This is a genomic window from Cypionkella sp., from assembly GCF_034376685.1.
In the GTDB taxonomy this organism is placed as follows: Bacteria; Pseudomonadota; Alphaproteobacteria; order Rhodobacterales; family Rhodobacteraceae; genus Cypionkella.
Genome location: NZ_JAXMJJ010000108.1, coordinates 1 through 55977 on the forward strand (window position 1 = coordinate 1; position 55977 = coordinate 55977).

The 55977-nt window shown below is 60.4% G+C and carries 53 protein-coding genes and 1 tRNA gene (1 of these 54 only partly in view); 30 read left to right on the top strand and 24 right to left on the bottom strand.

Features of this window, described 5'->3' with window-relative positions; all coding sequences use genetic code 11:
• Positions 1-60: 60 nt before the first annotated feature.
• From U1A24_RS20050 to U1A24_RS20060, 3 genes are read right to left on the bottom strand one after another with little or no spacing between them, the layout of a single operon-like run.
• Entirely contained in the window at positions 61-399 is a 339-nt protein-coding gene (locus tag U1A24_RS20050) for an MliC family protein (RefSeq protein WP_322323756.1), read from the bottom strand.
• The gene (locus U1A24_RS20055; RefSeq protein WP_322323757.1) at positions 396-767 is read right to left on the bottom strand and encodes a cell division protein ZapA; all 372 of its coding nucleotides are present in this window, start codon (positions 765-767) and stop codon (positions 396-398) included. Before U1A24_RS20055 ends, U1A24_RS20050 begins: the two co-directional genes overlap by 4 nt.
• A complete protein-coding gene (locus tag U1A24_RS20060) occupies positions 760-1269 on the bottom strand; it encodes a hypothetical protein (RefSeq protein ID WP_322323758.1) in 510 nt (169 codons plus the stop codon). The genes U1A24_RS20055 and U1A24_RS20060 overlap by 8 nt, the downstream gene beginning before the upstream one ends.
• Positions 1270-1482: 213 nt before the next feature.
• Between U1A24_RS20060 and tkt the strand changes: the two genes are divergently transcribed.
• The gene (tkt, locus tag U1A24_RS20065; protein ID WP_322323844.1) at positions 1483-3498 is read left to right on the top strand and encodes a transketolase; all 2016 of its coding nucleotides are present in this window, start codon (positions 1483-1485) and stop codon (positions 3496-3498) included.
• A 67-nt stretch (positions 3499-3565) separates the two neighbouring features.
• On the opposite strand, the gene U1A24_RS20070 is transcribed toward tkt, so the two are convergent.
• Complete coding sequence (locus U1A24_RS20070; protein ID WP_322323759.1) at positions 3566-4537, bottom strand: DUF808 domain-containing protein; 972 nt, start codon at positions 4535-4537, stop codon at positions 3566-3568.
• Positions 4538-4725: 188 nt separating this feature from the next.
• Here U1A24_RS20070 and gap (U1A24_RS20075) point away from each other — a divergent pair, with 188 nt between their 5' ends.
• From gap (U1A24_RS20075) to U1A24_RS20090, 4 genes are all read left to right on the top strand, one after another.
• Positions 4726-5724 (top strand): type I glyceraldehyde-3-phosphate dehydrogenase, encoded by a 999-nt coding sequence (gene gap, locus U1A24_RS20075; protein ID WP_322323760.1) that lies wholly within the window; start codon positions 4726-4728, stop codon positions 5722-5724.
• Positions 5725-5736: 12 nt separating this feature from the next.
• The gene (locus tag U1A24_RS20080; protein ID WP_322323761.1) at positions 5737-5880 is read left to right on the top strand and encodes a hypothetical protein; all 144 of its coding nucleotides are present in this window, start codon (positions 5737-5739) and stop codon (positions 5878-5880) included.
• Between the two features lie 90 nt (positions 5881-5970).
• Complete coding sequence (gene gap / locus U1A24_RS20085) at positions 5971-6975, top strand: type I glyceraldehyde-3-phosphate dehydrogenase (protein ID WP_322323762.1); 1005 nt, start codon at positions 5971-5973, stop codon at positions 6973-6975.
• A gap of 221 nt (positions 6976-7196) precedes the next feature.
• Entirely contained in the window at positions 7197-7358 is a 162-nt protein-coding gene (locus U1A24_RS20090; RefSeq protein ID WP_322323763.1) for a hypothetical protein, read from the top strand.
• Between the two features lie 58 nt (positions 7359-7416).
• Here the strand turns inward: U1A24_RS20090 and U1A24_RS20095 are convergent, their stop codons facing one another.
• The 3 genes from U1A24_RS20095 to U1A24_RS20105 are packed head-to-tail and all read right to left on the bottom strand — an operon-like array spanning position 7417 to position 9484.
• Complete coding sequence (locus tag U1A24_RS20095; RefSeq protein WP_322323764.1) at positions 7417-7938, bottom strand: gamma carbonic anhydrase family protein; 522 nt, start codon at positions 7936-7938, stop codon at positions 7417-7419.
• Entirely contained in the window at positions 7935-8582 is a 648-nt protein-coding gene (gene gmk / locus U1A24_RS20100; protein WP_322323765.1) for a guanylate kinase, read from the bottom strand. The genes U1A24_RS20095 and gmk overlap by 4 nt, the downstream gene beginning before the upstream one ends.
• A gap of 2 nt (positions 8583-8584) precedes the next feature.
• Positions 8585-9484, bottom strand: coding sequence for a YicC/YloC family endoribonuclease (locus tag U1A24_RS20105; RefSeq protein WP_322323766.1), 900 nt, complete (start codon positions 9482-9484; stop codon positions 8585-8587).
• A 170-nt stretch (positions 9485-9654) separates the two neighbouring features.
• On the opposite strand from U1A24_RS20105, the gene U1A24_RS20110 reads away from it, so the two are divergent.
• Complete coding sequence (locus U1A24_RS20110) at positions 9655-10302, top strand: PAS domain-containing protein (protein ID WP_322323767.1); 648 nt, start codon at positions 9655-9657, stop codon at positions 10300-10302.
• Positions 10303-10410: 108 nt separating this feature from the next.
• On the opposite strand, the gene U1A24_RS20115 is transcribed toward U1A24_RS20110, so the two are convergent.
• A complete protein-coding gene (locus U1A24_RS20115; RefSeq protein ID WP_322323768.1) occupies positions 10411-11781 on the bottom strand; it encodes a class II 3-deoxy-7-phosphoheptulonate synthase in 1371 nt (456 codons plus the stop codon).
• 153 nt (positions 11782-11934) lie between these two features.
• On the opposite strand from U1A24_RS20115, the gene U1A24_RS20120 reads away from it, so the two are divergent.
• The 7 genes from U1A24_RS20120 (at position 11935) to U1A24_RS20150 (ending at position 18746) form a co-directional block, all read left to right on the top strand.
• Positions 11935-12960 carry a GlxA family transcriptional regulator gene (locus tag U1A24_RS20120; protein WP_322323769.1) on the top strand — a complete coding sequence of 342 codons (1026 nt, stop codon included), beginning with the start codon at positions 11935-11937 and terminating at the stop codon, positions 12958-12960.
• 207 nt (positions 12961-13167) lie between these two features.
• Positions 13168-14358, top strand: a complete 1191-nt coding sequence (locus U1A24_RS20125; protein WP_322323770.1) for an ABC transporter substrate-binding protein — start codon at positions 13168-13170, stop codon at positions 14356-14358.
• Between the two features lie 168 nt (positions 14359-14526).
• Complete coding sequence (locus U1A24_RS20130; protein WP_322323771.1) at positions 14527-15318, top strand: ABC transporter ATP-binding protein; 792 nt, start codon at positions 14527-14529, stop codon at positions 15316-15318.
• On the top strand, positions 15311-16021 hold the full coding sequence (locus U1A24_RS20135; RefSeq protein ID WP_054005949.1) for an ABC transporter ATP-binding protein: 711 nt from the start codon (positions 15311-15313) through the stop codon (positions 16019-16021). Before U1A24_RS20130 ends, U1A24_RS20135 begins: the two co-directional genes overlap by 8 nt.
• A gap of 4 nt (positions 16022-16025) precedes the next feature.
• On the top strand, positions 16026-16445 hold the full coding sequence (locus U1A24_RS20140; protein WP_322323772.1) for a hypothetical protein: 420 nt from the start codon (positions 16026-16028) through the stop codon (positions 16443-16445).
• Positions 16445-17449: a branched-chain amino acid ABC transporter permease gene (locus tag U1A24_RS20145; RefSeq protein ID WP_322323773.1), complete on the top strand. Its 1005-nt coding sequence runs from the start codon at positions 16445-16447 to the stop codon at positions 17447-17449. Before U1A24_RS20140 ends, U1A24_RS20145 begins: the two co-directional genes overlap by 1 nt.
• A gap of 1 nt (position 17450) precedes the next feature.
• Positions 17451-18746 carry a branched-chain amino acid ABC transporter permease gene (locus U1A24_RS20150; RefSeq protein ID WP_322323774.1) on the top strand — a complete coding sequence of 432 codons (1296 nt, stop codon included), beginning with the start codon at positions 17451-17453 and terminating at the stop codon, positions 18744-18746.
• On the opposite strand, the gene U1A24_RS20155 is transcribed toward U1A24_RS20150, so the two are convergent.
• Positions 18715-20259 (bottom strand): hypothetical protein, encoded by a 1545-nt coding sequence (locus tag U1A24_RS20155; protein ID WP_322323775.1) that lies wholly within the window; start codon positions 20257-20259, stop codon positions 18715-18717. The two genes, U1A24_RS20150 and U1A24_RS20155, sit on opposite strands and share 32 nt — an antisense overlap.
• A 170-nt stretch (positions 20260-20429) precedes the next feature.
• Between U1A24_RS20155 and U1A24_RS20160 the strand changes: the two genes are divergently transcribed.
• Positions 20430-22853, top strand: a complete 2424-nt coding sequence (locus tag U1A24_RS20160; RefSeq protein ID WP_322323776.1) for an FAD-dependent oxidoreductase — start codon at positions 20430-20432, stop codon at positions 22851-22853.
• Between the two features lie 68 nt (positions 22854-22921).
• The gene (locus U1A24_RS20165; RefSeq protein ID WP_322323777.1) at positions 22922-23509 is read left to right on the top strand and encodes a nucleotidyltransferase family protein; all 588 of its coding nucleotides are present in this window, start codon (positions 22922-22924) and stop codon (positions 23507-23509) included.
• Positions 23510-23565: 56 nt separating this feature from the next.
• Here the strand turns inward: U1A24_RS20165 and U1A24_RS20170 are convergent, their stop codons facing one another.
• The 5 genes from U1A24_RS20170 to U1A24_RS20190 form a co-directional block, all read right to left on the bottom strand.
• A complete protein-coding gene (locus U1A24_RS20170) occupies positions 23566-26829 on the bottom strand; it encodes a Hint domain-containing protein (RefSeq protein WP_322323778.1) in 3264 nt (1087 codons plus the stop codon).
• Between the two features lie 215 nt (positions 26830-27044).
• The gene (locus tag U1A24_RS20175; protein ID WP_322323779.1) at positions 27045-29591 is read right to left on the bottom strand and encodes a Hint domain-containing protein; all 2547 of its coding nucleotides are present in this window, start codon (positions 29589-29591) and stop codon (positions 27045-27047) included.
• A 423-nt stretch (positions 29592-30014) separates the two neighbouring features.
• Positions 30015-32390: a Hint domain-containing protein gene (locus U1A24_RS20180; protein WP_322323780.1), complete on the bottom strand. Its 2376-nt coding sequence runs from the start codon at positions 32388-32390 to the stop codon at positions 30015-30017.
• Between the two features lie 888 nt (positions 32391-33278).
• Positions 33279-33362: transfer RNA gene (locus U1A24_RS20185), tRNA-Leu, on the bottom strand.
• Positions 33363-33491: 129 nt separating this feature from the next.
• Entirely contained in the window at positions 33492-34352 is an 861-nt protein-coding gene (locus U1A24_RS20190) for a neutral zinc metallopeptidase (protein WP_322323781.1), read from the bottom strand.
• A 127-nt stretch (positions 34353-34479) separates the two neighbouring features.
• Here U1A24_RS20190 and U1A24_RS20195 point away from each other — a divergent pair, with 127 nt between their 5' ends.
• The 3 genes from U1A24_RS20195 to U1A24_RS20205 all read left to right on the top strand — a co-directional run bounded on the left by U1A24_RS20195 (position 34480) and on the right by U1A24_RS20205 (position 36300).
• Positions 34480-35064 carry a YqaA family protein gene (locus tag U1A24_RS20195; RefSeq protein WP_322323782.1) on the top strand — a complete coding sequence of 195 codons (585 nt, stop codon included), beginning with the start codon at positions 34480-34482 and terminating at the stop codon, positions 35062-35064.
• Between the two features lie 7 nt (positions 35065-35071).
• Positions 35072-35533: a disulfide bond formation protein B gene (locus U1A24_RS20200; protein WP_322323783.1), complete on the top strand. Its 462-nt coding sequence runs from the start codon at positions 35072-35074 to the stop codon at positions 35531-35533.
• 101 nt (positions 35534-35634) lie between these two features.
• On the top strand, positions 35635-36300 hold the full coding sequence (locus tag U1A24_RS20205) for an ankyrin repeat domain-containing protein (protein ID WP_322323784.1): 666 nt from the start codon (positions 35635-35637) through the stop codon (positions 36298-36300).
• A gap of 241 nt (positions 36301-36541) precedes the next feature.
• Here U1A24_RS20205 and U1A24_RS20210 read toward each other — a convergent pair whose 3' ends face one another.
• Positions 36542-37705, bottom strand: a complete 1164-nt coding sequence (locus tag U1A24_RS20210; RefSeq protein ID WP_322323785.1) for a deoxyguanosinetriphosphate triphosphohydrolase — start codon at positions 37703-37705, stop codon at positions 36542-36544.
• An 81-nt stretch (positions 37706-37786) separates the two neighbouring features.
• Between U1A24_RS20210 and U1A24_RS20215 the strand changes: the two genes are divergently transcribed.
• From U1A24_RS20215 to xth, 3 genes are all read left to right on the top strand, one after another.
• Positions 37787-38113: an iron-sulfur cluster assembly accessory protein gene (locus U1A24_RS20215; protein WP_322323845.1), complete on the top strand. Its 327-nt coding sequence runs from the start codon at positions 37787-37789 to the stop codon at positions 38111-38113.
• 64 nt (positions 38114-38177) lie between these two features.
• The gene (locus tag U1A24_RS20220; protein ID WP_322323786.1) at positions 38178-38870 is read left to right on the top strand and encodes a hypothetical protein; all 693 of its coding nucleotides are present in this window, start codon (positions 38178-38180) and stop codon (positions 38868-38870) included.
• Positions 38871-38910: 40 nt separating this feature from the next.
• Positions 38911-39690 (top strand): exodeoxyribonuclease III, encoded by a 780-nt coding sequence (gene xth / locus U1A24_RS20225; protein ID WP_322323787.1) that lies wholly within the window; start codon positions 38911-38913, stop codon positions 39688-39690.
• Between the two features lie 6 nt (positions 39691-39696).
• Here xth and U1A24_RS20230 read toward each other — a convergent pair whose 3' ends face one another.
• Complete coding sequence (locus tag U1A24_RS20230; protein ID WP_322323788.1) at positions 39697-40377, bottom strand: hypothetical protein; 681 nt, start codon at positions 40375-40377, stop codon at positions 39697-39699.
• 224 nt (positions 40378-40601) lie between these two features.
• Between U1A24_RS20230 and U1A24_RS20235 the strand changes: the two genes are divergently transcribed.
• Entirely contained in the window at positions 40602-41882 is a 1281-nt protein-coding gene (locus U1A24_RS20235; RefSeq protein ID WP_322323789.1) for an FAD-binding oxidoreductase, read from the top strand.
• Positions 41883-41981: 99 nt separating this feature from the next.
• On the opposite strand, the gene U1A24_RS20240 is transcribed toward U1A24_RS20235, so the two are convergent.
• Both U1A24_RS20240 and dksA read right to left on the bottom strand, forming a co-directional pair.
• Positions 41982-43163, bottom strand: a complete 1182-nt coding sequence (locus U1A24_RS20240; RefSeq protein ID WP_322323790.1) for an FAD-dependent monooxygenase — start codon at positions 43161-43163, stop codon at positions 41982-41984.
• A gap of 78 nt (positions 43164-43241) precedes the next feature.
• Positions 43242-43664, bottom strand: a complete 423-nt coding sequence (gene dksA, locus U1A24_RS20245) for an RNA polymerase-binding protein DksA (RefSeq protein ID WP_322323846.1) — start codon at positions 43662-43664, stop codon at positions 43242-43244.
• Between the two features lie 171 nt (positions 43665-43835).
• Between dksA and U1A24_RS20250 the strand changes: the two genes are divergently transcribed.
• The 6 genes from U1A24_RS20250 (at position 43836) to U1A24_RS20275 (ending at position 50171) form a co-directional block, all read left to right on the top strand.
• Complete coding sequence (locus U1A24_RS20250; RefSeq protein WP_322323791.1) at positions 43836-44675, top strand: MoxR family ATPase; 840 nt, start codon at positions 43836-43838, stop codon at positions 44673-44675.
• 810 nt (positions 44676-45485) lie between these two features.
• Positions 45486-46859: a DUF2927 domain-containing protein gene (locus tag U1A24_RS20255; RefSeq protein ID WP_322323792.1), complete on the top strand. Its 1374-nt coding sequence runs from the start codon at positions 45486-45488 to the stop codon at positions 46857-46859.
• Between the two features lie 61 nt (positions 46860-46920).
• A complete protein-coding gene (locus U1A24_RS20260) occupies positions 46921-47091 on the top strand; it encodes a hypothetical protein (RefSeq protein ID WP_322323793.1) in 171 nt (56 codons plus the stop codon).
• 3 nt (positions 47092-47094) lie between these two features.
• Positions 47095-48276, top strand: a complete 1182-nt coding sequence (locus U1A24_RS20265; protein WP_322323794.1) for a vWA domain-containing protein — start codon at positions 47095-47097, stop codon at positions 48274-48276.
• Positions 48277-48358: 82 nt separating this feature from the next.
• Positions 48359-49045, top strand: a complete 687-nt coding sequence (locus U1A24_RS20270) for a M48 family metallopeptidase (RefSeq protein WP_322323795.1) — start codon at positions 48359-48361, stop codon at positions 49043-49045.
• Between the two features lie 91 nt (positions 49046-49136).
• A complete protein-coding gene (locus U1A24_RS20275) occupies positions 49137-50171 on the top strand; it encodes an aromatic ring-hydroxylating dioxygenase subunit alpha (RefSeq protein ID WP_322323796.1) in 1035 nt (344 codons plus the stop codon).
• On the opposite strand, the gene U1A24_RS20280 is transcribed toward U1A24_RS20275, so the two are convergent.
• Genes U1A24_RS20280 through U1A24_RS20295 form a run of 4 tightly spaced genes read right to left on the bottom strand, consistent with a single transcriptional unit; the run spans position 50168 to position 53029 of the window.
• Positions 50168-50710: an RSP_2648 family PIN domain-containing protein gene (locus tag U1A24_RS20280; RefSeq protein WP_322323797.1), complete on the bottom strand. Its 543-nt coding sequence runs from the start codon at positions 50708-50710 to the stop codon at positions 50168-50170. The genes U1A24_RS20275 and U1A24_RS20280 overlap by 4 nt on opposite strands.
• A 6-nt stretch (positions 50711-50716) precedes the next feature.
• Positions 50717-51985 (bottom strand): RSP_2647 family RNA methyltransferase, encoded by a 1269-nt coding sequence (locus tag U1A24_RS20285; protein WP_322323798.1) that lies wholly within the window; start codon positions 51983-51985, stop codon positions 50717-50719.
• A gap of 43 nt (positions 51986-52028) precedes the next feature.
• Positions 52029-52730, bottom strand: a complete 702-nt coding sequence (locus tag U1A24_RS20290) for a DUF6778 family protein (RefSeq protein WP_322323799.1) — start codon at positions 52728-52730, stop codon at positions 52029-52031.
• Positions 52727-53029 (bottom strand): hypothetical protein, encoded by a 303-nt coding sequence (locus U1A24_RS20295; protein WP_322323800.1) that lies wholly within the window; start codon positions 53027-53029, stop codon positions 52727-52729. Before U1A24_RS20295 ends, U1A24_RS20290 begins: the two co-directional genes overlap by 4 nt.
• Here U1A24_RS20295 and edd point away from each other — a divergent pair.
• Together edd and eda are read left to right on the top strand one after the other, a co-directional pair.
• Positions 53010-54815, top strand: coding sequence for a phosphogluconate dehydratase (edd, locus tag U1A24_RS20300; protein ID WP_322323801.1), 1806 nt, complete (start codon positions 53010-53012; stop codon positions 54813-54815). The genes U1A24_RS20295 and edd overlap by 20 nt on opposite strands.
• A gap of 115 nt (positions 54816-54930) precedes the next feature.
• Entirely contained in the window at positions 54931-55569 is a 639-nt protein-coding gene (gene eda / locus U1A24_RS20305) for a bifunctional 4-hydroxy-2-oxoglutarate aldolase/2-dehydro-3-deoxy-phosphogluconate aldolase (protein ID WP_322323802.1), read from the top strand.
• Between the two features lie 24 nt (positions 55570-55593).
• On the opposite strand, the gene U1A24_RS20310 is transcribed toward eda, so the two are convergent.
• Together U1A24_RS20310 and U1A24_RS20315 are read right to left on the bottom strand one after the other, a co-directional pair.
• Positions 55594-55869, bottom strand: coding sequence for a hypothetical protein (locus U1A24_RS20310; RefSeq protein ID WP_322323803.1), 276 nt, complete (start codon positions 55867-55869; stop codon positions 55594-55596).
• 18 nt (positions 55870-55887) lie between these two features.
• A protein-coding gene (locus tag U1A24_RS20315) for a glutamine-synthetase adenylyltransferase (protein ID WP_322323804.1) crosses the window boundary here: on the bottom strand, positions 55888-55977 show its 3' end. 2712 nt of this gene lie beyond the right edge of the window; 90 of the gene's 2802 nt are visible here — the last part of the coding sequence; its start codon lies off the right edge, out of view; it ends in the stop codon at positions 55888-55890.

Genomic DNA, 55977 nt, shown 5'->3' on the forward strand with positions numbered 1-55977 from the left:
GAGTATTTGAGCCAGTCTGAAAGCAAATTTTAATCAAATGCCGTGCAGTTTGGCGTTTGATTACTGGGGTTTGCAATCGGCGTGCAGCACGGTTTCTGCGCCGCCTTTGGTGCCGTCTTTCCAGTAGAGCGTGCCGCTGTCGCCCTTGGTCCACCAGACATAGTTCGAGCCATCGGACGGCCAGCCATAGCGCGCGCCAGAGGCGGCGGGTTCTGACAACAACGTGAAGGTTTCGCCCTTGATGGTCAGCTTGACGCTGCTGTCCTCGCCCTCGGTGCTGTAGGCTGCCGCCAGTTTGGCGCCATCGGCGCAGAGGTATTGCGTGCCGTCTGCGCTGGGTGCCGGGGACTCGGGTGTGCAGGCCGCGAGCAGGGCCAGCACCGCAAACTTGCGTATCATTGCAGGCGATCCTCGACGGAAGCAGCCATCGCTTCGGCGCGGGCGGCGATTTCGGCAAGGGCTTCGCGCAGGCCCGGCGGAACCACCGCCACTTCGAGCTTTTCGCGTTCGGGCTGCGGACGGGATTCGATCTCGGCCAGTTTCAGCTTCAACTGGCGGTTCTCATCCTCGACCGCGGCGGTTTTGTCGGCCAGCATCAGGCCTGCCATCAGCAACATCCGCGATTCTGGCAGGCGGCCCATTTGGGCCACCAGCGGGGCTGCTTCGGCATCCAGCATGTTGGCGGCACCGCGCAGGAAATGTTCCTCGCCGGGTTGGCAGGAGACGGTGAAATTGCGGCCTCCGATGGAGATGTCCAGATCAGGCATTGGCGGCGGCCTCTTCAATCAGCGGGTTCAGGGCGGCGATGATTTCCGAAAGCTCTTCAGCTTCGGCGGCGCGGGCAGCGCGCAGAGCATCAAGCTCGGCCAGCATGGCTTTGTTGATATGCTCAGGCTCGGTCACACCCAATTCGGCAACATCGCGCAGGGCGGCGAGTTCTTCGCCAAGGGCGGCGGTGCTGGTGCGCAGGCTGGCGAGTTCATCGGCTTGCGCGGCAAGCTGGGCGTTCAGCGCCGAGATTTCATCGGTAAGCGCGGCTTTCGCGGCTTCGTCCTTTTGGTGCACCGCGCGCAGGCGTTCTTGCAGTTGCGCGTTGAGCATCCGCTCTTCATCCAGGCGTTCGTTCAGCGTCGCGAAATCGCTTTCGGGCAGCATGGCCGTGGGATTGGCGGTGGGCATCGGCACGGCGGCGCTGAGGCTTTCCACCCCGCGCCCTATGCGTTCGAGGGCGGAGGTGATGCGCCGTTCGAGTTCTGAGATATCCTGCATGGGTCTTGGCACCCTTTCTGTTTCTTCTGGGCTGGCCCCGCCTGCCCCGGTATGGAGCGAATCGGCAAGACTGGCATCAAGGCCAATCTTAGCCGCTTGGCGCGGGGCCGTCTTGTCTTTTGCGTCCAAGGCCTTGCGGGGCGCGCTTGATCTTGCCGCACGGGCTGTTATGCAGCTTTCAGCCCACCCAATTTCATGAACAGGACATCAGCCTTGGATATCCAGACGCTTCGCACCGCTCACCCCGATCACTGGATGCGCGCGGCCGCCATTCGCACGCTGACTTTGGACGCCGTTGCCGCCGCCAACTCTGGCCATTCCGGTATGCCGATGGGCATGGCCGATGTGGCGACGGTGTTGTTCGAAAAGCACCTGAAGTTTGACCCCAAAGCGCCACGTTGGGCGGACCGCGATCGGTTTATTCTGTCGGCGGGCCATGGCTCGATGTTGATCTATTCGCTGCTATACCTCACGGGGTATGCCGATATGACGATTGAGCAGATCAAGAACTTCCGTCAGTGGGGCGCGATTACGGCGGGCCACCCGGAATATGGTCATGTCGCGGGCGTTGAAACCACCACCGGGCCGCTGGGTCAGGGCATTGCCAACTCGGTCGGTTTCGCGATCGCCGAGGAGAATTTGCGGGCGCGTTGGGGATCCAAGGTGCAGGATCATTATACCTATGTGATCGCGGGCGATGGCTGCCTGATGGAAGGCGTTTCGCAGGAAGCCATTGGTCTGGCTGGCAAATTGCAGCTGAGCCGCTTGATCGTGATGTGGGACAACAACGGCATCACCATTGATGGCAAAGTGTCGATGTCGGATGTGACCGACCAGCGGGCGCGGTTTGCGGCCAGCGGTTGGAACGTGCTGCATTGTGACGGCCATGATCCGGTAGACATTGACCGCGCGCTGACGGCGGCGAAAAAGTCGGACAAGCCGACGCTGATTGACTGCAAGACCCATATCGCCTTGGGCCATGCGGCGCAGGATACCTCGAAGGGCCACGGCGCTTTGACCGATGCGGCGCAGATGAAGGCCGCCAAAGAGGGGTATGGCTGGACGTCCGAGCCCTTCGTCATTCCGGCTGCGATCAAGGCGCAGTGGGAGGCGTTTGGTGTGCGCGGCGGTCAGGCCCATGCGGAATGGGAGGCGCGGTTTGCCGCGTTGTCGCCAGCCAAGCAGGCGGAGTTCAAGCGGATCTTTGCGGGTGATGTGCCGGCGAAACTGCCCGCGATCATTCGTGGGGTGAAGAAAGCGGCTTCGGAAGCGGCGGCTAAACTGGCTACCCGTTCGGCATCCGAAAAAGTGCTGCAAGCGGTGAACCCGATGCTTCCGGAGACCATCGGTGGCTCGGCGGATTTGACCGGTTCGAACAACACCAAGACCGCCGATCTGGGTGTGTTCAGCGCAGAGGACCGCAAGGGCCGTTATGTCTATTACGGCATCCGCGAGCATGGCATGGCCTCGGCGATGAACGGTATGGCGCTGCATGGCGGGGTGCGTCCGTATTCCGGCACCTTCATGTGCTTCACCGATTATGCACGTCCCGCGATGCGTCTGTCAGCGCTGATGGGGATTCCGGTGGTCTATGTGATGACGCATGATTCCATTGGCTTGGGCGAAGATGGCCCGACCCACCAGCCCGTTGAGCATCTGGCGATTTCGCGGGCGACGCCGAACACTTATGTGTTCCGGCCTGCGGATTTGGTTGAAACCGCTGAGGCTTGGGAGATTGCGTTTTCGTCGAAGAAAACGCCTTCGGTGCTGGCGCTGAGCCGTCAGAACCTGCCGACGGTTCGGAAAACCCACACCAACACAAACATGGTGGCCAAGGGCGCTTATGTGCTGGAGGAGGCCGTGGGCAAGCGTCAGGTCATTCTGATGGCGACGGGTTCGGAAGTGGAGATTGCCTTGAAAGCGCGTGACCTGCTGCAAGCCGAAGGGATTGGCACGCGGGTGGTGTCGATGCCGTCGATGGAACTGTTTGCGGCGCAGGATGAGGCTTATCGCCGCAAGGTGCTGCCGCCCGGTCCGGTGCGGGTGGCGATTGAGGCGGGCGTGCGTCAGGGCTGGGATCGCTGGTTGCTTGGTGAGCGTGGCCGTGATGGCAAGGCCGATTTCGTGGGGATGTCTTCGTTTGGGGCGTCGGCTCCGATGGAGCGTTTGTACAAAGAGTTCGGCATCACGGCAGAGAATGCAGTGGCGAAGGTCAAGGCGCTGCTTTGAGTTTGGCGGTGCGGCGGGGGCAACCCCGCCCTACCCTCGCAGCGTCGAAATTCAGATCAGGCCGCGCTTAATGCGCGGCCTTTTTGGTTCCGGTGATCGCGGACCATGCCGGAATGATAATCTTTGTGGCAATCGGGATCAGCAACATGCCCAGGGCCAGACCCAGCACACCGTCACAGGCGGCGGTCACGGCCCATTCCACCAGACCAGAGGCTTGTGGCAGCATCTGGGCTGCGGCGACGGCCCAATGATGGATGGTAGCGTAGGGCTCGTGTTGGCCCAAGACATCCAACCCATGCACGATGATATTGCCGCCGACCCAGAGCATGGCAAGGGTGCCAACAGTGGACAGAAAGCTCATCAGCTTCGGCATCGCGACAACGAGACCACGGCCAAAGCTGCGGGCCGCAGAGGTTCTGCGATGAGTCGCCATGTGCAGGCCAACGTCATCCATTTTGACGATCAGCGCCACGGCCCCGTAAACCACTACAGTGATCATCGCGCCGACGATGGCCAGCGTAATGGCCTCCATCCAGAAGCTGCCTGCGGGAATGGCTGCGAGGGCGATGGTCATGATCTCGGCCGAGAGGATGAAATCGGTCTTGATCGCGCCGGCGATCTTTTCTTCTTCCAGATGCGCCGGATCTTTGGTGTCGAAATCCGCCTCAACCTGCGCGTCGGCATGTGGGAACAGCGCGTGATAGACCTTTTCCGCACCCTCAAAGCACAGATAGGCACCGCCCAGCATCAGCAAAGGCGTGATGGCTTGCGGCAGGAAGGCATTCAGGGCCAAGAGGCCGGGCAACAGGATAACCAGTTTGTTTTTCAACGAGCCTTTGGCGATGCGGTAGATGATCGGCAGCTCGCGCTTGGCCTCAAAGCCGTGGACGTATTTCGGCGTCACGGCGGCATCGTCGATCACCACCCCTGCGGCTTTCGCCCCGGCTTTCGCGGCAGCCCCCGCGATGTCATCAATCGAGGCCGCCGCAACCTTGGCGATGGCCGCGACGTCATCCAGAAGTGCCAATAGTCCGCTCATGCCTGCCTCGAGGTTGTTTAGGGTTATGTAGGACGTGGCTGCTCAAAAGGCAAAGCCTGTGTCTTGTTAGCGCGAACAAGGAATGTTTGCGTTAACATATTGAATTTATGTCGTTTTTATACTTTTCCATGCCCCGTAGCTTGCCTATAGCAAACTTGGACAAGAGGTCGAAACCAAGGGGTGCGCGCATGATTACCATCGGGATCAACGGATTTGGCCGGATTGGCCGCTGCACTTTGGCACATATTGCCGAATCCGCGCGCAATGATGTTCAAGTGGTGGCGATCAATGCAACCGGGCCGATTGAGACCAACGCGCATCTGCTGAAATATGATTCGGTGCATGGCCGCTTTCCTGGCGTGGTGAAGGTGTCGGGCAACGAGCTTGATCTTGGCCGTGGTCCGATGCGGGTGATGAGCACCTATAACCCTGCCGAACTGGATTGGGAGGGTGTTGATGTGGTGCTGGAATGCACCGGACAATTCAACGAGCGTGAGAAGGCCGCAGTGCATCTGGGGCGTGGGGCGAAGCGGGTTTTGGTCTCGGCCCCGGCGAAACGCGCAGATATGACGGTGGTGTACGGCGTCAACCATCGCGGGCTGACGGCAGATCACCATGTGGTTTCCAACGCCTCTTGCACGACGAATTGCCTGGCACCGCTAGCGAAGGTTCTGAACGATTCCATCGGGATTGAGTCGGGGATCATGACCACGATTCACAGCTATACCGGCGATCAGCCGACGTTGGACCGCCGCCACAAGGATCTCTACCGCGCACGGGCCGCGTCGATGGCGATGATTCCGACCTCGACCGGGGCAGGCAAGGCGATTGGCGAGGTGCTGCCGGAACTGGCGGGGTTGCTGGACGGGTCTTCCATTCGGGTGCCGACACCGAATGTCTCGGCTGTCGATCTGACCTTCATTGCCAAGAAATCGGTGACGGTGGCGGAAGTGAATGAGATCGTCCGCGAGGCGGCTTCGGGCTATATGGGCATGGTGATGGCCTATGACCCTGAACCCAAGGTATCAATCGACTTCAATCACACGCCGCATTCGTCTATCTTCGCGCCAGACCAGACCAAAGTTGTGGGCCGCTCGGTGCGGGTTCTGGCCTGGTATGACAATGAATGGGGCTTTTCCTGCCGTATGGCCGATGTGGCCGGGGTTATGGGACGGCTGCTGCAATAGAGCGGAGATGCCGTGACCGACCGTATTGCTTTGGTGCTTGCCCTGCTGATTGCCGCCGCTATCGCAGGGGATGTGGCGCTGAACGGTGGTCAGGCCTGCGTGTTTTTGCTACGAAAGCTGGGCGATCTGGTTCAATATCTGATGATCTGGCGGTAAGGCGTGGCTTTATCGTTGATTGTCACGCCAAATTCGTGATGTTAGCGCTAGCATTTCGCGCGTGAGTCGCGCTGTTTTCAGGAGGTTTCTATGGCCGTAAAAGTCGCCATTAACGGATTTGGCCGGATTGGCCGCAACGTGCTGCGCGCGATCATCGAATCGGGCCGCACCGATATCGAAGTGATCGCGATCAATGATCTGGGCCCGGTGGAAACCAACGCGCATTTGCTGCGCTTTGATTCGGTGCATGGCCGCTTTCCGCATGTTGTGACCACCACCGCCGACACCATTGATGTCGGTCGTGGGCCGATGCGGGTGACGGCTTTGCGCAATCCGGCAGAATTGCCGTGGAGCGATGTGGATATCGTGCTGGAATGCACCGGGATTTTCACCAGCAAGGAAAAATGCCAGGCACATCTTGAGAATGGTGCGAAACGCGTGCTGATCTCGGCTCCGGGTGAAGATGCCGACAAGACGATTGTATATGGGGTGAACCATGACACGCTGACCTCCAGCGATCTGGTGGTTTCCAACGCCTCTTGCACGACGAACTGCCTGTCGCCGGTGGCCTATGTGCTGAACAAACTGATCGGCATCGAAAAAGGCATGATGACGACAATTCACAGCTATACCGGCGATCAGCCGACGCTGGATACCATGCACAAGGATCTCTATCGCGGACGCGCTGCGGCTTTGAGCATGATCCCGACTTCGACCGGGGCTGCCAAGGCTGTTGGGCTGGTTTTGCCGGAATTGAAGGGCCGTCTGGATGGCTTTGCCATTCGGGTGCCGACGCCGAACGTCTCGGTGGTCGATCTGAAGTTCATCGCCAAGCGGGCGACTTCGGTGGAAGAAATCAACGCGGCAATCAAGGAAGCTGCAACTTCCGGGCCGCTGAAGGGCATCTTGGGCTATACCGAGTTCAAGAATGTCTCGTCGGATTTCAACCACGACCCGCATTCGAGCGTGTTCCACATGGATCAGACCAAGGTGATGGACGGTACGTTCTGCTCGATCCTGTCGTGGTATGACAATGAATGGGGCTTCTCGAACCGGATGGCGGATACCGCTGTGGCGATGGGCAAGCTGATCTGAGGCCATTCTTCGAAGACTTCGGTTTTGGGGGTGCCTTCGGGTGCCCCCTTTTCATTTGAGGCGCGGCTTCAGCCACGGCGTAATTGCAGAAGCTATGCATTCAACGCAATGCCGCATCGCAGCATTGGCAGTTGTTGGCGCTAACACCTTTCCTATATTCTGATCATGCGAAGGGGACAAAGCCATCCGGGCCGAGTCATCGCAGAGGAAAAGGAAAGACCATGAAATCGATTATTGCCCAACTGCGCAGCGCTGCTGAAAAACGTGCTTTGTATCGTCGCACCCGCGATGAGATTGCCAGCATGCCGCGCCGGGTTGCCCTTGATCTGGGTATTTTCCCCGAGGATGCAGAACGCATCGCCCGCAAGGCTGTCTGGGGTTAAGCTGCCGGGGCAAAGGCCCGAAAATCTACGACGTTTCGGGGGCCTATCGGCCCCCTTTTTATTTGAGCAACTCCAAACCCTTGGCAAAGCGCCGTGCGTTGGCTTGATAGCCGGTCGCCGATTTCAGCAGCCGTGCTTGGGCTTCGGCATCCAACTGACGCACCACCTTGCCCGGCGCACCCATCACCAAAGAACCATCGGGAATCTCTTTGCCTTCGGTGATCAGCGCCCCTGCCCCGATCAGGCAGCCTTTGCCGATTTTGGCACCGTTCAGGATGGTGGCACCCATGCCGATCAGACTGCCCTCACCAATGGTGCAACCGTGCAGCATGGCTTTGTGGCCGATGGTGCAGTTGGCGCCGATGGTCAGCGGATAGCCCATATCGGTGTGCAAAACCGAATTTTCCTGAATGTTAGAGCCGCGCCCGACGCGGATTTCTTCATTGTCACCGCGCAAATTCGCCCCGAACCAGATGTTTGCATCGGCCTCTAGCGTCACCTTGCCGATCAGCACGGCGGTGTCGGCGACCCAAGCCGAAGGGTCAATCTGCGGGGCGATGCCGTCGAGTGCGTAGATCATCGGGTTTCAAACTCTCGGTTCAGGTTGCGAACAAAGTCAGACAGGTCAGGCTGGCGGTCACGCTTCAGGCGCTCGGCTTGAAGAATGGCCGTCAACTCACTGAAAGCGCTGTCTATATCGCGATTGATGATGACATAGTCATATTCCGCCCAATGGCTGATCTCATCGCGTGATTTCTCCATCCGACCTGCGATGACCTCTTCGCTGTCTTGGGCACGGGCGCGCAGGCGGCTTTCCAACTCGGCAATCGAGGGCGGCAGGATGAAGATCGAGACCACATCGCGGCCCAAAGAGGAGTTGCGGATTTGCTGGCCGCCCTGCCAATCAATGTCGAACAAAGTGTCGCGGCCTTCGCGCATCGCGGCTTCGACCGGGGCTTTCGGCGAGCCGTAGAAATTGCCGAACACTTCGGCATGTTCCAGCATTTCATCGGCTTGCACCAAGGCTTCAAATGCGGCGCGCGGGTGGAAATAGTATTCACGGCCATCTTCCTCGCCAGGGCGCGGCGGGCGGGTGGTCGCCGAGATCGAAAAGCGGATGGTCGGATCCCACAGCATCAGCTTGCGCGCCAATGTGGATTTGCCCGCACCGGACGGCGAGGACAGGATCAGCAAAAGGCCGCGGCGGGTGAGGGTTTGGGCCATGATTATTCCACGTTTTGAACCTGTTCGCGCATCTGATCTATCACCGTCTTGAGGTCAAGCCCGATGCGGGTCAACCTGAGGCTTTGCGATTTGGAACAGAGCGTGTTGGCCTCGCGCATAAACTCTTGCATCAGAAAATCAAACTTGCGGCCGACCTGCGCGGGCTCGGTAAGCAGAGAACGCGCCGCCTCGGTATGCGCGCGCAGGCGGTCGAGTTCTTCGGTCACGTCATTTTTCACCGCGATCAGGGCGAGTTCCTGAGCAAGACGGGTTTCATCGACGGCTTCGGCATTTGCCAACACCTTTGCCAAAGCGTCGCGCAGGGTGGCGGGGGCAGAATCGCGGCGGACGGTGGCCTCGGCATCGGCCTGGGCGGTGAGATCCGCGATGCGGGAAAGTTGGGTGGCGATCACGCTGTTCAGCGCAGCGCCCTCGGCGGCGCGCATGGCTTGGAAATCGGTCAGCAGCAGCGGCAGATCCGCCAGCAGAGCCGCGCGCAACGGGGCGGTATCGGCATCGGCGCTTGTGGCATCGAGAACGCCCCGCACGCCAAGCACATCTGCACCCGTAGGTTGCCCAAGCGTCACCCCTGCGGCCATCGCGGCATCTTCGATCTGCGTCAGGGCGGAAAGAACGGCGGCAAGCGCGGTTGGGTTCAGACGCAGCCCCTCGGCCCCATCCGCCAAGCCATCGCGCGCAACTTTGAGCGACAGGCTGACGTTGCCACGTTGCAAAGCACGCGAGAGTTCCGCGCGCAGGGCGAGTTCCAGGCCGTCAATCCAATCGGGCAGGCGGAGGCGCAAATCGAGACCTTTGCCGTTCACCGAGCGGATGTCCCAAGCCCAAGTATAGCCCGCCCCCTGCCCTTTGCGCGCGGCGAATCCTGTCATCGAAACCGTCATCGCTTGCTCCTTTAGCGCCGCGCGCGGCGGCTGTGCGTGTTTACCATTTGTTGAGATTGTCTGCAAAACTCAAGGCATCTGGTGTATGTTAACGTATCAGTAAGCAATCTTAAATTGTGTGTCCGCGCGCATTCAGGTTGCTGCCCTCGCAGTCCGCTGGAGATCCAATGATGTTAACTTTCTTTGGTAAGGGCCCCAATGGCAAGGGTGGTGATCGCAGCGGGTGTTCGAGCGAAACTTTGGCCGCCTTGCAACTGCTGCGGGGTTATTGGGAGGCGCTACGGATGGATGGAGGCTTGCCTGCGCGAGCGCAGATTGATCCGCGTGGCATGGCCGACTGTCTCGACAAGGTGTTCTTGATCGAGCAGATCGCTCCGGGATTGGCGCGGTTTCGGCTGGCGGGGATGGCGTTGAACGATCTGCTGGGCATGGATGTGCGGGGGATGCCGCTTTCTGCGTTGTTTGAACCGGTGGCGCGGGCGCGGATCGGGCATGAGTTGGAACAGGTGTTTGCCTCGCCTGCGGTGATGGAGATTTGGCTGGAGGCGGAACGCTCGGTCGGGCGGCCCGCTTTATCGGGGCGGATGCTGCTGTTGCCGCTGGCAGTGGCGGCGGCGGGGCCAAAGCTGGCTTTGGGCTGTCTGGTGACCGAGGGGCAATTGGGGCGGCAACCGCGCCGGTTTGCGATCTCGGGGCTGGTGCGGGAATTGGTGGCAGGGTCTGGCTTGCGGGTGGTGGCGGAGGGCGGAGCGCAGGTGCCTGCCCCACCGCGCAGTTCTGGGCGGCCTGCGTTGCGTTTGGTGAGTTCGCGCGGCTAGCAAGACGCGGGCTTTCCGCACGCTGGCCGCCGAGGATTTTCAGGCCAATGTGAAATACATAAGGGCGGGGAGTTGGATCCCCGCCCTTTGTTATGGAGCTATAGGTGCTTACAGCGCGACGCGTCGTGCGGCTTCGCGTTGCGCAGAGAGTTCTTCCGAAACCAAGAACGCCAGTTCCAGCGATTGCGAGGCGTTCAAGCGCGGGTCGCAGGCGGTGTGGTAGCGGTCGGCAAGGTTCTCGTCCGACACAGCGCGCAGACCACCGGTGCATTCGGTCACGTCTTGGCCGGTCATCTCAAAATGCACGCCGCCGGGCACGGTGCCTTCGGCTTTGTGGATCTGGAAGAATTCGCGGACCTCGCGCAGCACCGATTCAAACGGGCGGGTTTTGTAGCCCGACGCCGCTTTGATGGTGTTGCCGTGCATCGGATCGCAAGACCAGACCACGTTGGCGCCTTCTTCCTGCACCGCTTTGATCAGGCGCGGCAGGTTTTCACCGACTTTGCCTGCACCGAAGCGCGCGATCAGGGTCAGACGACCCGCCTCATTCTGCGGGTTCAGCTTGGCCATCAGCACTTTGAGATCGTCCGCCGTGGTGGTCGGGCCGCATTTCAGACCGATCGGGTTCAACACGCCGCGCGCGAATTCGACATGCGCACCATCGGGCTGGCGGGTGCGGTCGCCGATCCAGATCATATGGCCCGAGCCGGCAACATTCTGGCCGGTGATGCTGTCGACGCGGCAGAGCGCTTCTTCGTATTCCAGCAGCAGCGACTCGTGGCTGGTGTAGAAATCAACCGAGGCCAGCGACGGGGCGGAATCCGAGGTGATACCCGCCGCATTCATGAAGTCGAGCGCATCAGAAATGCGGTTCGAGAGTTCGCGGTAACGCTCGGCCTTGTCATGCTCGGCAAAGCCCAGCGTCCAGGAATGGACGCGGTGGATATCGGCAAAGCCACCCGTCGAGAACGCGCGCAGCAGGTTCAGCGAAGCGGCGGCCTGGGTGTAGGCCTGCAGCATCCGCGAGGGATCAGGGCGGCGGGCTTCAACCGTGGCATCAAAGCCGTTGATGATGTCACCGCGGTAGGACGGGTATTCGACGCCACCGATCATTTCGGTATTGGCCGAACGCGGCTTGGCGAATTGACCCGCCATACGACCGACTTTGATCACCGGGACTTTCGCGCCATAGGTCAGCACGACTGCCATTTGCAGCATGACGCGGAAGGTGTCGCGGATGTTGTCGGCAGAGAATTCAGCGAAGCTTTCGGCGCAGTCACCGCCTTGCAGCAGGAAGGCCTTGCCCTCACCCGCCAAGGCCAGTTGCTTCTTCAGCTTGCGTGCCTCGCCTGCAAAGACCAGCGGGGGATATTTTGCCAGTTGCGCCTCAACAGCGTTGAGTGCAGCGGTGTCCGGATAATCGGGCATTTGCACACGCGGTTTCGCGCGCCAATCCGATTTTGTCCAACCCTTGGTCATGGAAGTTCCCCCTCCGTTAGCGATACCGGGGCGGTATAGAAAAATTATGCGGGAAAGCAAAGAGCGAAAGGCGGTGAATGTGCATGGTTGACCCTTGCGGAAGCGGCTTTTTCCTGTTTCCTTGCGTCGAAACCGACACAAACAGGTCGCATCATGCCCGCCCCTTCGCGCAAAGCCACACAGGTCGAAAAGGCTGACGCGCCGCGTCGGTTTGTGTTCCTGTTGCTGGACAAGTTCACCATGATCAATTTCGCGGGCGCAATCGAGCCTTTGCGGCTGGCCAATCACGTGATGGGCTTCCCGATTTACACTTGGGCATTGTGTGGTGAAGGCGGCGTTGAGAAGACCTGTTCTAACGGCGCGACCTTTAAACTCGACTTCGGACTGGATGAGGTAGACCGCGAGGACACCATTCTGGTCTGTGGCGGTATTGATATTCAAAAGACCACGAGCAAGCCGGTGATCGGCTGGCTGCGACGTGAAGCCCGGCGTGGCGTGTCGATTGGCGGGCTTTGCACAGGGGCCTATGCTTTGGCCAAGGCCGGGTTGCTGGATGGCAAGAAAGCGACGATCCACTGGGAGAACCAAGACGGCTTCGCTGAGGAGTTTGAAGACGTCAAGCTGACCAAATCGGTGTTCGTGATGGATGGCAACCGCTGGTCTACGGCGGGGGGGATTTCGTCGATTGATCTGATGCTGCGGATTATCGCGTCGGATCATGGCGAGGATCTGGCGAATAATGTGGCCGATCTGATGATCTATTCCACCATCCGCACCGATCAGGACACCCAGCGGCTGTCGATCCCGACGCGGATCGGGGTGCGGCATCCGAAGCTGAGCCAGGTCATCCAGATGATGGAAAACGCCATTGAAGACCCGATGAGCCCGGCAGATCTGGCCGAAGATGTGGGCATGTCGACCCGGCAGCTGGAGCGGTTGTTCCGGCGCTATCTGAACCGCTCACCCAAGCGCTATTACATGGAGCTCAGGCTGCAAAAGGCGCGCAACCTGCTGATGCAGACCGATATGAGCGTGATCAACGTGGCGTTGGCCTGTGGCTTCGCCAGCCCGTCGCATTTCTCGAAATGCTACCGCAGCCATTACAATACGACGCCGTACCGCGAGCGCGGCACTCAAGGTATGCCGAGCCCCGGCATTGGCGTGCGATTGTCAATCTGAGCTGTGCACGCTGGGCTTTTGCACAAGTATTTCTTGCCCGTATGCTTCAAGCTTGAAATGAAATCGTTCCGGCACTAGCCTGATCGTAACCTGCCCTGTTCCAATCCGGCACATCGCGACGGAATGTTGTCTTTTAAGATGCTTTTCTTTTGCGAAATGCCGCTCTAGGCTTGAAGGCAGGATTACGATCCAACATGGGAGCTAACAATGAAAAAACTGCTTTTGGCCTCGGCGGCAACCGCCCTTATGGCCGGTGCTGCTTCGGCGGAAGATGTGAAAATTGGCGTGCTGATCGGCTTTACCGGGCCGATCGAATCGCTGACCGGCCATATGGCCAACGCGGCTGAACTGGCGATGGCGGAAGCCAATGCTTCGGGCAAAGTGCTGAACGGCTGGAACTTTGTTTCGGTGCGCGCAGATTCGACCTGCGGCGACTCGGCGGCTGGCACGGCTGCGGCAGAGCGTATCGTCACGGCTGATGGCGTCAAAGGCATCGTCGGCGGCGACTGCTCGGGTGTGACGGGCGCTATTTTGCAGAACGTGGCGCGTCCGAACGGCATCGCGATGGTTTCGCCCTCGGCAACCTCGCCCGCGCTGTCGACCGCTGAAGATGATGGCCTGTTCTTCCGCACCGCCCCGTCGGATGCGCGCGAAGGCGAAGTCATGGGCGACATTCTGGTCGAGCATGGCGTGAAAACCATCGCACTGACCTATTCCAACACCGACTACGGCAAGGGTTTGGCGGAAGCGATTGCAGCCGCGTTCACTGCCAAGGGTGGCACCGTGACCATCAACATCCCGCATGAAGACGGCAAGGCTGATTACTCGGCTGAAGTTGCTTCGCTGGCGGCGGCTGGTGGCGATCTGCTGGTTGTGGCGGGCTATCTTGACCAAGGCGGCAAAGGCATCATCCAGGGTTCGCTGGATGCGGGTGCTTTCACCAAGTTCGGTCTGCCGGGGGGTATGGTCGGTGACAACCTGCCGAAAAACATCGGCCCGGCATTGGACGGCTCGTATGGCCAAGTCGCACAGTCGGACAGCGCGGGTGCGTCGATCCTGACCGAAATGGGCAAAACCAATTCGGCGCCGTTCGATGCGACCTCGCCCTATTCGATGGAGTCGTATGACGCGGCGGCACTGATCATGCTGGCGATGCAGGCGGCAAATTCCACCGACTCGAAGGTCTATGCGACCAAGATCATGGACATCGCCAACGCTCCGGGTGAGAAAATCCTGCCCGGCGAAATCGGCAAAGCGCTGGAGCTGATCGCGGCTGGCAAAGACATCGACTATGATGGCGCGTCGGGCGTGGAACTGATCGGGCCGGGTGAATCCGCTGGTCGTTACCGCGAGTTTGAAATCAAGGGTGGCGTCTACGAGACGGTCAAGTTCCGTTGATTTCTGCTCTGATGTAATCTAAGCGCGGCCCGAGGTTATGCCTCGGGCCGTTGCTGTAAGTAAATACGCCCGCATGGCAAGACATGCAAAAGTAAGACCGCATGGGTTCCATGCACAAAAGCACGCCCGCATGGGGTTCCATGACAAGAGGCGGGGACAGGGGGAAAGATGATCGTTGTCGAAGACCTGCACAGGCATTTCGGCGGCTTCAGGGCTGTTGACGGCGCGTCGCTGGAAATCAAAGCCGGATCAATCACCGGATTGATCGGGCCAAATGGCGCTGGCAAGACCACGCTGTTCAACGTGATCGCGGGGCGGCTTTCGCCGACCAGTGGACGGGTGAAAATGGCGGGCGAGGATATCACCGGGCTACCGCCACATGAGTTGTTCGGCAAGGGCCTGCTGCGGACCTTCCAGATCGCGCATGAGTTTGGCTCGATGACGGTGCGCGAGAACCTGATGATGGTGCCTGCGGCGCAATCGGGTGAAAGCCTGTGGAACGCCTGTTTCCGTCGCGGCGCTGTGGCGGCCGAGGAAAAACGCATCCGTGAGAAAGCCGATGAGGTCCTGGAGTTCCTGACGATCACCCATCTGGCCGATCAACGCGCCGCCAACATCTCGGGTGGACAGAAAAAGCTGCTCGAATTGGGCCGCACCATGATGGTCGATGCCAAGATGGTGTTTCTGGATGAGGTCGGCGCAGGTGTGAACCGCACGCTGCTGAACACCATCGGCGATGCCATCGTGCGGCTGAACAAAGAGCGCGGCTATACGTTCTGCGTCATTGAACATGACATGGATTTCATCGCCCGCATCTGCAATCCGGTGATCTGCATGGCCGAAGGCAAAGTGCTGGCGCAGGGGACGGTTGAGGAAGTGAAGAACAACGAAAAGGTCATCGAGGCCTATTTGGGCACCGGGTTGAAGAACAAGATCAAGGAGGGCGCGGCGCATGTCTGAACCCTTCCTGATTGGCGAGAATATGACCGGCGGCTATGGCCCGGTGGATATTCTGCACAACTGCACGATTGCCGTGGAAAAGGGCCAGATCGCGGTAATCGTGGGGCCGAATGGCGCGGGAAAATCCACCGCGATGAAGGCGGTGTTTGGCATGCTGAACCTGCGCGGCGGCCGGGTGATGTTGGACGGTGAGGATATCACCAAGCTTTCGCCACAAGCCCGCGTCCACAAGGGCATGGGGTTCGTGCCACAAACCAGCAATATTTTCACCAGCATGACGGTGGAAGAAAACCTTGAGATGGGGGCGTTCATCCGCACCGATGACATCAAGGATACAATGGCGCAGATCTATGATCTGTTCCCGATCCTGAAGCAAAAGCGCTATCAGGCGGCGGGGGAGCTTTCCGGCGGACAACGCCAGCAGGTGGCCGTGGGGCGTGCGCTGATGACGCAGCCGAAGGTTCTGATGCTGGATGAGCCGACCGCTGGCGTGTCTCCGATCGTGATGGACGAGTTGTTTGACCGCATCATCGAGGTCGCCCGCACCGGGATTTCCATTCTGATGGTGGAACAGAACGCCCGCCAAGCGCTTGATATTGCCGACAAAGGCTATGTCCTGGTGCAAGGCGCAAACCGCTTTACCGACACGGGCCAAGCGCTGCTTGCCGACCCCGAAGTCCGTCGTTCGTTCCTAGGGGGCTGAGGATATGAAAGAAGTAATCTTTGGGGTGCTGCTCAGCGCTGCACCAACGCTCACACTCGCATCAGGTTCGCCGTCTTCGCGTCTCGATTGCACAATCACATCAAACTGCACGCAAGCAGGCAAATGCGTGGACGCATCGGAAGCCGTTTCATTCACGCTCACCGAAAAGGATGTGGCACGGCACGGAGAAGGCACCTACGAAATAGCCTATGGTGATCTTACCACCGAAGCCCAGAATTTGACTCCTTACGGACCGTACATGTGGGTCGTGGGGGAGGACGAAATCAACACAATGACCGTGCTAGGAACGACCGAAAGCGACACCGCTAATGAGTTTAAGATTTTTGCGACGTGGAGCGTCATGGGGATTCATGTTCCTGAATTCGGCAGCGTCAAGTTCTTGAATTGCGAGGGGAATTTCTGATGGATATTCTCAACGCCCTCGTGGCTTTTCTAAACTTTGTCGTGGTGCCGGGCTTTTCCTATGGCAGCCAGTTGGCGCTGGGGGCGCTTGGGCTGACCTTGGTGTTCGGCATCCTGCGGTTTTCCAACTTTGCGCATGGCGACACCATGGCATTTGGCACGATGTGGGTGATCCTGTTCACCTGGTGGTTCCAAAGCATGGGCATCAGCGCAGGGCCGTTGCCGACGGCGCTGCTCGCCCTGCCCTTCGGCATCGCCGTCACCTGTGCCTTCACGCTGGGGACGGATCGGGTGGTGTATCGGTTCTACCGGCAGAAGAAAGCGGCCTCGATCATTCTGGTGATTGTGTCGACCGGGGTGATGTTCATCCTGAACGGGCTGACTCGGATGATCATCGGGCCAGAGGAACAAAGCTTTGCCGATGGCGCGCGGTTTGTGATGACGGCGCAGCAATTCAAGGACATGACCGGGCTGCAGGAGGGTCTGGCGATCAAATCCACCACGGCGATCACGGTGGTGATGGCGGCAATCTGCGTGGCACTGTTGTTCTGGTTCTTGCAAAAAACCCGCACGGGTAAGTCGATGCGAGCGTTTTCGGATAACGAGGATCTGGCGCTTTTGTCGGGGATCAACCCGGAACGCGTGGTGATGGTGACCTGGATCATCGCCACAGCCTTGGCGGTGATTGCGGGCACGCTCTACGGTTTAGACAAGTCGTTCCGCCCATTCATCTATTTCCAACTGCTGCTGCCGATTGCGGCGGCGGCGGTGGTGGGCGGTCTTGGCAACCCCCTGGGCGCGATTGCCGGTGGGTTTGTCATCGCGTTTTCGGAAGTGTTCGTGACTTATGCGTGGAAAAAGGTGGTGTTGTATCTGGCTTCGGTGGATCTGGCCCCAACGCAACTGCTGCAACTGTTGTCGACCGACTACAAATTCGCGGTCAGCTTCTCGATCCTGATCATCGTGCTGTTGTTCATGCCGACCGGCATCTTCAAGGGGAAATGAGATGAACCGCAATGTGATGCTTTTTGCCGGGGTCGGCTTGCTGTTCGTGCTGACGGGCTTTGGCTATAGCTGGGATCTGAGCCTGCGTATTCTGATGTATGGCATCCTCAGCGCCATCATGGCCTTGGGCGTGAACATGCAATGGGGCTATGCGGGGTTGTTTTCGACGGGCATCGTCGGCTCGGTCGCCTTGGGTGGTCTGGCGGTGGTGGTGGTTTCGGCCCAGCCGGTGCCAGAGGCTTGGGCAGCAGGCGGGCCGCGTCTGTTGCTCAGCTTTGCCTTCGGCATCGCGGTGATCGCCGCGGCGGTGGCGGCCTATAACCGCATGACAGGACGCGCGCGCAACTGGACCGTGGCAGCAATACTGGTCGGCGGGTTCTTTGCCTATCGAGCGATCTACGATCCGGCGGTGACGGCGATTGAGGCGTTCAACCCGGCAATCTACGGCAATATCGGCGGCTTTGGCCTGCCCTCGCTGTTGGCTTGGCCGGTAGGCGCGCTGTTCGCAGGCATCGCAGCTTGGGCGATTGGCAAGGTGGCTTTGGGCCTGCGCTCGGACTATCTGGCGATTGCGACGCTGGGAATCGCCGAGATCATCCTGTCGGTGATGAAGAACGAAGACTGGCTGGCGCGCGGCGTGAAAAACCTGATCGGTTTGCCCCGGCCTTGGCCGGTGCCCTACGAGGTTGACCTGCAAAAGAACGCCGAGTTTCTGGGCTTTGCGCAAAGCTATGGTTTGAACCCGATCACCACGTCGACGCTTCTGGTCAAGCTGTTGTATATCCTGATTTTCGGCATCGTGCTGTTGGCGCTGATCTGGCTGTCCGAGCGGATGCTGAACAGCCCTTGGGGCCGGATGATGCGGGCGATCCGCGACAACGAGGTTGCGGCTTCGGCGATGGGCAAGAACGTCACCGCGCGGCATCTGCAGATTTTCATCATCGGTTCGGCCGTGGTGGGAATGGCGGGGGCGATGCTGGTGTCGAGTTTGGGCGGGCTGGTTCCGGGCAACTACACGCCGTTGCAGTTCACCTTCCTGATCTGGGTGATGGTGATCGTGGGCGGTTCGGGCAACAACTGGGGCGCGGTCTTGGGCGGCTTGCTGCTGGGGTGGCTGTGGTTGATCGTGGAAGATGCCGGACCGACATTGATGGGCTATCTGACCATGCCATTGCCAGCAAGCGCCCTGAAAACGCATCTGATTGACGTAGCCCCGCACCTGCGACTGGTGACGTTAGGGGCGGTGCTGCTGCTGGTTCTCAGGTTCAGTCCGAAGGGGCTGATCCCAGAGAAATAGCCGAGGCAGGCCACAGACCCCAATCGTCTCCCATGTATCTGAAAACCTGCTGCGGTCGTGCCGTCAGCGGGTTTTCTTTTACCCGGCCAAAGAACACGCCATTCGGGTGGGCCTGCGCCCAAGCGGTCAGACTGGCTAGATCAGGGGTTAAGGCGACGGGCGAGGTTAGGCGACCAAGGAAGTTGATCTCGGCATTGTACTCGGCATTGCTCACCGCAAGCCCATCGGCCTCATGGGGGGCAAGGGTGTTGGCAAGGCTTTGTCCGTCATAGGCAGCATAAAGCCCGGTGGTCGCAATGATGCCGTGGATGCCGAGGGCCAGCCCCGTGCCCGCCAGCAGATGGCCGGGGATACGTGGCAAGCGCCAGATCAGCACTGCCAAGACAACGCAGAGGGCGGCGAGGGCGGTCAGCGGCCAATAGGGGGCGAGTAGCGCAAGATCGCCGGTTGCTGGGATAAAGCCAAGCCCAATCGCTCCTGCCCCTGCGGCGAGCAGAAGCAATGCAACCGAAGCAAGGCTGCCGGATTTGGCGCGCACCGAGGCATAGGCAAATAGCAGCGCCATTGCGGGATATGCAGGCAGCAGGTAGTGGGCCTGCTTGCCGGAAATCAGCGAAAACAGGATTAGGGCGGAAACTGCCCAGATCACGCAAAGTTTGATCGCGGGATCGCTCCATGTGCCGCTGAAACCCCGCCATAGCCGGATCGACCAGCCCCATGGGAACAGCAAAAGCGGCAGCAGGGCGGCGAGGAACCAGAACGGACGGTCGTGCGCCATGCCACCAGCGACGCGGGCGGCGGATTGGGTCCACAGCAGTTCGGTGCGGAATTCGGGTGTGGCGGTCAGCAGTGTCGGCACCAGCCAGAGCGCGATCAGAGCCAAAGCGATAAGCAGAGAGCCGCCAAAACCCTTGGAAATTTGCGCAAGCCTGGGTGGGTTTGGGGCCCAATACGGCAGCGTCAGCAAGATCGGCATAAGGTGGACCAGGATCACCGGACCTTTGGCGTAGACCCCGAAAGCCAATGCTAGGCCGAAGCCGATCCAGCCACCCCTGCCCTGTCCGATGCTCCAAAGTGCGGCGACACCACCCAGCACCCCAAGCGCCAACAGCGCATCGAACATGGTGGCAGAGCCGTAGATCAGGAACACCGGGAAGCCGCACAGGATCAGTGCTGACCGGATGCCAAGGTCTTGCGCGGGCCAGAGGCGACGGGCCAGCATCGCGGTGCCCGCAACCATACCAACCGCACAAGCAGGGCCAACGAGGCGGGCGGCGAATTCGCTAACGCCTGTCACCAGCCACACGAGGTTGATCATCACGAACAGCAACGGTGTCTTGTGGGTATACATCTCACCGTTCTTGGTCAGATGCACCGGGTCGCCAGACAGCCACATCTCCCACGCGACCGAGAGATAGCGGGTCTCATCAATTGGCAGCAGCGGACGCAGCGCCACAAGGGTGGCCATCACCACCGCTACGCCGATAAGGACTGGCCAAAGTTTGCCGAGCATCTGCGCCTCCGTATGCTGCGCCATAGCTACAACGAACCCGCGCTGTGGTCCACCACCGCACCCGCATGTCATTTGCGACGCATTTTGTCGCAGACGGGGCGGTGATTTGCGCCAGACGGCTTATTCAAGGGAAAAAGGGCATGTCCCTGCTGGCTTGGAAGGATTCCCAAATGAAAACCCATACCCGCGTTGTTGTCATTGGCGGCGGCGTCGTCGGCTGTTCGGTGCTGTATCACCTGACCAAACTCGGCTGGTCGGATGTGATGCTGATTGAGCGGTCGGAACTGACCTCTGGCTCCACCTGGCATGCGGCGGGCGGCTTTCACACGCTAAACGGCGACACCAATATGGCGGCGCTGCAAGGCTACACCATCCGGCTTTACAAAGAGCTGGAAGCGATCACGGGGATGTCCTGCGGGCTGCACCATGTCGGCGGGATCACCTTGGCCGACAATCAGGAACGCTTCGATCAGTTGGTCGCTGAACGCGCCAAGCACCGTTATATGGGCCTTGATACCGAGATTCTGGGGCCGGAAGAAATCAAGAAGTTCACCTCTGGCATGGTGAATTTGGAAGGCATCGTTGGGGCTTTGTATGATCCGCTCGATGGCCATTTGGACCCATCGGGCACCACGCATGCCTATGCCAAAGCCGCGCGGATGGGCGGCGCCGAAATTGTGCTGCACAACCGGGTGCTGGAGACCAATCCGACCGCTGAGGGCTGGGAAGTTGTCACCGAAAAGGGCACGGTGTACTGTGAGCATCTGGTGAACGCGGGCGGCCTCTGGGCGCGGGAAATTGGCGCGATGGCCGGGGTGTATTTGCCGCTGTTGCCGATGGCGCATCAGTATCTGGTGACGGATGATATCCCGGAAATCATGGATATTCTGAAATCGGGTAATGAGTTTCCGCATGTGATGGATCCGGGTGGGGAAAGTTACTTGCGGCAGGAAGGTCGCGGCCTGTGCATTGGCTTCTACGAAAAACCCTGTGAGCCGTGGTCACTGGACGGCACACCTTGGAATTTCGGCCATGAACTGCTGAATGAACAGTTTGATAAGATTGAGGATTCGGTGAACTTCGCCTATCGCCGCTTCCCGGTGCTGGAACGCACGGGGGTCAAGCGGGTGATCCACGGGCCGTTCACCTTTGCACCTGATGGCAACCCGCTGATTGGCCCGGTACAGGGCTTGAAAAACTACTGGTCGGCCTGCGCGGTGATGGCGGGCTTCAGCCAAGGCGGCGGCATGGGGCTGGCGCTGGCGCAATGGATGATTGAAGGCGAGGTTGAACGCGACCCACGCGGCTTTGACGTATCGCGTTTCGGCACCTGGACCACACCGGGCTACACCGTGCCCAAAGTGATCGAGAATTATCAGATGCGGTTTTCGGTCGGTTATCCGAACGAAGAACGCCCGGCAGCGCGGCCGTTCCGCACCACACCGATGTACGACACCAACACCGCCCTGAACGCGGTTTGGGGCCAGCAATATGGGCTGGAAGTCGTAAACTACTACGCCCTACCCGGCGAGCCGACCTATGAGGAACCGACCTTCAAACGCTCGAACGCTTGGGAAGCCACGCGGCAGGAAGTGATGGCGGTACGCGAGGGCGTCGGCATCAATGAGTTGCAGAACTTTGGCAAGTATATTGTCAAGGGTGCGAATGCCCGGGCTTGGCTGGACAAGATCATGGCTGGCAACATCCCCAAGGTCGGCCGCCTGTCCCTGACGCCAATGCTGGCGCATTCCGGCAAGATCATCGGTGACTTCACGGTGTCGTGCCTGTCAGAAACCGAGTTCCAACTGACCGCCAGCTATGGCGCACAGGGTTGGCACTACCGCTGGTTCGAGCAGAATGCGATGGACGGGGTGACGGTAGAGAACGTCTCGGACGCACGCTCGGGCTTCCAGATCGCCGGGCCGAATGCGCGGGAATTGCTGGCGCGGGTCACCCGGTCGGACGTGTCAGGGGCGGCGTTCAAGTTCATGGATGTGAAGCGGATGACGGTCGGGATGGCAAACTGCATCGTGCAGCGCGTCAGCTACACCGCCGATCTGGGCTATGAGATTTTCTGCGATCACATGTCGGTGCGGCATCTGTGGGACACACTGAACGCGGCAGGAGCAGATCTGGGACTGCGCCCGTTTGGCATGCGGGCGATGATGAGCTTGCGGCTGGACAAATGGTTCGGCAGCTGGGGCCGCGAGTTTTCGCCGGATTATACACCCTGCGAAACCGGGCTGGATCGTTTCATCCGCTGGAACAAAGACGCAGATTGGATCGGCAAGGCGGCAGCGATGGCCGAGAAAGCCTCAGGACCAAAACGTAAACTGGTGTCCTTCATCGTCGACGCCAAAGATGCCGATGTGGTGGCGTGGGAGCCGATCTGGCTGGAAGGCGCGGTGGTTGGCTTCTGCACCAGCGGAGGGTTCAGCCATTTCACCGGGAAATCAGTGGCGCAGGGCTTTCTGCCTGCCGACAAGGTGCAGGATGGTCTGGAGTGCGAGATCGAAATCCTGGGTGAGCGGCGTAAAGCGGTGGTGCAGCTCGCACCTCTGTTTGACGCTGATGGCGCGCGGATGCGCGGATAAAAACCGTTCTATTACGCAGGAAACGCCGGTCGCTTGACCGGCGTTTTTGTTTGCGCCACTTTCGCCCGATGACCCTGACCATCCTGATCCCCGCTGCCGGTGCCGCCAGCCGGATGCAAGGCGGCGACAAGCTACTGGAGCTGGTCGATGCGGAACCGATGTTGCGCAGGCAGGCGCGGGTGGCGCGGTTGGTTTGCCCGCGCGTGATCGTTACGCTGCGAGTGGATGATCTGGCGCGAATGCAAGTTCTGGCGGGTTTGGATCTGACCATACTGGCTGTGCCCGATGCCGCCGAAGGCATGGCGGCTTCGATCCGTGCAGGAGCGGCAGCTGCACCGGGGGCGTTGATGATCCTGCCAGCGGATATGCCGGACATTGATGCGACGGATCTGGCGACCATGATCGACGCGTTCGATCAGGCTCCACAAGCCATTCTGCGCGGGACAAGCGCCGATGGCAGGCCAGGGCATCCGGTGATTATTCCAGCCGAATTGCGCACCGAATTGCAATCCCTGCGCGGCGATCAGGGCGCGCGCAGCGTTTTTGCTCTGCATCACGCTCGGATCAAACTGATCGCCCTGCCCGATCAGCACGCGCTGACCGATCTGGACACGCCCGAAGCATGGGCTGCGTGGCGCGCAAGGCGGCAAGGCTAGCGATTCGGAACTCGAAACGAATTCCGTGCACGATTTCCGTCACGAAAATCGGTCGGTCACGCCAGCAGCAACACTTTTGCCTCATGCGCCTTAAGTGTCAGGCGCGCGGCGGTGAAATCGGCGTGGCGATCCGACAGTTCTGGAAACAGCGCCGCAATTTCAGCGCGCGGACCGTCTTCCATCGCATCCAGCATCCGCTCGGCGGGCTGGAAGCTTTCGGTCCAGGAGCCGTTCGCATGGATGATCTCGTGATGATCCAGCAGCACATGGATATAGGTGACGCCCGGCGGCAAGATCTGTTGTACGCCCGCAAGAACCGTCAGATGGGTCGCGGCCACCAACACCTCTGCCTCGCCAAACAGCATTTCCGGCAAAGCCCCGACGATCAGCATCCGGTGCTGCGGCGAGACCACAGTGTCCCGCAGCGGCAAACCACCGCCCAGCGCGCCTTGGCCGATCTTCACCGGTTGCAGGCAGGGCTGCGCAATCAGTTCGCCCAAGCCAAGTTTGCGGGTTCCGATCCAGCGGATTGGTTGCAAGCCATTGTCACGCGTCAGCAGCAGATCGCCAGCGCGGAGGTCTTCAACCGCGACATCGCCGCGACTGGTCAAAATCATCACACCGGGAGTGAAGCAGGGGATGACGTTCTCGATGTTCGAGAAGGTCAGCGTGCCGATCACCGCGCCCGCACCATCGAGAAATTCGACCGTGCCATTCTCGGGGTTCATCGGGTCATAGATGATGTTGGTCAGCGCCCAACCCCAGTTGGACAGGTCAAGAACGTCATCATCGCCGCTGTTTTCACCGCCGTCGATCACGTCGCCGAAGGCGTTGGAATTGCCCTCAACCAGGAACAGCTCATTGCCCGTTCCACCATACAGCGTATCGGCTCCGGCACCGCCATCCAGGGTGTCATTGCCTGCGCCGCCATAGACTGCATCGTTGCCAAGCCCGCCAAACAGCTGGTCATTGCCATCGCCGCCATCAAGCAGATCATTGCCTGCCCCGCCGAGCACCGTATCGTTGCCGGTGCCCCCATACAGGCTGTCCGATCCACCGCGCCCGTCGATGCTGTCGTTCCCTGCACCGCCGTAGAGCACGTTGGTCCAGGAATCTCCTGGAACCGTGCTTTCGCCGTCGTAGCCCAGCAAGGTGTCGTCAAAAGCCGAGCCGAAAATCCCGTCGATACCGCTCAGCACATCGCCCTGTGCATCGCCGCCCAGCCCAGTGCCTGCTATCAGGTCAACATTTACGCCGGCACCCGAGCTGGAGTATTCGGCGAAATCCATCCCCGCGCCGCCATAAATCCAATCGGCACCGGCACCGCCGTTCAACGTATCATTGCCGGCCTCGCCGCTCAGGCTGTCGGCATCCGCGCCACCATCAAGGCTGTCATGGCCATCGCCGCCCAACAGCGTGTCATTGCCCGCACCACCGAACAGGCTGTCATCGCCCGTGGCCCCAAGCAGGCTGTCGTTGCCCGCATCGCCAAAGAGCGTGTCGTTGTCAGCGCCACCATTCAGCGTGTCGTTGCCTTCGCCGCCGTAAAGCAGATCATTGCCCGCATCGCCCGACAGGCTGTCAGCATCCGCGCCACCATAGAGGCTGTCGCTGCCATCGCCGCCCAGAAGCGTGTCACTGCCCGCGAGACCCAGCAGCGAGTCATCGCCAATGCCCCCGCTCAGGCTGTCATTGCCGTTGCCACCGTCCAGCGTGTCGTTGCCCTCATCGCCGAGCAATGTGTCGTTGCCGTCATGGCCCAACAGGCTGTCATTGCCCAAACCACCCGAAAGATAATCATCGCCTGCCGCTTCGGCTGCGACGTTCAGGGGGTTGGTGTTGGGGTAGTATTCGTAATACAGCCCCGCCGCCGTGAGGATCGTGGTCCCACTCGAGGTCAGCGCCAGCGTGGTGTAAGGCGTATTGATGGTCAGTGTGCCGGTGGTGGTCGAGGTGCCGCCCGAGCCGATGCGGATCACCTGACCGCCTGCATTGATTGCGTAGGTCGAATTGCCGGTGAATGTCACCATGCCCGAGGCGATGGCGGTGTTCAGGTTGATGGTGACGCCGTCTATGACGATGGTTAGCGTTTCATTGCTGTTGATCGCGTTGAAGATGATCTGCCCGCCAGCCAGTTGCGAGCTGGCGGTGTGGGTATGCGTCTCAACCGAGTCGGTGTTGCCCAAGCGGAAGCCGCTGACCGCGCCAGAGGTGCCCGTGGTCAGGTCGTTGTCAGAGGATACCGTGTTGACGGTGAAATTCGGTCGCCCATTGGTGCCTGCGACCGATTGCAGCGCGGACGTGACTTCGGTGTAGCTGGGGGTGTAAGTGGTGCCTGTGGTAGCATTGCCACCCGACAACGTATCATCACCTGCGCCACCAAACAGGCTGTCATTGCCACTGGAGCCATCGAGGCTGTCATTGCCATCGTCGCCGTAGACGGTGTCATTGCCAGTGCCCGCATTGACCACATCATTGCCACTGCCGCCGTAGACGATGTCATTGCCCAGGCCAGAGTTGACCGTGTCATTACCCGCGCCCGCCAACACATAGTCAGCCTGACCTGTGGTGCCAGAGTATCCCGTGCCATCATTCGCATCAATGCGGTCGCCATCGGGGTCGCCCACATAAGAGGTATCAATCAGATCACTGCCAGCGGTGCCATCGACCACGCCATCGCCCAGAAACGCCTGTCCCGCCTCGAACTGCATCGAATAGACGCCAGCCGGATCATTGGTGTCGAAATCATTGGTTGCATAAGTCGACAGAAACGCGGCATCGCCCGATCCCTCCAGCAAGGTCTGCGAGCTGCTGCCATTCGAGATCCCAACCGTGGCCTGTCCGGCATAGCCGTTGGTGAAGCCAACCGAATTGTAAAGGTAGTCGACGCCAAAATCGCCGCCACCCAGATTGGTGATCACCACCTGAAAGCTGTTCGTTCCCGTGCCTGAATAGGGTGCGACGTTCAGCCAGGTGATGGTGATCTTGCCGGTGGTGGCATCAATGTCCCAATAGATATCCCCCCCTTTGGAGATGTCGATATCGGTCCAGAATGGCGCAATGCTGGGCTGGCCAAGCGTGGTCAGCGCCGCAGGTGTATAGCTGGCCTGCGCCGAGCTAAAGGTGATCAGCCCGTTGGTGTTGATATAAAGCGACGTGAAGCGGCTGCCGTAGACATCCATGCCACCCGAGCCGAAAACGCCACTGACATCCACCAGCCGCGACCCATCATCCAACGAGCCACTATAACCACCGGTGGTTTTGAAGGATTGCTCGCCATACCCCGAGGTGCCGCCGAGACCTGAATTCAAGACGGCCATGATCAGCGCTCCTTATGGTCCCGCACCGCGATCACGCGTTGGGGGGCAAAGTGGTGGTTTTTCACAAATAATGCGGGCACGACGGGACGATTCCAGATTCACTGTGACTGGAATAGTCTTGCCAAATGGTTGAAATGTGGCTGGACTGAGGTAAGTTTCTGTTCTGGGGACAATGCCCGTAACCTGCCCAAGCCCAACCCAAGAGTCTGCAGCGATCATTGGTGCAGCAGAATCCGCGCCTCTTTGGATTTGAGCATCATGCGCGCCGCCGGATATGGCGCGCCCGCCCTAAGCTCTGGGAAAAGCGTGAAAATCTCCTGCCGCTGCGCGGGATCCAACCCTGCAAGCGTATGCTGGCCAGGTTGGAAGCTTTCACTCCAAGCCCCGTCGGCGCACACCAGTTGATGCTCATCGAACATGATGTGGACGTAGCTGATCCGCTCTGCTGCGGCACGGGTGATACCGGGCATACCGATCAAATGCACAGCCGCCGCCAACACTTCGGTCTCGCCGAACAACAACTCCGCGCGCGGCGTAGTGATCAGCATGCGGTGCTGCGGGCTGACCTGCATGTCACGCTCTGGCAGACCGCGCCCCAACGCGCCCTGCGCGATACACACCGGGTTGAACTGCGGTGAGGCAGCCAACTCGGCGGCGGACAGATCCCTACGACCGATCCAGCGGATCGGTTGGAAACCGTGATCACGAGTCAACACCAGATCGCCCACCGCCAGATCCTCGACCGCGACACTGCCATGTTCGGTCAGCACCAAAGTGCCGGGGGTAAAGCAGGCAATCACCTTCTCGATATGACTGAAGCTGAGCGTGCCCGTCACAAGGCCGTTGTCGTCAAGAAACTCAACCGTGCCATTCTCATGGTTCAGCGGGTCGTAGAGGATGTTGGTTGCAGCGAAGCCATAAGACGACAGATCGAGCACATCATAATCGTCACCAGCCTCGCCGCCGTCTATGCTATCGCCAGCCCCGCCGAAGAAGGTATCACGATCATCGCCGCCAAACAGGCTGTCCGCCCCGGTGCCTCCGACCAAACTGTCATTGCCAGCGCCGCCGTAAAGCAGATCATTGCCCGGACCACCGTCAATGCTGTCATTGCCAGCGCCGCCATTGATCGTGTCATTCCCCGCGCCCGCCGCAATCACATCATTGCCTGCACCCGCATCGACGCTATCCGCCCCGGTGCTGCCGCTGACAGTGTCATTGCCCGCGCCCAGCTTGAACACTTCGATCTGGGTCAAGGTTGCTGTCGAGCTGCCATCAGTCAGCGTGCCCGTCTCGGGTGCTGTCAGGATCAGCGTGGTATTGGCGGTCAGCGCCGTGGCATCCAGCACATCGCCCGTGATCTCATTGGTTTCACCACCGACGATGGTGTCGTTTCCAAAGCTGCCGGACAAAACGAAGCGGTCGTCGCCCTCTTCGCCCATCAGCAGATCGTTACCCGCACCGCCGTCGATCAGATCATTGCCAGTGTCGCCGTAAATCTTGTCGTCACCCGCGCCGCCCAGCGCCGTATCATTGCCCGAGCCGCCATAGATAATGTCATTGCCCACCCCAGCGCTGATGCTGTCATTGCCAGCGCCCGCATAGATCAGATCGGCGTTGCCCATGGTGCCCTGCACCCCCAGCCCGTCGTTGTTATCCACCTTGTCGCCATCCGGGTCGCCGGCATAAGACGTATCTATGATGTCGTTACCCGAAGTGCCCGACACGATGCCATCCGGCGAGGCTGTGCCGGAAGTGGTCAGCGTCACATAGCCCACATCGGTATTGGTGCCGTCGCTGACGGTATAGGTGAAGTTCTCAGCCCCGTTGGTGCCATTTGCCGTCACGGTGATGGTCCCATCCGCATTCAGCTGCACCTGCTGCCCGGTCAACAGAGTCACCGTCTGCCCTGCGACCACGTTTACCCCGTTGATCTGGGTGATGGTCAACGGGCTGCCCGCCGCATTGGTGTCATTGGCTAGAATATCAAAGGTGCGGGTGCCATTGGTGGTGATGTGAATATTGTCATCAATCGCAAGCGCAATGGTCTGAATGCTGTCGCCCATGATCAACAGGTTGGAATCATAAGCCGTATCGCTGGCATCCGCGATGCCGATCTTGATGGTGTTGACCTGCCCCGCATTTACCGGAGCCTTCAGCGAGATAACATAGGTAAAACCGTCCATCTCGGTGTTGAACTGATCACTGGTGTTGTCGTGATAAAGGTTGCGGTTCTTGCCGGCGTTCACCTCGTCAATCGCGACGTTGCCACCAATGCTAATGCTGACAGGAACAAAGCTGCCGTTGACCCAGACGCCAAAGGCATCGTTGAAGCCCGCGGCGACATATTCGGGATATTCTTCCGAAGCGAACACGAATTGCATTGTGATGGTGTCGCCGTCAGGAATGAAACTGGCATTCAGGACGGCCCCGTCAAAGGTCGGCTGGCCCGCCACAGCATTCAGCTGCGCATCGCCATCCACGCCGCCCGTGGTGTCGGTGGAAAGCCCAGTCTGCGTGTTGGTGTTTGTGCTGCCGCTGCTGTTGGTGAAGTCAACCACGCGCCCGGTCGACAGAATAACCCCGGTATCGGTCGGCGAGATGCCCGCGATTGTGGTTGTCGCCCCCGAATAGATCCCCGAAGACACCGCAGATCCGGTGTAAGTCGCATCAGTCACGGTGACGCCGCTGCCGAATATGGCATTGGCCATATCCATTGCGGTCGCCGAGGTGTTGATCGTCAGTTCATTTGCAATCGCCATAGTATCAGACCTTCACGGAGACAAAATAATCGTAATGCTGCAACGCAGAAAACCGCGCATATGCTGCGCTGACAGGCGCAACAGGGTGCACGGCATCGGTTTTCAGGGTGGTGGACACAACAAACCCAATCGTTACACAGACCAAACCTCGGTCAGATGCGATGGGTTCACCCCACAACAAACCTCGGCTTCCAAGGCGGATAGTCCGGCAAGGTGGTTAATTTTGGGTTAGACTGGACAGGATCGGGGCAGGAAAGTGGCATTTTTATGATGCAGTGCCCGCTGGCAAGCTGTCCCTACTGCGTGACTACCCCACCCTATGGGGCGGCACGCCAGATCGCTGATGCCAAACAAAAAAGGGGCCCTGCAAAGGGCCCCTTCTTGTCAAGTCAGGTTTGACCCTGCCTTGAGCTGCATAACTCGTTACTTCACCAAAAGCATGGCTTCGTGACGCTTCAGCGTGCGGCGGGCCGACGTATAGCCCTCCAGACCCGCATCGGTCTTCAACTCTGGGAACAGATCAAAAATCTCACCGCGTTGTGCGTTGCCCATGCCTTTCAGGGTGTAATCGCCGGGCTGGAAGCTTTCGGTCCAGGCCCCGTTCGACAACACAACCTCGTGGCGGTCAAACATGAAGTGGATGTAGCTTGCGCCCACTGCGTTCACGCTATTAATGCCCTTGCCTGCGACCAGATGCTTGGCCGAAACCAGCACCTCATGCTCGTCAAAATACAGCGCCGTGCGGTCATTGGCGACCAGAACGCGGTGGTTCGGCGAGACCATCATGTCGCGCTCGGGCAGACCATTGCCCAAGCTGCCCTGACGGATCAGCACCGGCTTCAGATGCGGGTTGGCCACCAGATCGTGCCAGCCCATATCCTTGCGCCCAACCCAGCGCAGTTCCTGAATGCCGTTGTCGCGGGTGATGATGCGGTCGCCCGCTTTCAGCAGCTCGACAGGAACCTCGCCCTTCGGCGTCGCAATCAGCGTGCCGGGGGTGAAGCAGGGGATGACATTCTCGATATTGGTGAAGGTCAGCGTGCTGGTGACATTGCGATCGGCATCCAGGAACTGAACAGTGCCGTTCTCGGCATTGTCCGGGTCGTAGATGATGTTCAACGGGCCCGATCCGGTCAGATCAAGCGTGTCGTAGTCGTCGCCACCCTCGTTGCCGTCAATTACATCGCCCGCGCCATCGGCTGGCGCGCCGACGATGAAGGTGTCGCGGTCATTGCCACCCTCCATCGTGTCAGAGCCTTCGCCACCATAGATGGTATCGTTGCCGACATTACCCCGGATGCTGTCATCGTCGATGCCGCCATAGAGCAGATCATTGCCCTGACCGCCATCAATGGTGTCATCATCATCCATGCCGAAGATGGTATCGTTGCCCATACCGCCCGCGATGCTGTCACGGCCATTGTCGGGCAGCAGGTCGCCATCCGCATCCGGGATATTCACCGCATCCGGCACGCCGGGGCCGTAGCCGCCATAGATCAGGTCATCGCCCTGCCCGCCGTCGATCAGGTCATTGCCCTCACCACCGATGATGGTGTCATTGCCCTGGTTACCCTCGATGGTGTCATCATCAAAGCCCGCTTCGATCAGATCGTTGCCAAAGCCGCCATAGATCACATCGGCATCATCGCCGGTGCGGATCGTGTCATCGCCCGCGCCGCCGTAAACCGTATCCAGATCGTTGCTCGGATTGCTGTCCGACGGATAAAGCCCCGGATAGCCCTGATCAGGCAGCGGCACCGCACCGCCGCCCGAGGTGTCGATGACATCATTGCCCGCGCCGCCATAGGCCAGATCATTGCCATCGCCGCCGGTCAGCGTGTCATCGCCATTGCCACCGCGCAGCGAGTCGTCGCCCGCGCCACCGAATAGCAGGTCGTTGCCCGCACCGCCGTTCAGCGTATCGTCCCCGGCTTCGCCGTAGATCACATCATCGCCCTGATCGCCGTCGACCAGATCGTCGCCCAGACCGGCATAAACCGTGTCATCGCCCGCCCCTGCCCGCACGCGGTCATCATTGGGGGCGTCAGTGCCCAGAATCGCATCGCCGTTATCGATGAAATCGCCGTCCGGGTCGCCAGTATACGCGGTGTCGATCAAATCGCCCCCCGCAGTTCCATCGACATAGCCATCGCGCTGATCATAGTTATCCACGCTGTCCGACAGTTGGAACATATCAACCGAGCCCGCAAAATGCTGATCAATATTGTCAAGCGAGCCCGCATCCGAACCCGACTGCCCCGCACCCACGATCCAAGGCTGATTGGCCGCGCCCATATCCATCGTCAGGGTGTTTGGCACCGCGTCACTGAAAACGGCGGCGGTGGTCAGGTTGTCGATTTGCAACTGGCCGCCCGCGCCGCCCTGATCCCAAGAGTAGGACAAGTTGATTTCGTCGCCCGGATTGGCAAAGCCCGGCCCGGTGCCGAAAGTCTCGGTGCCGCTGCCGGTTTCATGGCTGATCACCACCGAACCATCGGCTTGAATTTCAATGCGATAGCCGCCGGCGGTGTCGCCTGTGCTGTCGCGCGACAACACGGTTTGTGTAGCCGTCAAAGGCTGATCTGCCAGCGTGAATTTGATATCGAGCGTACCCTGATCCATCTGATAGGCTGGATCCTGATAGATCTTCACCAGATCATCCACACCATCCAGCACGGCTTGCCCGCCATTCGAGGCCGCGCCATTGCGGTAGGTTCCCAGCTGATCGCCGAACTCCGGCGCGCTGTCCAAGGCGTTGCTGCCAACGTCGTTGAAATTAAAAAGCGCAAAAACCGGCATGTCATATCCCTCATTTCACCTGAGAGCCGGAATTCCGTCTCTCATCCGACCCAAGCCCAGATCGCTGCAAAGCAATCCCGAAAAGGCGCGAGCCCGGTTCAACCCGAGGTCAACGCCTTGTTGCCTGCCGTCTGAGGTGAAGCGAAAGCGATGCTGTTCGGGAACCAACGGTTCCCGGCCAAAAAGATAAGGTTTTCATGACAAGCCTGTGGTCGCAGAACCCAAGGCTAAGGCAGCAAATCTTTCACACCACGCGTGTCTTGCGACACATCACCACTCAACGACCGCCCCCACGGCCTTTGTCTTTCCCAGTAAGACTTGCTCTGAATACCGCCAGTTATGATTAGCGCAAAGCAAAAAAAGACCGAAATGCGGCAGCTTTGCGGCTTAGACCTGCCTCCGCAGCCGCCGGAAAAAATTATGAATACACGCTTAGATTGTATCATCCAACCTTTGGTTTCGAGATGACAGACAGTCATCATTCTTGAAAAATGCAGGCTTATCAGGTGCTAGGATGCGAAAGATGCTTTTCGTTCGCGCTGATCACTCACCTCACTGTTTCCATAACGGAAACAGGTCAAATTCGTGATACTACCTTAACCATAAGAGAGAATTTTTGCCATTCTTTCACCACAATCGCAAAACGCCGTTGCCACAGCGGCGTCAATTGTTCGAATTGGGCGGAACTGTTCAAGCTAACGCCAGGTCAACCGGGGAGATTCCCCGAATCGACACGCGCTGACCTGCGGTAAGATGCTCAAAATTAACTATAACGGGCCTGACCACAGAGTGATTCTTGATCTTAACAATGAATCGCCCAAGCCCTGCCACAATCTGCGTGTGCACAGATTTCTGAATGCTGTTTTCTGTCGATTTCAGCAAATAAATTGGTACGGGCGGCCGGACTCGAACCGGCACTCCTTGCGAAAACAGATTTTGAGTCTGTCGCGTCTACCATTCCGCCACGCCCGCACAATTAACACTTCTTGGTAGGGGCCGCAGAGCGATCCGAAGTGTTAGGACCAGCGCTTCACTGATCCGAGGCGCGGTTTAGCCGCGCCTCTTGTCCGCGTCAACAGGATTTGCGCAAGCAAATCATCGCTAAAGGTTATTCGTTCTGAACGTGTCGCAGGCCGCCAGTTGGCCAGACTTCAGCCCGGTGATAAACCATTTCGAGCGTTGTGCCGAACTGCCATGCGTGAAGCTTTCCGGCATCGGCACCCGCCCCGCATTGCGTTGCAAGGTGTCATCGCCAATCTGCTTGGCCGCGTTGATCGCCTCTTCGAAGTCACCCTTCTCGATGGTACCGAAAGTCTGCTGGACTTCGCGCGCCCAAATTCCGGCCAGACAATCTGCCTGCAATTCGATCCTCACCGAAATCTCGTTGCTGTCCGCTTCTGAAGACTGCGCCCGGATCTCATTGGCTTTGCTGAGAATCCCCAGCTCGTCCTGCACATGATGGCCAATTTCATGCGCCACCACATAGGCCATCGCAAAATCGCCACTCGCACCCAGTTGGCGCGACATTGTGGTGAAGAAATCGGTGTCGAGGTAAACTTTGTTGTCGCCCGGACAATAGAACGGTCCCGTCGCCCCAGAAGCATCACCGCAGGGCGAGTTGGTCACCCCCTTGAACAGCACCAGCGTGGCCGGCACATATGTCTCGCCCAACTGCTGCTTGAAAATTCCCGTCCAGATCTCTTCCGTATCTGCCAGCACGACCGAGACGAACTGGCCTGCCTGCTTGTCAGCCTCGGTGATTTCAACCGGAGCCCCGGTCTGTTGGCCCTGCGTCTGACTGTCGTTCAGCAGCGGCGTCAGATCGACGCCGAGAAAGTAGCCGATCACCACCACCGCAATCACGCCGATGCCGCCCACACCACCGATGCTGGCCCCGCGTGTGCCACGAACGCCACGTCGGTCTTCGATATTGCCGCTGCCCCTGCGCCCGCGCCATTCCATAGCCGCACTCCACCCTGTTTCGGACAACTTAACCCTCAACGCGTGAAGTGCAATCCGGTTGCGCGGAAGCGCCCTCTTGACCTAGGCCTGCGCGCGTGGCCATTGAGCGCAAAAAGCGGAGAGCAGGATGTTTCGCAAGCTGTATAACTGGACGCTGCACTGGGCAGGCTCGCGCTATGCCGAGCCTGCGATGGGGGCGGTGTCGTTTGTGGAAAGCTCGTTCTTTCCGATCCCGGCCGATGTGCTGTTCGTGCCGATGTGTCTGGCCCGCCCAGACCGGGTCTGGCGCTATGCGTTGATTGCTACAATCACTTCGGTGCTGGGCGGGATTTTCGGCTGGATGATCGGGCATTACGCCTTTGATCTGCTGGCGCGGCCTGCGCTGGAGTTCTACGGCAAACTCGGCGCGTTTGAGGCCATGAAAGAGCAGACCGGAGATACTGCCATTCTGGTGATGTTGGTTACTTCGGGGCTGACCCATCTGCCACCGATGAAAATTGTCACGATCTTGTCAGGGGTGGTGTCATTCGATCTGAAATGGTTCATCTTGTCGGCGATTGTGGCGCGGGGCGGGCGGTTTTATCTGCTGGCCTATCTGTTGCAGCGCTACGGGGTTGCGATGACGGGCTTTATCGAGCGGCGTATGGCGCTGATTGTGGGCGGGTTGGTGGTGGTGGGTGGCCTGATCTGGCTGGCCACCCGGATGATGTGAGGCTTGGATGACGCGGAGTTCTTTGATCTGGATTGCCACGCTGGGCTCGGCCGGGCTGTTGGGGGGCGCGTTTGCATTCCAATATTTCGGCGGTCTGATCCCTTGCATTCTGTGTCTCTATCAGCGCTGGCCGCATGGGGTGGCGATCCTGATCGGGCTGCTGGCCTTGCGGAGCCGGGGGGCGGGTTTGCCGCTGCTGGGGATGCTGGCCATGCTGATCACGGCGGGGATCGGGTTTTATCACGCCGGGGTCGAGCTGGGCTGGTTCTCGGGGCTGGCGACCTGCACCGTCGATACCTTGCAGGGCATCACTGCCGGTGATCTTTTGAACACCGATATTGCGGTCGGAAAGCCGGTGGGCTGTGATGAGGTGCCGTGGGCAATGCTGGGGGTTTCGATGGCGGGGTGGAATGCGATCCTGTCTGCGGGGCTGGCGGGGATCTGGGGGCTGGCTGCGCGGAAGGTTTGAGTGTCCACGTGTGGACAGGTTTTCCGCGACGTGAAATCAAAGGCTTAGCGCATGGTCATTCAGGATTTGTTAAGGTTTCGCGGGCATGGCATGGCCTGATCATGCCTGATACCCCACCCTCTTTTTCTGCACGATTCCGCGCCTCGCGCGCCCGTTTGGGATTTTTCGCGCGGTTGGCGTGGCGGATTGCCGGGCGGGCTTTGGCTCTGCTTTCCTTGCGCAAAGCCCCTGCCCCGGCTGGCGCCGATCCTTTGGTGATCGCGGATTACGATCAGATTATTGAGGCGCTGCAAACCGGGGATACCGGGATTTTGGCGCGGTTGGGGCCGGGATTTGCCGCCAGTTCGGACAGCTTTGTCGGCCAGCTCTGGCTGTTCAATGCGATTGATCTGGGCAGTTTGGCGACGCTTCAGTGGTTTTTGGCGCAGGGTGTGGCCCTGGACGGCGTTGATAAGGACGGCCGGACTGTGTTGCAGGCGGCGATTGAGCGGGCGGCTGCGCTAGATGACTATGACGATGCGCCCGAAGACCCGCTGCCGCTGATTGTGGCTTTGCTGGAGGCTGGGGCTGCGATCAATGCGGTCTCACGCCAAGGGCTGACGCCATTGCATGTGGCTGCGGCTTTGGGCTTGGCGGAGGTCGTGCAGCTGCTGCTGTCGCAAGGTGCGGATGCCAGTTTGCGCGATGAGGGTTTTGCTCATGCCACGCCGCTCGATTACGCGGTGCAGGCGGGGCATCAGGCGGTTGCTGATCTGCTGCGCGATTGATTTTGACGGGCCTGACATTTGACACCGAACCGAGGCAAAACTCTGCGGGGCAGAGTTTTTCGGTGAGTTGCTCATAAGGCGAACGCCGTTGAGCAAGGCGAGGTCTGCAGCAAGCCATTCGGTAGAAAAATCGGGGCGCGCCTGACTGGGCTGGCGCGGTATCGCGCCTGCCGGGGGTAGGCAGACGCGGCCCGATTTGTTTGCGAACAAATCGGGCAAGGCAAACAGCTGCAGCGCTATACTACCCTAGCAGCCTTTGCCCTTCTTGCAGCGCGAACCGGTCTGTCATGCCTGCGACGTAATCGGCGACGAGGCGGGCGAGCTCGGTCTCGGACTGCGCGGCGGTGATGTCGGCGCGCCATTCCTCGGGCAGCATTTCCGGCTGGGCGAGATACAGCGGGAACAGGCCGTTGACGACTTCGGTGACTTGCTTGCGCATCACGATCACCGAAGGCGCGCGATACATGCGGTGGAACAGGAAGCTGCGGATGGCTTTGAGATCCTGATACAGCGGCTTGGAAAACCGAATGATCGTCATGCCCATCGCGCGGATTTCTTCGACCGATTGCGGCTGGGCTGCGTCGAGGCGGTTCTTCGCCACAGCGATCACGTCTTCGACCATGCGGCCAAACACCCGGCGCAGGGCTTCGTGACGGCGGCGCATCTTCTCAAGCCCCGGATAAAGGGCATCGACCTCGGCAAAGGCCGGGCCGGTGACGGGGAGTTCCATCAGATCGTTTTCGTCGAACAGGCCCGAGCGCAGGCCGTCATGCAGATCGTGGTGCGAATAGGCAACGTCATCGGCAATGGCGGCGACTTGCGCCTCGGCAGAGGCATGGGTGTGCAGTTCCAGATCCCACTGGGCGTTCACTTCAGCAAGGGCATAGGGCAGAGGTCCGCTATGCTTTTCATCGGCGTTGGGGCCAGTGACCGGACCATTGTGCTTGGCGATGCCCTCAAGGCTTTCCCATGTCAGGTTCAGCCCGTCGAAATCGGCATAGTGGCGTTCAAGGCGCGTGACGATGCGCAGGGCCTGTGCGTTGTGATCAAAGCCACCATAGGGTGCCATAAGCAAGGCAAGCGCGTCTTCGCCGGTATGGCCGAACGGAGTGTGGCCAAGATCATGCGCCAGCGCGATGGCTTCGGCGAGATCGGTGTTCAGGCCCAGCACGCCGGAAATCGTGCGCGCGACTTGCGCCACCTCGATCGAATGGGTCAGGCGGGTGCGGTAGTAATCGCCCTCATGTTCGACAAAGACCTGGGTTTTGTGCTTCAGACGGCGGAACGCGCTGGAATGGATGATGCGGTCGCGGTCACGCTGGAACGGCGAGCGGAAGCTGGACATGCGTTCATCATGCAGGCGGCCACGCGATTGATCAGGTTGGCAGGCGAAAGGGGCAAGCATATGCAGGGCCGTTCTTGTTGAAAGCGTTGGGTTCCCCTATATTCATATCTACATCCTGATGGATAGGGAAATGCCGTGGAATTGAACCTGCCCCCTCGTGTGACGCCCCGCGCTTTTGCCCGGCTGGCGGAGATTGCCGAAATGACCGGTGAAAAGAAGGCGTTGCGGGTGGCCGTTGAGGGCGGCGGTTGCTCGGGCTTTCAGTATGATATCAAGCTGGACGAGCGGACCTCGGATGATCTGGTGATCGAGGGCGATGGCCAAGTGGTGCTGGTGGATCAGGTGTCCTTGCCGTTTCTGGCCAATGCGGTGATTGATTTCAGCGATGAATTGATCGGGGCGCGGTTCGTGATCGAGAATCCGAATGTCGCGAGTGCTTGCGGCTGCGGGACGTCTTTCGCGATCTGAGACTGGATTAGCGCTGGATTTCTGGCGGCTGTGATCTAGTTTTGGCCCCTGATTTGGGGGCGCTATGACGGTAGTTCTGATGCTGGGCTCGGCCCCGATGGTGGTTCAGGCGGCGGACTGGCCGCGTGGCTTTGATCGGGTGTTGGCGATCAACAATGCATGGCGGGTGCGGCCAGATTGGGATTTCTCGATCTACCCGTGGGATTTCGATGCGGCCCGGGTGCCTGTGGCGGCTTCGGGGCAGGTTCTGGTGACCGAGGCTGATTTTGTGCCTGCGCAGAACCGCTATGGTGGCTTCGTTTATGCCGGGGCGACGATGGCATATACCGCCGCGTATTGGGCATTGGATGCCTTGCGGCCCCGTGTGCTGGCGGTGTTTGGCTGCGATATGCACTATCCTGCGGGGCAGACGCATTTTTACGGGGTGGGCACGCCTGATCCGTTGCGGTCCGATATCACGCTGCGCAGTCTTGAGGCGAAGTCAGTGCGGCTGATGGTGCTGGCGGCGCTTCAAGGCTGTGCGGTGGTGAATTTGTCCAGCGGACCGTCGCGGCTGTTGTGCCCACGGGTCGGATTGGCGGATTTGGGTGCGGTGCGGCCTTTGGCTTTTGATCCGGTGCGGGTGCAGGCGGCGCAGGCGCGCGAGGATGAGTTGGGCTATTTTGCGCCTTCGGGGCGGTATTGGGAGGATCTGTCCGCCTATGACGTGGCTGAGATTGACGCCTTGGATGCGCTTTGGCTGGCTTGTTTGCCGTAAGGTGGCGGCTTAAGACTGGGGGGTCAGCTGGAGAAGCCTCATGAAAATCGCCACCTTCAACATCAACGGCATCAAGGCGCGGATCGAGGCATTGCCCGCGTGGCTTTCGGCGGCAACTCCCGATGTGGTGTGTTTGCAGGAAATCAAATCGGTGGATGAGGGATTTCCGCGCGAGCTGTTCGAGGGCATGGGCTACCGGGTGGAAACCCACGGCCAGAAGGGCTTCAACGGCGTGGCGATCCTGTCGAAGCTGCCGCTGGAGGATGTGACGCGCGGCCTGCCGGGCGACGACAGCGACGAACAAGCGCGCTGGATTGAGGCGACGGTGATCGGTGCAAAGGCGGTGCGGGTGTGTGGGCTGTATCTGCCGAATGGCAACCCGGCACCGGGGCCGAAATATGATTACAAGTTGGCCTGGATGGCGCGGATGCAGGCGCGGGTGGAAGCGCTGTTGCCGCTGGAAGAGCCGCTGGTGTTTTGCGGCGATTACAATGTGATCCCGCAGGCCGAGGATGCTGCACGGCCTGAGTTGTGGCTGGAGGATGCGCTATACTTGCCACCCAGCCGTGCAGCGTTGCGCAGGCTTTTGAACCTTGGGCTGACCGAGGCGTTTCGGGCGCGCAACCAATCCCCCGGCCAGTATTCGTTCTGGGATTATCAGGCGGGCGCTTGGGAGCGCAACAACGGCATCCGCATTGACCATCTGCTGCTGTCACCGCAAGCCGCCGACCTGCTGCAAGACTGCCAGATCGACAAACAGGTGCGGGCGGGCGACAAGCCGTCTGACCATGTGCCGGTCTGGATCGAGCTTGATGCCTGAACCGCTTTAGGGCGCGCCGAAGTCGATCACCTGCACGATTTGCGCCACCGGGCCTTTGCCGGGCGGCTGCGCCGAGCGTGCGCCAGGCGGTGCTGGAAGCGCGCGGCGGATCATGTCGACATGGGCGGGCGTGACCTTATCGCGGGCGCAAGCGCCGCGCGCATCCCAGCGGGATTTGGCGATCGGTCCGGCGACGGCCGAGGCAATCAACTGCGGGGCGACATCGTTTGGCGCGACCGTGTTCGTGTCAATCAGGGTCTTGATCACCTCTGCCGCGACGGTGGCCGATTCCCCGAAAGGCATTTGCGCCACCGCCGCCTGATCGGGGTTGGCGCTGTTGTCGTTGACGCATTTGCGCGCCACGAACAGCCAGTCATGCACGATATAAGCGGGCGCGTAACCCCAAGGCGAGAAGCCTTTGAACACCTGCGCCAAAGCCGGGATCGAGCCGCCATCGGTATACATCATCTCAGGTTGAATGGTTTTCAGCGTGGCCGAGGGGTTGGTACGCTCAAACCGCAGGGGCGTGGCCGAGGGGACGTAGACGAAGCGACCATCACCCTCGCCCGCTTCGGTCTCGCCCACCCACATCACTAGCACTGTGCCGCTGAGCCTGCCGACCGGAGCATCGTCGTAATCCACGCTGCCGCAGGCTGTCAGGGTGAGAAAAGCCAGAAACCGCAACATCGCGTCACCTCTGCGCTAAGGGATCAAAGGGAATTGGGGTCAAAATGCAGTGCTGGGCAAAACGCTAGCGCAAGCCAGTTTGAAAGCAACTGAAAATCCGAGGCGGGGCGGTCAGGCATTGGGTCTGACATTTTGCCGAAAGCGTCGGCACTCTTGCTTGCTCAGGGCCGATTGACACGCGCAGGCCGCGCGGCAACAACCTGTGCAGTTTGAAGGAAGATGCCATGACTCTGCCCTATCCTGCGACCTATTACGCCCAAAGCCTGACCGAAAGCCGCACCCGCCCTGCCCTGCATGGGGTGGAGGAGGCCGATGTGATCGTGGTAGGGGGCGGGCTTGCGGGGCTGGTCACAGCACTGGAACTGGCGCGGGGTGGTTTGAAGCCGCTGGTGCTGGAGGCGCAGGCGGTGGGCTGGGGCGCGTCGGGGCGCAATGGCGGCATCGTCTCGCCCGCGTTTGCCTGCGGATCAGAGGATATTGCAGCGCGGGTGGGTGTAGAAGCCGCGCGCGCGTTACATCGGCTGACCATAGAGGGCGTGGATCGGGTGCGCGGCTATATCCGTAATCTGGGGATTGAAGGGGCCGATCCGGTCTCGGGCCTGTTGAACCTGCGGCGGTTTGACCGCGCTGATGATCTGCATGCCTATGCGGCGGAATTTGCGCAGGATTTTGGCTATGAGCTGACCTATCTGGACCGTGCCGCGATCCGCGAGCGGCTGGTCAGTGACCGCTACTTCCACGGTCTCGCAGATGCGCAGGCGTTTCACATCCATCCGCTGAACTATCTGCGCGGATTGGCTTCGGAATTGGAGCGGTTGGGCGGGCGGATCTATGAAGGCTCGCCTGCGACGCAAGCGCAGTTCAAGGGCGCGCAGAAGGTGATCAAGACCGCACAGGGCGAGGCACGCGGCCCCCGCGTGGTGTTCGCAACCGGGGGCTACACCGATGGGCTGGTGCCGCGGTTGAAGCGCGCGGTGCTGCCGATTGCGACCTATATGATGGTGTCGGAAGTGGCCCCCGATTTGATCGCATCGGCCATCCGAACCCGCGAGGCTGTTCTGGATGACCGCCGCGCGTCGGATTACTACCGGGTGATTGAGGGCGGCAATCGGCTGCTGTGGGGCGGGCGGATCACCACGCGGGCGGCCTCGGCGGCGGGTGTGGCGCAGGAGTTGCGGCGCGAGATGATCGGGGCATTTCCGCAGCTGGCGGGCTTGCGGACCGAACTCAGCTGGTCGGGCCAGATGGGCTATGCGCGGCATCTGATGCCGCAAGTGGGGGTGATGGAGCCGGGCGCTTGGCACATCACAGCTTTCGGTGGGCATGGGCTGAATACCACGGCGGTGGCCGGCAAGGTGCTGGCCGAGGCGATTTTGGGCGAAAGCGACCGTCTGGCGATGTTCGCTGGGTTTGGCTTGGATTGGGCAGGAGGGCCTTTGGGGCTGGTGGCGGCGCAGGCGACGTATTGGAAATTGCAGGCGCAAGATTGGTGGCGCGAGCGGTAAGGGTCATCCTCTGCGCTTAAATATCCCCGCCGGAGGCTCCTTAGGTTGAGCGCGGGTGCCTCCGGCGGGAGTATTTAGAAAAGAGCAAATCCTTTGGGGTCAGCTTTGAGTCACGTCGTGGTCGTAAAGCCAGTCGAAGCGTTTCAGCGCGAGATTGGGGGCGATCATCCCGCCGAGGCGCAGGGCGGTATGGGCGATGCTGCGCTGCGGGCCGGACAAATGGTAAGTCTTCGCGTTGCTGTTGGCGGCAGCGACGATGCGGGTGCAGCGGGGTTTGCGGGCGGTTTGGTAGGCGCTGAGGGCTTCAGCGAGGGGCAGGTTTGCGAGGCGGTCGGCCAGCAGCCAGGCATCCTCTAGCGCCATCGAGGCACCTTGGGCGAGGAAGGGCAGTGTGGGGTGGGCGGCGTCACCCAGGATCACGGCAGCGCCTTCGGGCAGGGTTTTGCTCCAGACTTGGGCGACCGGATGGCGGAACAGGCCCCAGACATAGACATCCTGTGCTTGGTCGAGCCAGCCTTGCACGCGGGGACTGAAGCTCTCGAACGCCAGTTTCATTTCCAGAGAATCGTCACGCAGTGACCAGCTTTCCTCGACCCAAGCGTTGCGTTCTTCGACCGCGACGATGTTGCGCAGGGTGCCGCCGCGCAGGGGATAACTGACCAGATGGCGGCCTGCGCCCATATGCACCTCTGCTACCGGGGCGGCACCCGCTTCGGCGGGGATGATGCAGCGCCACGCGATATGGCGCGTGAAGAAGGGCGCGGTTCTGCCATTGAGTGCTGCGCGGGTTTTGGAGTGCAGGCCATCGGCACCGATCAGCAGGCTGGGCTGGAATTCAGCGCCTAGGGCTGTGACGACGCGCGGGCGTGAGCCGGAGAGGTCGACGGTTTCGATCTTGTGCAGCAGGCGGATCTGCACCCCTGCGGCGCGGGCGGCTTTGGCCAGAAGCTCGATCAGATCGGCGCGGTGCAGGAAATGATAACCCTGCTGCGGGCGCAGGCGGGCGAGATCGAGGCGCAGCACCAGATCACCGTCGCGGCCATCGCGCAGCTCCACCGCTTGCGCGCGCATCGAGGCGGCATCGAGGGCTGCGCTGAGGCCCAAAGCCCGCAACACGGTCGCGCCATTGGGAGAGATTTGCAGGCCCGCGCCGATTTCACGGATGGCATCGGCTTGTTCCAGCACCGTGACGTCTGCGCCTTTTTGCGCCAAGGCGAGGGCTGCGGCCAGACCGCCGACGCCCGCGCCCAGTACCGTGATCGGTTGCCCTGCGATGCTCATCCCTGCCCCCAAATGAAAACGCCGGACCATAAGGCCCGGCGCTATGTGTTTCGTATCCGCGCAAGGGCCGCAAGCGGCTCAATCGTCGCGGTGGACCTTCTCGCGGCGCTCGTGCTTTTCTTGGGCTTCCAGCGTCATCGTGGCGATCGGGCGGGCGTCGAGGCGTTTCAGGCTGATCGGCTCGCCGGTCATTTCGCAGTAACCAAACTCGTTGGCGTCAATCCGGCGCAAGGCGGCGTCGATTTTCGACACCAGCTTGCGCTGACGGTCGCGGGTGCGCAGTTCCAGCGCGCGATCGGTTTCTTCCGAGGCCCGGTCGGCAATGTCGGGCACGTTGCGGCCAGAATCTTGCAGATTGTCGATGGTCTCGGCGGATTGGCCCAGCAGTTCTTGCTTCCAGGTAACCAGCTTGCGGCGGAAATATTCCAGCTGCCGGTCGTTCATGAAAGGCTCATCCTCGGCAGGACGATAATCGTCTGGCAAGAAGGTTTCGGCTTTCATAGCAGCACTCTCCCTTTTCTCAGGATGCGCTGCCAGGTGGGCTGTGGTCATGGCGCGCTCCTGCATGGGCGTGCATCTAAAGGAATCGGAAAGGATTGTCACTAGCGGTTGCGACAAATTCGCGTGCAGTCTAGGGTTTGCGAAATCTGCCTGCATTGTCTTGGAAATCCTATGAAATTTGACTCGACCGATCGTTACATCGTCGCCGACGATCTGCGCATTGCCGTGAACGCCGCGGTGACTTTGCAGCGGCCGCTGCTGGTGAAGGGTGAGCCGGGGACGGGCAAGACCGAGCTGGCGCGGCAGGTGGCGAGTGCATTGGGAATGCCGCTGATTGAGTGGCATGTGAAGTCCACAACCAAGGCGCAGCAGGGCCTCTATGAGTATGATGCGGTCAGCCGGCTGCGTGACAGCCAGCTGGGCGAGGCGCGGGTGCATGATGTTGCCAACTACATCCGGCGCGGCAAGCTGTGGCAAGCGTTCACCGCCCCTGCCCGCGTGGTCTTGCTGATTGATGAGATCGACAAGGCCGATATCGAGTTTCCCAACGATCTGTTGCAGGAACTCGACCGGATGGAGTTTCATGTCTATGAGACCGGCGAGACCATCCGGGCGCTGCACCGTCCGGTGGTCATCATCACCTCGAACAACGAGAAAGAACTGCCGGATGCGTTTTTGCGCCGCTGTTTCTTTCACTACATCCGCTTCCCGGAGGCCGATGTTCTGGCGGCAATCGTGAAAGTGCATTTCCCGGACATCAAACCAGCGCTGCTGGCCACCGCGCTGACGCAGTTCTTTGAGATCAGGGAGACGCCGGGGTTGAAGAAAAAACCCTCGACCTCGGAGGTGCTGGATTGGCTGAAGCTTTTGCTGGCGGAAGACCTTGCGCCCGAGGATCTGAAGCGCGACGGCAAGCACTCTCTGCCAAAACTGCACGGCGCTTTGCTGAAGAATGAGCAGGACGTGCATCTGTTTGAACGGCTTGCCTTTATGGCACGCGGTCAACGCTAGCGGTACGAGCGCGGCGCAGGTCGACGCTCGCCCCTGCCCATTGCGACCAGAAACAGTGCGGCGGCCTGCTTGGGATTGTGCAGTAGGAATCGAGAATCGGGCGATTCTGCCGTGGTTTAGCCATAGTCTTGCCACAATCACATCACGAAATCTGCATTGTTTGAAACATACTGCAATATTGCGCGAGCAAAATAGGGATAATCTGGCGTTTCCATGCCAGCAACCATCCATAGGTAGTTTCGGTGATTTTGTGAAGAATCCTAAAGATTGACATGATCATGCCCAGAAACCGACACTGCAGACCTGTTGTCTCGCCTTCAGAGTGAGCTTCCTAACTGCAATGAGTTCCAATGACTTACGCGTCCCCTTTGCCAACCGGCCAAGCCATCGTGAAAGGGTGGCGGGCTGGGGACAAAGGCGCTGTGCCTTCGGTGATCTGCCACCGGATGCGCGCTGCGGGGCGTCTGGGTCTGGCTGTGCTGTCGCGCTGCGACGGGATGGCAATCATGGCAAGCCGGAAGCTCATGACGGAAGGCAAGAGCGCTACGGGACGCGCGTTTTGCTTGCCAAACCGGGCTTCTCCTCCCTCCACAAGCGTCGGTCTGCTCCGGCGTGCGTGGCTTGGGGTGAGGAGTGACGGTGCGGCGGATGCGCGAGCGATGGTCTGGTCAGACGAAGCTTTGAGGCTGGGTGCGGGGGCACCTGACGTCAAAGCTCTGATCGGGGTTCCGCGCGCGTCCCGCCGTGCTTCACCACCTGAGACGGGGCCGCTGCGGCCCTTGAAACCCTGTATGAATGGTCTGCCAGCCCATGCGCCTGTTATCCTTGATCGCCGTTTTAGGCCTGTCCGCCTGTATGCCTGCCCAACAGGCGCAGGTTTCGAAAAGCTACTCTGAGACGAGCGCGCCGGGCATTGGCTTGCCCGCCATGCAGGGCTTTGCTGCGGCGTCGAGTATGAGCCCGATGCGACCGAACGCCGAGATTGCCCGCGATTTCCTCGATCTCGAATTCCGTATGGAAAGCGGGCGGGCTCTGCCGAATTTCAGCCGCTTTGAGGGGCCGATCACCGTCAAGCTGACTGGCGATGTTCCGGCCACCGCCCCGGCTGAAATGGCGCGTCTGATCAACCGGTTCCGCAGCGAAGCCGGGCTGCCGATCAGCTTTGCGCAACTGGGCGACTCTGCCTCGATCACCATCGAATTCCAGCCACGCGCGCAGATGGCCAAGGTCGTGCCGATGGCCGCCTGTTTCGTGGTGCCGCGCGTGCAGTCCTGGGCGGAATACAAGGCCGAGCGCAATGGTCCGAAGGTCGACTGGACCACGATGACCAAGCGCGAGCATGTGTCGATTTTCGCGCCGTCAGATGCCTCGCCGCAAGAGACCCGCGATTGTCTGAATGAGGAAACCGCACAGGCAATGGGGCCGCTGAACGATCTGTATCACCTGCCCGATTCGGTGTTCAACGACGACAATTTCAACTCGGTGCTGACCGGGTTTGATATGCTGATCCTGCGCCTGCATTACGCGCCCGCGCTGCGCAACGGCATGAATGAGGCCGAGGCGGCCAAACATCTGCCCGCCCTGCTGGCGCAGATGAATCCCCGCGGTGGCGCTGGCTTCTCTGAGATCAAGACGATTGCGCCACGCTCCTGGGTGGCTGCGGTCGAGGGCGCGTTCGGCCCGCGTGGTGGCACTGCGGCACGGTTGCGCGCCGCCGATATGATGCTGTCGATTGCGCTGGCGCAGGGCTGGCACGACGGACGGTTGGCGTTCAGCTATTACGCCAAGGGCCGCGCGATGGCGAATACGGATCCGGCGCAGGCTGTGGCGGCTTTGTCGGAAGCCGGGCGGATCTATCGCAGCATGCCGGGTGCGCAGGTGCATGTGGCGCATGTCGATATGCAACTGGCGGCGATTGCGCTGGCGGCAGGGCAGTCCGATCAGGCGATGGCATTTGCCGACCGGGCAATTCCGGCGGCAAAGCGGGCGGAGAATGCGTCCTTGCTGGCGACGCTGATGCTGATCAAGGCAGAGGCTTTGCAGAATGCGGGCCGCGTTGCCGAGGCACGGGGCTTGCGTCTCGACAGTCTGGGCTGGGCGCGTTATGGCTTCGGCTCGGAGCGCCAGATGCGTGCAAGGATGGCAGAGATTGCCAATCTGGGCGCGCAGGGCGGCCGGGGATAGAGAAACGGGTAAGGTCAGGGACGGTTAAGCTCTGGGACTGCCCGCAGCAAAGGGGCAGGCCGTGATCGTTTTGGCTGGGTTTGGGATCGGTGCGGCATTTGGCGCTTTCAGCGCCAAGCGGCGCGGCGGGCGCGGTTTGGATATGCTGCAGTATGGCGCGGCTTATGCGATCTTGCTGGGCTTGATCGGGTTGTTCCTGACGATCTATCTGCACCGGGCCTTGGCGGTGTAAGCGATGTTTCTGCCCTTCTTTCAGGCGTTGCGGAAAGAGGGCGTGCCGGTCTCGTTGCGGGAGTATCTGGCGTTTCTCGAAGGTCTTGCGGTGGGTCTGGTGACCTATGACGCCGAAGGGTTCTATCATCTGGGCCGTCTGACGATGGTGAAGGATGAGCGGCACATCGACCGCTATGATCGGGCTTTCTCACATAGTTTCAACGGCTTGGATATCGTTTCTGAAGCAGATGTCTTGCAGGCCCTGGACTTGCCCGCCGCTTGGCTGGAAAAGCTGGCCGAAAAGCATCTGACGGCAGAAGAGCGCGCAGCAGTTGAAGCTTTGGGCGGCTTTGACAAGTTGATGGAGACGCTGAAACAGCGTCTGGCCGAGCAAAAGGACCGTCATCAGGGCGGCAATAAATGGATCGGCACGGCAGGAACTTCGCCGTTTGGCGCTTATGGCTACAACCCTGAAGGCGTGCGGATTGGGCAGGATCAAAGCCGTCACCAGCGGGCGGTCAAGGTCTGGGACAAGCGCGAATTTCGCAATCTGGATGATCAGGTCGAACTGGGCACCCGCAACATCAAGGTGGCGCTGCGTGGCTTGCGCAAATGGGCGCGGACCGGGGCGGCTGAGGAGTTGGATCTGGACGGCACCATCCGCGCCACCGCCGAGCATGGCTGGCTGGATGTGCAAGTGCGACCCGAGCGAAGAAACGCCGTCAAAGTATTGATTTTCTTTGACATTGGCGGATCTATGGATCCCTATGTCAAGGTGATGGAAGAGCTGTTTTCGGCGGCGCGGGCCGAGTTCAAACATCTGGTGCCGTTCTATTTCCACAACTGCCTGTATGAGGGCGTGTGGCGCGACAATGCGCGACGCTGGGATGCGCAGACCGCCACGGCCGAGGTGTTGCGCAGCTATGGCACGGATTACAAGTGCATTTTCGTCGGGGATGCCTCGATGAGCCCCTATGAAATACTGCACCCCGGCGGCGCTTCAGAGCATTGGAATGCCGAAAGTGGGCAGACGTGGCTGCAACGCGCCTGTGATCGCTGGCCGAACCATCTGTGGATCAACCCGGTGCCAGAGGCGCATTGGGGTTATACCCAGTCGATCCGGTTGATCGGGCAGATTTTTGCGGGAAGGATGGTGCCAATGACGTTGGACGGTATTTCTCGCGGGATCAAGGCGTTACGCTGATGCCGGGAATTTGCCGCAGCACGCAGCGTGAAATCGGCCGGACCCTGCTTGCAGGGCGGCGGCCCTGCCCCATATCAAACGCATGCTGAAGTTTCTCCCCATCCTGCTCGCGATTGGCTACGGCCTATTGATGATGTGGTTTTCGGTCTGGCGCACCAAGAAGATGTTGGCCGAGCAAAGCCAGCCGTTGCGCGATCCGGGATTGTTGGCTTTGGCGCAAAGGCTGGCTGTGGCGCTGGAGCTGCCGCAGATCAAGGTCAACGTCTATCAGATTGAGGCTGTGAACGGGCTGGCGGCACCCGATGGCCAGATCTATCTGACGCAGGGGTTTCTGGATCGCAAGGCGAAGGGTGAGGTGTCGGATGCCGAACTCGCCTCGGTGATTGCGCACGAGCTGGGGCATGTGGCGTTGGGTCATACGCGGCGGCGGATGATTGATTTCACCGGGCAAAACGCAGTCTTCGTCATGCTGTCGGCGCTTTTGAATAGGTTCTTGCCGGGGATTGGGGTGTGGATCGCCAATCTGATCTCGGGTGTCTTGATGGCGCATATGTCGCGGCGCGATGAGTTTGAGGCCGATGCCTATGCAGCGGCTTTGTTGGTGAAGGCGGGGATTGGTGTGGCCCCGCAGGTATCGCTGTTTCGCAAACTGACCGCGCTGACCGGGGCTGCGGGGGCTGGCACCCCGGCCTGGCTGCTGAGCCATCCGAAAACTGACGACCGGATCGCTGCGATTGAGGCGCTGGATGCGCGCTGGCGCGATGCATAGGGCGGGCTAAAACCTCTTCTGCAGCTTGCTATGGCCAGCTTGCACGAATGTGCAGAATTTGCCATGCTCCCTTGAACAGAGAGGTGCCCGCATGTCGCTTGACGCTCCGCCCGTGCAATATCTGAACCTTGACCCGCAGCTGTATGTCCGGGACGACGTGTTCCAGCAGGAACGCCGTGAGATCTTTGCACGCTCGTGGCAGTTCATGGGGCCCGCGCAATCGGTGGCGGAACCGGGGCAATATCTGGCCATCGACATCGCGGGCATACCGGTGTTTGCGATCCGGGGTCGCGATGGGGCTTTGCGCGGGTTCAAGAATGTCTGCCGCCACCGCGGCGCCAAGCTGCTGGCGGATGGTGCGGGCAGTTGCGGATTGATCGTGTGCCCCTATCACAAATGGAGCTTTGCCGACACCGGGCGGCTGGTGCAGGCGCCGTGGTATGGCAAAGACCCGGCGATCATCCCCGAGGATTGGCCGCTGGAACCAGTGCAGATTGATCAGTGGCGCGGGTTGCTGTTTGCCAGCCTTGATCCGGCGCAAAGCCTGCTGGAGCAGTTGGGCGGGCTGCCCGAGGAACTCGGCTCCGAACCGATGGAAAGTTACACCGCCACCGACAGCGCCACGGTCAGCTTTGACGCCAACTGGAAGATTTACACCGACAATTTTGTCGAGGGTTACCATATCCCCGGCACCCACCCTAGCTTTTACGCTGCTATCGAGTTTGAAGCGTTTGAGACAACCGCGCATGACGGCTTCGTCAAGATGACCGCTCCGCCGAAACAGGGGCTGTTTTATCGCGGCAAATGGCTGTGGATGTGGCCGAACTGGACGCTAAGCCTGTTTGACGGTGGCATGAATGTCAGCCGGATCAACCCGACATCGACACATCACACCGACCAGCAGTACCATTTCTTCTTCGCAGACACCTCAGAGGCCGGGGCAGAGGCGCGGGCGAGATCGGTGGATGGCACGCTTGCGGTGGTGAAAGAGGATTACACCGTCTGCGCGGAGACCCATCGCAACTATGCCGCCGGGGCCTACAGCTCGGGGCCGCTGAGCGGGCGGCATGAAAAGGGCGTGCAATATTTCCAGACGCGGGTGGCCGAGGCTTTGGGGCGGGGTTAAGCCAGCAGAGCCTTGGCAAGACGCGGAAGTTTTGCGCGTTTCAGCAGCGATTTCAACGGGATCGGTGTGCCCAGCATGGTTTCCGCCGTCGCGTGGACATGAGCGATCACCTCGGCCACTTCCGCAGGGTGGAAAGACCACAACTGCCAAAGCAATCCGTCAGGGTCGCGGCGTTCCAGCCCTTCCTCTGCCAGCAGATGACGGGGAAAATCCTGCGCATTGAAGGTGACGATGCAATCGGCATGGCCTGCGATGGCCACGGCCAACACATGCACATCATTGGGGTCAGGCAGCAGCAGCCGCGATTCAATACTGGGCTGTTCGCGCACGAAACCGCGCGGGAAGGCGGTGCGCAGCAAAATGGCCTCGGTCTCGGCTTGGGCCTGCGCCACCGGGCCAAGCTTGGCGACAGCACGGGTCCATTCGCGCAGGATGCGGTCTGACCACAGCGGCTCGTACAACCCCTTCGCCGCCACGCCCAGCAGGATTTCGCGCAGGACGGTGGGGTATATGACGCAGGCGTCGAGAACCGCTTTCATCAGCGGTCAGTCCAGCCGGAAGAACAAAGCCTTCAGATAACCGCTTTCCGCCAGTTGCGGCAGCATCGGGTGATCGGGGCCAGCGAAACCGGTGTGCAAGAGTTGCCCACGCCGCCCGCCGCGCCCGATACCGCGGGCCGAGGCATTGCGGAACGAGGCCAGATCTGCGGCATGGCTGCACGAGCAGAGCACCAGATAACCGCCGGGCGCAACCAGAGGGGCGGCAAGGCGGGCGATACGCTCATAGGCGCGCAGGCCAGCCTCCAGCGCGGGTTTGGCGGGAGCAAAGGCCGGCGGGTCGCAGATCACCAGATCGAATTGGGCGCGGTCTGCGCCCAGCGCTTCCAGCACGTCAAAGGCGTCGCCCTGCCGGGTTGTGAAGCGGTCGGCAAAACCCGAAGCTTCCGCGCCCTGCCCTGCCAGCGCCAAGGCGGGGGCCGAAGCATCCACCGCCAGAACCGAAGCCGCACCATGCGCCAAAGCCGCAAGGCCAAAGCCGCCGACATGCGCGAAGACGTCAAGCACGCGGGCATCTTTGGCGAGCCCCGCCGCAAAGGCATGGTTCGGGCGTTGGTCAAAGAACAGCCCGGTCTTCTGGCCTCCGGTGACATCGGCCAGATAAGTGGCACCGTTCATCGGCACCTGGATCGGCGCAGAAACATTGCCCACCAACACCAGATTTTCCTCGTTCAGCCCTTCCAGCCCGCGCGAGCGGCCCGTGGCATTCTTCACCACGGTGGACACGCCCGTCACCGCCTGCAAGGCTGCAACCAGCACCGCAAGATGCGTCTCGGCCCAAGCGGCGTTGGGTTGGATCACCGCCACATCGCCGAAGCGGTCAATGACGATGCCGGGCAGGCCATCGGCCTCGGCATGGACAAGTCGGTAAAACGGCTTGTCATAAAGACGATCCCGCAGCGAAAAGGCGCGCGCCAGTTTGGCTTCAAACCACGCCTGATCCAGTTCCGCCTCGGGGTTGCGATCCAGCATGCGGGCGATGATCTTGGAATTGGTGTTCACCGTCACCAGCCCAAGATCACGACGATCGGCATCGACCAGAATCGCCAAAGCACCGGGGGCAAGGTTGTTGGTGCGGCGGTCCGTCACCAACTCGTCAGCATAAACCCACGGAAAGCCGTGGCGCAACGCGCGGGCCTCGGCCTTGGGACGCAGGCGGACGATGGGATAGCGGCGCGTAACGGTGTCAGAGGAACCGGTCTCGGCGGCATCTTCAGGGTTATGCGGGGCGGGGGTATGCGAAATGGGGGAGCTCATGCCCCCCCATACTAAGATATCACGGCTGTGAAAAGGCCTGCGATCACTGAACCGGGTTAGCAGAGGCCAGCAGCGCCGGGCTGCCGTCAAAGCGGGTGACCACCGCATCAGCGGGCATCACCGCGACCGGAGCCGACAATTCGCGGCGCAGCACCTCGGTCAGACGGTCCGTCACGACGACCTTTTGCGTGCGGCCCGCTTCTTCTTCGGCAATCGCCCGCGCCCCGCCCGCACCTTTGACATCAGCCACGATCATCCGTGGCCCCTGTATGATGGCCCCGGTGGCGGCATCGCGCACCGTCATCAGGAAATGCATCGAATGCACGCCGCCGATGGTGTAGCGGGTTTTCTCGGTCAGACAGTGAAAGCGCACCACTTCCAGATCCACCACCACGGGTTGGCCGATATGCATGGACGCGGTGCTGCGCGCAGCGGCGGTCTCGAAGATCGCTTTGACCTGCGCATAGCGGTCGCCCGGCAGATCGCCACGCCAGACGATATCGGCGCTGGGGCGGAAGGTGTTGGCTTCTGACACTTTCAGCGTGCGCGGCACAATAACGTTCACCGTCTTCACATCATACTCGGACTGCAACATCACCGGCCCCTGTCCGGCGGGCACTTGCGGCAAGCGCGAGGCTTGTGAAAGATCGGTGGAGACCTGGTTCTGTGACGACATGGTGCTGGTTTGCCCACAAGCTGACAGGCCCAGGGCCAGCACCAGAATGGAAAGAGACGTCATCTTCATTGCACTACCCTTTGGTTTGCCCCACCGCGTTTAGACGTATCGGGCGCTAACCAAATAAAGCCCGGTGAATGTGGCGGGTTTTTGGTGATGGTGGCGCGAAAGCAAGGTATGTTGGCGGTGCTTTGTGGCTGACGGCCGGTTTGCTCCATGCCCTGCGTCGCGATCAGAATGTGACCAAATCGCTGCGGAACATAGTTGTTAGCGCTAACAGTATCTGCTATGTTCTTGCCATGCAGCTTTCTGACCCAGTCTGCTTCCTTGCCAAGCCTGAGGTGCCCCATGTCGTTGAACTCTACCATTGACCGTGTGACAGACCGGATCCGTGAACGTTCGGCTCAGACGCGCGGAGATTATCTGACGCGGCTGGCGGCGGCGGTCGCACAAGGGCCTGCGCGCGGGCATCTGACTTGCGGCAATCAGGCCCATGCCTATGCGGCGACCGGGATTGATAAAGACGCCTTGGCAGCGGGCCGGGTGCCGAACATCGGCATCGTGACCGCCTATAACGATATGCTCTCGGCGCATCAGCCCTATGAGGATTATCCCAAACTGATCCGCGAGGCTGCCCGCAAAGCTGGTGCTACGGCCCAGGTCGCGGGTGGGGTTCCGGCGATGTGTGATGGCGTGACCCAAGGCCAAGCCGGGATGGAGCTGTCGCTGTTCTCGCGCGATGTGATTGCATTGTCGGCGGGCGTGGCTTTGTCGCACAACACCTTCGATGCGGCGCTGTTTCTGGGGGTTTGTGACAAGATCGTCCCCGGTCTGGTGATGGCGGCGGCGGCGTTTGGCCATATCCCGGCGGTGTTCGTGCCTGCGGGGCCGATGACCTCCGGTCTGCCCAACGATGAAAAATCCAAGGTGCGCAATGCGTTTGCCACCGGGGCAGTCGGGCGCGAAGAGCTGATGGCGGCTGAGATGGCCAGCTACCACGGCCCCGGCACCTGCACCTTCTACGGCACCGCCAACACCAACCAGATGCTGATGGAGTTCATGGGCCTGCATCTGCCGGGCGCGTCCTTCGTCAACCCCAACACGCCGTTGCGCGAGGCGCTTACCACTCATGCGGTCGAGCGTGCTGTCGCGATCACCGCGCTTGGCAATGATTTCCGCCCAGCGGGTGAGATTTTGGACGAACGCGCCTATGTCAACGGTCTGGTCGGGCTGATGGCGACCGGCGGCTCCACCAACCTTGTGCTGCACCTGCCCGCGATGGCGCGGGCCTCGGGCGTATTGCTTGATCTGGCGGATTTCGATGAGATCAGCCAAGCCGTGCCGCTGATGGCCAAGGTTTATCCCAATGGTCTGGCCGATGTGAACCATTTCCACGCGGCGGGGGGCTTGGGCTACATGATCGGGCAACTGCTGGATCACGGGCTGCTGCATGGCGATGCCAAGACGGTGGCGGGCGAAGGCTTGCGGCATTACCGCTCCGAGCCGAAGCTGCTGGATGGTCGGCTGACCTGGGCTCCGGGCTCGAACCATACGCTGAATGACAAGATCCTGCGGCCTGCATCTGATCCGTTCCAGCCGACCGGGGGCTTGCGGCAGTTGTCGGGCAACCTTGGGCGCGGCGTGATCAAGGTGTCGGCCGTGGCACCGGAACGACACATTGTTGAAGCACCCTGCCGAATTTTCCACGACCAAAACGATGTGAAAGCCGCGTTCAAGGCCGGGGAGTTCACCTCTGACACCATCGTTGTGGTGCGCTTCCAAGGCCCGCAGGCCAATGGCATGCCTGAACTGCATTCGCTGACGCCGATGCTGTCGGTCTGTCAGGATCGCGGGCTGAAGATGGCTTTGGTGACGGATGGCCGGATGTCTGGGGCTTCTGGCCGAGTGCCTGCGGCGATCCATGTCTCGCCCGAAGCGGCGAAAGGTGGCCCACTTGCGCGGCTGCGCGATGGCGATATTGTGCGGCTTGACGCGGTGGCGGGCACGCTGTCGGTGCTGGCCGCCGATTTCGACACCCGCACCCCGGTTATCGCTGATCTGTCCGCCAACCGCCACGGCATGGGCCGCGAATTGTTCGAGGCCTTCCGCCAGTCGGTTGGCAACTCGGAAACTGGTGCCGCTGTGGTGATCTGAGTTTTGCCTCCGGCGGGAGTATTTGAGAAAGAGCAGGTCATCCTCTCTGCTCAAATATCCCCGCCGGAGGCTCCTGAATTTCAACCTGCCCCAAAAGAAGGGGATGGAGACGACAATGAAACCAAGCAAACAATCCCGCCTCGCCGCTGAAATCTGCCGCCTTGCCCCGGTGGTTCCGGTGCTGGTGATCGACGATCTGGCGCATGCCAAACCGCTGGCTGAGGCCTTGGTGAAGGGCGGTCTGCCTGCGTTGGAAGTCACCCTGCGCACCGCTTGTGCGCTGGATGCGATCCGCGCGATGTCCGAAGTGCCGGGCGGTGTGGTGGGTGCCGGCACCTTGCTGACGCCTGCGGATGTGAAGGCGGCGAAGGCGGCGGGTGCCAAGTTTGGCGTCTCACCGGGGGCCACCGAACGGCTGCTTGATGCCTGTGCGGAATATGAGCTGCCGCTGCTGCCGGGGGCCGCGACGGCGTCAGAGATCATGGCGCTGCTGGAAATGGGCTACACGGTGCAGAAATTCTTCCCGGCTGAGCAGGCGGGCGGCGCGGCCTATCTGAAATCCATCGGATCGCCGATTCCGCAGGTGTCGTTCTGCCCGACCGGGGGGATCAGTTTGAAAAATGCGCGGGATTATCTGGGCTTGAAGAATATCCTGTGCGTTGGCGGCTCGTGGGTTGCGCCGAAAGAGGCGATGGCCAAGGGCGATTGGGCGGCGATCACCACGCTGGCGGCTGAGGCTGTGCTGCTGCGCTAATCACCAAGGCGCGGTTGCCTGATCCTATGGATTTGACGGAAACCGCGCTGCCCGCCCGCCCCGACGTTTGGGGTGTTCGGGCGCGGTCAACGCCTCGGTGAGCACCTTGGTCATCGGGTGATCGGGGTTTGGTATGCCGTAATGCGCCAGCAGTGCACGGATGCAGTCGGGGGTATTGACCACCGCAGGCAGGCTGAGCACCCAGTCGATGAAGATCGAGCCGCATTCGCCATAGCTGATGCCTTCGATGTTGTAGCTTTCGCGCACCAGCCCTTTCGGGTCTGCCTCTGATAAATCCACCGCGCGTCTCCCCATGCGTCACCCGTTCAGATGGGCCGAAATCACCTGCTCTGCAAGCGCCGCCTTGCGCGCCAGCCGTTCTGTCAACGCCTTGGTGCCGGTCTCGGT

Excerpts from the sequence above, each read along its gene's own strand:
- U1A24_RS20125 (WP_322323770.1), top strand. The coding sequence starts at position 13,168 with ATGAAAAAACTGCTTTTGGCCTCGGCGGCAACCGCCCTTATGGCCGGT.
- U1A24_RS20205 (WP_322323784.1), top strand. The coding sequence starts at position 35,635 with ATGCCTGATACCCCACCCTCTTTTTCTGCACGATTCCGCGCCTCGCGC.
- U1A24_RS20155 (WP_322323775.1), bottom strand. The coding sequence starts at position 20,259 with ATGCTCGGCAAACTTTGGCCAGTCCTTATCGGCGTAGCGGTGGTGATG.
- U1A24_RS20255 (WP_322323792.1), top strand. The coding sequence starts at position 45,486 with ATGCGCCTGTTATCCTTGATCGCCGTTTTAGGCCTGTCCGCCTGTATG.
- U1A24_RS20140 (WP_322323772.1), top strand. The coding sequence starts at position 16,026 with ATGAAAGAAGTAATCTTTGGGGTGCTGCTCAGCGCTGCACCAACGCTC.
- U1A24_RS20070 (WP_322323759.1), bottom strand. The coding sequence starts at position 4,537 with ATGAGCGGACTATTGGCACTTCTGGATGACGTCGCGGCCATCGCCAAG.
- edd (WP_322323801.1), top strand. The coding sequence starts at position 53,010 with ATGTCGTTGAACTCTACCATTGACCGTGTGACAGACCGGATCCGTGAA.
- U1A24_RS20150 (WP_322323774.1), top strand. The coding sequence starts at position 17,451 with ATGAACCGCAATGTGATGCTTTTTGCCGGGGTCGGCTTGCTGTTCGTG.
- U1A24_RS20055 (WP_322323757.1), bottom strand. The coding sequence starts at position 767 with ATGCCTGATCTGGACATCTCCATCGGAGGCCGCAATTTCACCGTCTCC.
- U1A24_RS20200 (WP_322323783.1), top strand. The coding sequence starts at position 35,072 with ATGACGCGGAGTTCTTTGATCTGGATTGCCACGCTGGGCTCGGCCGGG.
- U1A24_RS20170 (WP_322323778.1), bottom strand. The coding sequence starts at position 26,829 with ATGGCCGTCTTGAATTCAGGTCTCGGCGGCACCTCGGGGTATGGCGAG.
- U1A24_RS20160 (WP_322323776.1), top strand. The coding sequence starts at position 20,430 with ATGAAAACCCATACCCGCGTTGTTGTCATTGGCGGCGGCGTCGTCGGC.
- eda (WP_322323802.1), top strand. The coding sequence starts at position 54,931 with ATGAAACCAAGCAAACAATCCCGCCTCGCCGCTGAAATCTGCCGCCTT.
- U1A24_RS20220 (WP_322323786.1), top strand. The coding sequence starts at position 38,178 with ATGACGGTAGTTCTGATGCTGGGCTCGGCCCCGATGGTGGTTCAGGCG.
- U1A24_RS20180 (WP_322323780.1), bottom strand. The coding sequence starts at position 32,390 with ATGCCGGTTTTTGCGCTTTTTAATTTCAACGACGTTGGCAGCAACGCC.
- U1A24_RS20265 (WP_322323794.1), top strand. The coding sequence starts at position 47,095 with ATGTTTCTGCCCTTCTTTCAGGCGTTGCGGAAAGAGGGCGTGCCGGTC.
- xth (WP_322323787.1), top strand. The coding sequence starts at position 38,911 with ATGAAAATCGCCACCTTCAACATCAACGGCATCAAGGCGCGGATCGAG.
- gap (WP_322323760.1), top strand. The coding sequence starts at position 4,726 with ATGATTACCATCGGGATCAACGGATTTGGCCGGATTGGCCGCTGCACT.
- U1A24_RS20110 (WP_322323767.1), top strand. The coding sequence starts at position 9,655 with ATGTTAACTTTCTTTGGTAAGGGCCCCAATGGCAAGGGTGGTGATCGC.
- dksA (WP_322323846.1), bottom strand. The coding sequence starts at position 43,664 with ATGAAAGCCGAAACCTTCTTGCCAGACGATTATCGTCCTGCCGAGGAT.
- U1A24_RS20165 (WP_322323777.1), top strand. The coding sequence starts at position 22,922 with ATGACCCTGACCATCCTGATCCCCGCTGCCGGTGCCGCCAGCCGGATG.
- gmk (WP_322323765.1), bottom strand. The coding sequence starts at position 8,582 with ATGGCCCAAACCCTCACCCGCCGCGGCCTTTTGCTGATCCTGTCCTCG.
- U1A24_RS20230 (WP_322323788.1), bottom strand. The coding sequence starts at position 40,377 with ATGTTGCGGTTTCTGGCTTTTCTCACCCTGACAGCCTGCGGCAGCGTG.
- U1A24_RS20130 (WP_322323771.1), top strand. The coding sequence starts at position 14,527 with ATGATCGTTGTCGAAGACCTGCACAGGCATTTCGGCGGCTTCAGGGCT.
- U1A24_RS20105 (WP_322323766.1), bottom strand. The coding sequence starts at position 9,484 with ATGACGGTTTCGATGACAGGATTCGCCGCGCGCAAAGGGCAGGGGGCG.
- U1A24_RS20175 (WP_322323779.1), bottom strand. The coding sequence starts at position 29,591 with ATGGCGATTGCAAATGAACTGACGATCAACACCTCGGCGACCGCAATG.
- U1A24_RS20290 (WP_322323799.1), bottom strand. The coding sequence starts at position 52,730 with ATGAAGATGACGTCTCTTTCCATTCTGGTGCTGGCCCTGGGCCTGTCA.
- U1A24_RS20090 (WP_322323763.1), top strand. The coding sequence starts at position 7,197 with ATGAAATCGATTATTGCCCAACTGCGCAGCGCTGCTGAAAAACGTGCT.
- gap (WP_322323762.1), top strand. The coding sequence starts at position 5,971 with ATGGCCGTAAAAGTCGCCATTAACGGATTTGGCCGGATTGGCCGCAAC.
- U1A24_RS20285 (WP_322323798.1), bottom strand. The coding sequence starts at position 51,985 with ATGAGCTCCCCCATTTCGCATACCCCCGCCCCGCATAACCCTGAAGAT.
- U1A24_RS20240 (WP_322323790.1), bottom strand. The coding sequence starts at position 43,163 with ATGAGCATCGCAGGGCAACCGATCACGGTACTGGGCGCGGGCGTCGGC.
- U1A24_RS20235 (WP_322323789.1), top strand. The coding sequence starts at position 40,602 with ATGACTCTGCCCTATCCTGCGACCTATTACGCCCAAAGCCTGACCGAA.
- U1A24_RS20050 (WP_322323756.1), bottom strand. The coding sequence starts at position 399 with ATGATACGCAAGTTTGCGGTGCTGGCCCTGCTCGCGGCCTGCACACCC.
- U1A24_RS20270 (WP_322323795.1), top strand. The coding sequence starts at position 48,359 with ATGCTGAAGTTTCTCCCCATCCTGCTCGCGATTGGCTACGGCCTATTG.
- U1A24_RS20275 (WP_322323796.1), top strand. The coding sequence starts at position 49,137 with ATGTCGCTTGACGCTCCGCCCGTGCAATATCTGAACCTTGACCCGCAG.
- U1A24_RS20120 (WP_322323769.1), top strand. The coding sequence starts at position 11,935 with ATGCCCGCCCCTTCGCGCAAAGCCACACAGGTCGAAAAGGCTGACGCG.
- U1A24_RS20210 (WP_322323785.1), bottom strand. The coding sequence starts at position 37,705 with ATGCTTGCCCCTTTCGCCTGCCAACCTGATCAATCGCGTGGCCGCCTG.
- U1A24_RS20145 (WP_322323773.1), top strand. The coding sequence starts at position 16,445 with ATGGATATTCTCAACGCCCTCGTGGCTTTTCTAAACTTTGTCGTGGTG.
- U1A24_RS20190 (WP_322323781.1), bottom strand. The coding sequence starts at position 34,352 with ATGGAATGGCGCGGGCGCAGGGGCAGCGGCAATATCGAAGACCGACGT.
- U1A24_RS20115 (WP_322323768.1), bottom strand. The coding sequence starts at position 11,781 with ATGACCAAGGGTTGGACAAAATCGGATTGGCGCGCGAAACCGCGTGTG.
- U1A24_RS20295 (WP_322323800.1), bottom strand. The coding sequence starts at position 53,029 with ATGGTAGAGTTCAACGACATGGGGCACCTCAGGCTTGGCAAGGAAGCA.
- U1A24_RS20280 (WP_322323797.1), bottom strand. The coding sequence starts at position 50,710 with ATGAAAGCGGTTCTCGACGCCTGCGTCATATACCCCACCGTCCTGCGC.
- U1A24_RS20060 (WP_322323758.1), bottom strand. The coding sequence starts at position 1,269 with ATGCAGGATATCTCAGAACTCGAACGGCGCATCACCTCCGCCCTCGAA.
- U1A24_RS20195 (WP_322323782.1), top strand. The coding sequence starts at position 34,480 with ATGTTTCGCAAGCTGTATAACTGGACGCTGCACTGGGCAGGCTCGCGC.
- U1A24_RS20250 (WP_322323791.1), top strand. The coding sequence starts at position 43,836 with ATGAAATTTGACTCGACCGATCGTTACATCGTCGCCGACGATCTGCGC.
- U1A24_RS20095 (WP_322323764.1), bottom strand. The coding sequence starts at position 7,938 with ATGATCTACGCACTCGACGGCATCGCCCCGCAGATTGACCCTTCGGCT.
- U1A24_RS20135 (WP_054005949.1), top strand. The coding sequence starts at position 15,311 with ATGTCTGAACCCTTCCTGATTGGCGAGAATATGACCGGCGGCTATGGC.